The sequence below is a fragment of the Pseudomonas sp. P20 genome (assembly GCF_016463925.1).
GTDB lineage: Bacteria > Pseudomonadota > Gammaproteobacteria > Pseudomonadales > Pseudomonadaceae > Pseudomonas > Pseudomonas aeruginosa.
This window is the reverse complement of the sequence record NZ_JAEMVM010000015.1, coordinates 57,672-112,694: the sequence shown is the minus strand read 5'-3', so window position 1 is coordinate 112,694 and position 55,023 is coordinate 57,672. Positions and strand designations below refer to the sequence as shown.

The 55,023-nt window shown below is 68.7% G+C and carries 51 protein-coding genes and 2 pseudogenes (2 of these 53 running past the window's edge); 11 read left to right on the top strand and 42 right to left on the bottom strand.

The window, feature by feature from the left end; translation table 11 throughout:
- Positions 1–403 carry the 3' portion of a TonB-dependent receptor family protein gene (locus JHD77_RS20775; protein WP_031634473.1) on the top strand. It extends 1,718 nt beyond the left edge of the window, so the window shows 403 of its 2,121 coding nt (coding positions 1,719–2,121); its start codon lies beyond the left edge, outside the window; the stop codon is at positions 401–403.
- Between the two features lie 120 nt (positions 404–523).
- Positions 524–811, top strand: a complete 288-nt coding sequence (locus tag JHD77_RS20770) for a hypothetical protein (protein ID WP_003122735.1) — start codon at positions 524–526, stop codon at positions 809–811.
- Between the two features lie 12 nt (positions 812–823).
- Here the strand turns inward: JHD77_RS20770 and JHD77_RS20765 are convergent, their stop codons facing one another.
- From JHD77_RS20765 to JHD77_RS20740, 6 genes are read right to left on the bottom strand one after another with little or no spacing between them, the layout of a single operon-like run.
- Positions 824–1,459 carry a hypothetical protein gene (locus JHD77_RS20765; protein WP_003160276.1) on the bottom strand — a complete coding sequence of 212 codons (636 nt, stop codon included), beginning with the start codon at positions 1,457–1,459 and terminating at the stop codon, positions 824–826.
- A complete protein-coding gene (locus tag JHD77_RS32890) occupies positions 1,446–2,990 on the bottom strand; it encodes a M48 family metallopeptidase (RefSeq protein ID WP_016852899.1) in 1,545 nt (514 codons plus the stop codon). The genes JHD77_RS20765 and JHD77_RS32890 overlap by 14 nt, the downstream gene beginning before the upstream one ends.
- Positions 2,991–3,653, bottom strand: a complete 663-nt coding sequence (locus JHD77_RS20755) for a hypothetical protein (RefSeq protein ID WP_191519447.1) — start codon at positions 3,651–3,653, stop codon at positions 2,991–2,993.
- Positions 3,650–4,321, bottom strand: coding sequence for a hypothetical protein (locus JHD77_RS20750; protein WP_003122739.1), 672 nt, complete (start codon positions 4,319–4,321; stop codon positions 3,650–3,652). The genes JHD77_RS20755 and JHD77_RS20750 overlap by 4 nt, the downstream gene beginning before the upstream one ends.
- Positions 4,318–5,775, bottom strand: coding sequence for a M48 family metalloprotease (locus tag JHD77_RS20745; protein WP_023130620.1), 1,458 nt, complete (start codon positions 5,773–5,775; stop codon positions 4,318–4,320). Before JHD77_RS20745 ends, JHD77_RS20750 begins: the two co-directional genes overlap by 4 nt.
- Positions 5,776–5,781: 6 nt before the next feature.
- Entirely contained in the window at positions 5,782–6,210 is a 429-nt protein-coding gene (locus JHD77_RS20740) for a hypothetical protein (RefSeq protein ID WP_003139423.1), read from the bottom strand.
- 287 nt (positions 6,211–6,497) lie between these two features.
- Between JHD77_RS20740 and JHD77_RS20735 the strand changes: the two genes are divergently transcribed.
- Entirely contained in the window at positions 6,498–7,352 is an 855-nt protein-coding gene (locus tag JHD77_RS20735; RefSeq protein ID WP_003122741.1) for a helix-turn-helix transcriptional regulator, read from the top strand.
- 12 nt (positions 7,353–7,364) lie between these two features.
- Here JHD77_RS20735 and arsH read toward each other — a convergent pair whose 3' ends face one another.
- The 5 genes from arsH to JHD77_RS20710 form a co-directional block, all read right to left on the bottom strand.
- Positions 7,365–8,057: an arsenical resistance protein ArsH gene (gene arsH, locus JHD77_RS20730; protein WP_023113060.1), complete on the bottom strand. Its 693-nt coding sequence runs from the start codon at positions 8,055–8,057 to the stop codon at positions 7,365–7,367.
- Between the two features lie 11 nt (positions 8,058–8,068).
- Positions 8,069–8,539 (bottom strand): arsenate reductase ArsC, encoded by a 471-nt coding sequence (locus JHD77_RS20725; RefSeq protein ID WP_003112098.1) that lies wholly within the window; start codon positions 8,537–8,539, stop codon positions 8,069–8,071.
- Positions 8,540–8,569: 30 nt separating this feature from the next.
- Positions 8,570–9,853 (bottom strand): arsenic transporter, encoded by a 1,284-nt coding sequence (locus tag JHD77_RS20720; protein ID WP_003122742.1) that lies wholly within the window; start codon positions 9,851–9,853, stop codon positions 8,570–8,572.
- Between the two features lie 13 nt (positions 9,854–9,866).
- Entirely contained in the window at positions 9,867–10,217 is a 351-nt protein-coding gene (locus JHD77_RS20715) for a metalloregulator ArsR/SmtB family transcription factor (RefSeq protein ID WP_003124660.1), read from the bottom strand.
- Positions 10,218–10,295: 78 nt separating this feature from the next.
- Positions 10,296–11,186: an AraC family transcriptional regulator gene (locus tag JHD77_RS20710; RefSeq protein ID WP_003113750.1), complete on the bottom strand. Its 891-nt coding sequence runs from the start codon at positions 11,184–11,186 to the stop codon at positions 10,296–10,298.
- 208 nt (positions 11,187–11,394) lie between these two features.
- On the opposite strand from JHD77_RS20710, the gene JHD77_RS20705 reads away from it, so the two are divergent.
- Positions 11,395–12,456: an NAD(P)-dependent alcohol dehydrogenase gene (locus tag JHD77_RS20705; RefSeq protein ID WP_003113749.1), complete on the top strand. Its 1,062-nt coding sequence runs from the start codon at positions 11,395–11,397 to the stop codon at positions 12,454–12,456.
- Positions 12,457–12,480: 24 nt separating this feature from the next.
- Here the strand turns inward: JHD77_RS20705 and pumA are convergent, their stop codons facing one another.
- Positions 12,481–12,858, bottom strand: coding sequence for a monooxygenase PumA (gene pumA / locus JHD77_RS20700; protein WP_003089304.1), 378 nt, complete (start codon positions 12,856–12,858; stop codon positions 12,481–12,483).
- 77 nt (positions 12,859–12,935) lie between these two features.
- Between pumA and soxR the strand changes: the two genes are divergently transcribed.
- Positions 12,936–13,406, top strand: a complete 471-nt coding sequence (soxR, locus tag JHD77_RS20695; protein ID WP_003089301.1) for a redox-sensitive transcriptional activator SoxR — start codon at positions 12,936–12,938, stop codon at positions 13,404–13,406.
- Positions 13,407–13,413: 7 nt separating this feature from the next.
- Here the strand turns inward: soxR and JHD77_RS20690 are convergent, their stop codons facing one another.
- From JHD77_RS20690 to JHD77_RS20680, 3 genes and pseudogenes are all read right to left on the bottom strand, one after another.
- Positions 13,414–15,111 (bottom strand): peptidoglycan D,D-transpeptidase FtsI family protein, encoded by a 1,698-nt coding sequence (locus tag JHD77_RS20690; protein ID WP_003113747.1) that lies wholly within the window; start codon positions 15,109–15,111, stop codon positions 13,414–13,416.
- A 121-nt stretch (positions 15,112–15,232) separates the two neighbouring features.
- A complete protein-coding gene (locus tag JHD77_RS20685; protein WP_003089295.1) occupies positions 15,233–15,748 on the bottom strand; it encodes a GNAT family N-acetyltransferase in 516 nt (171 codons plus the stop codon).
- Positions 15,749–15,755: 7 nt separating this feature from the next.
- Positions 15,756–16,350 (bottom strand): annotated as a pseudogene (locus JHD77_RS20680) (TetR/AcrR family transcriptional regulator).
- Between the two features lie 146 nt (positions 16,351–16,496).
- Here JHD77_RS20680 and JHD77_RS20675 point away from each other — a divergent pair.
- Positions 16,497–17,702 carry an MFS transporter gene (locus tag JHD77_RS20675; protein WP_003117816.1) on the top strand — a complete coding sequence of 402 codons (1,206 nt, stop codon included), beginning with the start codon at positions 16,497–16,499 and terminating at the stop codon, positions 17,700–17,702.
- On the opposite strand, the pseudogene JHD77_RS20665 reads toward JHD77_RS20675, so the two are convergent.
- Positions 17,666–18,710 (bottom strand): annotated as a pseudogene (locus JHD77_RS20665) (antibiotic biosynthesis monooxygenase). The gene JHD77_RS20675 and the pseudogene JHD77_RS20665 overlap by 37 nt on opposite strands.
- An 86-nt stretch (positions 18,711–18,796) precedes the next feature.
- On the opposite strand from JHD77_RS20665, the gene JHD77_RS20660 reads away from it, so the two are divergent.
- A complete protein-coding gene (locus JHD77_RS20660) occupies positions 18,797–19,693 on the top strand; it encodes a LysR family transcriptional regulator (protein WP_003089284.1) in 897 nt (298 codons plus the stop codon).
- A 72-nt stretch (positions 19,694–19,765) separates the two neighbouring features.
- Here the strand turns inward: JHD77_RS20660 and JHD77_RS20655 are convergent, their stop codons facing one another.
- The 8 genes from JHD77_RS20655 to ptxS all read right to left on the bottom strand — a co-directional run bounded on the left by JHD77_RS20655 (position 19,766) and on the right by ptxS (position 28,953).
- Positions 19,766–21,085, bottom strand: coding sequence for a cytochrome c (locus JHD77_RS20655; protein ID WP_003113742.1), 1,320 nt, complete (start codon positions 21,083–21,085; stop codon positions 19,766–19,768).
- Positions 21,086–21,096: 11 nt separating this feature from the next.
- Positions 21,097–22,872, bottom strand: a complete 1,776-nt coding sequence (locus tag JHD77_RS20650; protein ID WP_031756625.1) for a GMC family oxidoreductase — start codon at positions 22,870–22,872, stop codon at positions 21,097–21,099.
- A gap of 2 nt (positions 22,873–22,874) precedes the next feature.
- Entirely contained in the window at positions 22,875–23,591 is a 717-nt protein-coding gene (locus tag JHD77_RS20645; protein WP_003122746.1) for a gluconate 2-dehydrogenase subunit 3 family protein, read from the bottom strand.
- Between the two features lie 167 nt (positions 23,592–23,758).
- Positions 23,759–24,745 carry a 2-hydroxyacid dehydrogenase gene (locus JHD77_RS20640; RefSeq protein ID WP_003122747.1) on the bottom strand — a complete coding sequence of 329 codons (987 nt, stop codon included), beginning with the start codon at positions 24,743–24,745 and terminating at the stop codon, positions 23,759–23,761.
- A gap of 18 nt (positions 24,746–24,763) precedes the next feature.
- The gene (locus JHD77_RS20635) at positions 24,764–26,071 is read right to left on the bottom strand and encodes an MFS transporter (protein ID WP_003113740.1); all 1,308 of its coding nucleotides are present in this window, start codon (positions 26,069–26,071) and stop codon (positions 24,764–24,766) included.
- Between the two features lie 62 nt (positions 26,072–26,133).
- Positions 26,134–27,084 (bottom strand): sugar kinase, encoded by a 951-nt coding sequence (locus JHD77_RS20630; RefSeq protein ID WP_003089272.1) that lies wholly within the window; start codon positions 27,082–27,084, stop codon positions 26,134–26,136.
- Entirely contained in the window at positions 27,077–27,859 is a 783-nt protein-coding gene (locus JHD77_RS20625) for a sugar phosphate isomerase/epimerase family protein (RefSeq protein ID WP_031631064.1), read from the bottom strand. The genes JHD77_RS20630 and JHD77_RS20625 overlap by 8 nt, the downstream gene beginning before the upstream one ends.
- Positions 27,860–27,930: 71 nt before the next feature.
- Entirely contained in the window at positions 27,931–28,953 is a 1,023-nt protein-coding gene (gene ptxS / locus JHD77_RS20620) for a transcriptional regulator PtxS (protein ID WP_003113738.1), read from the bottom strand.
- A 562-nt stretch (positions 28,954–29,515) separates the two neighbouring features.
- On the opposite strand from ptxS, the gene ptxR reads away from it, so the two are divergent.
- Positions 29,516–30,454, top strand: a complete 939-nt coding sequence (gene ptxR, locus JHD77_RS20615) for an HTH-type transcriptional regulator PtxR (protein ID WP_003089264.1) — start codon at positions 29,516–29,518, stop codon at positions 30,452–30,454.
- A gap of 102 nt (positions 30,455–30,556) precedes the next feature.
- Here ptxR and pvcD read toward each other — a convergent pair whose 3' ends face one another.
- The 6 genes from pvcD to JHD77_RS20585 all read right to left on the bottom strand — a co-directional run bounded on the left by pvcD (position 30,557) and on the right by JHD77_RS20585 (position 37,376).
- On the bottom strand, positions 30,557–31,204 hold the full coding sequence (gene pvcD / locus JHD77_RS20610; RefSeq protein ID WP_191519448.1) for a paerucumarin biosynthesis heme-binding protein PvcD: 648 nt from the start codon (positions 31,202–31,204) through the stop codon (positions 30,557–30,559).
- A complete protein-coding gene (gene pvcC, locus JHD77_RS20605; RefSeq protein WP_003122752.1) occupies positions 31,197–32,699 on the bottom strand; it encodes a paerucumarin biosynthesis protein PvcC in 1,503 nt (500 codons plus the stop codon). The genes pvcD and pvcC overlap by 8 nt, the downstream gene beginning before the upstream one ends.
- A gap of 51 nt (positions 32,700–32,750) precedes the next feature.
- The gene (gene pvcB / locus JHD77_RS20600) at positions 32,751–33,626 is read right to left on the bottom strand and encodes a paerucumarin biosynthesis oxygenase PvcB (protein ID WP_019371790.1); all 876 of its coding nucleotides are present in this window, start codon (positions 33,624–33,626) and stop codon (positions 32,751–32,753) included.
- 17 nt (positions 33,627–33,643) lie between these two features.
- A complete protein-coding gene (gene pvcA / locus JHD77_RS20595; protein WP_003089256.1) occupies positions 33,644–34,630 on the bottom strand; it encodes a paerucumarin biosynthesis protein PvcA in 987 nt (328 codons plus the stop codon).
- A gap of 214 nt (positions 34,631–34,844) precedes the next feature.
- Positions 34,845–35,831 carry an asparaginase gene (locus JHD77_RS20590; protein WP_003113732.1) on the bottom strand — a complete coding sequence of 329 codons (987 nt, stop codon included), beginning with the start codon at positions 35,829–35,831 and terminating at the stop codon, positions 34,845–34,847.
- Between the two features lie 99 nt (positions 35,832–35,930).
- Complete coding sequence (locus JHD77_RS20585; RefSeq protein WP_003113731.1) at positions 35,931–37,376, bottom strand: alanine/glycine:cation symporter family protein; 1,446 nt, start codon at positions 37,374–37,376, stop codon at positions 35,931–35,933.
- 168 nt (positions 37,377–37,544) lie between these two features.
- On the opposite strand from JHD77_RS20585, the gene JHD77_RS20580 reads away from it, so the two are divergent.
- Entirely contained in the window at positions 37,545–38,363 is an 819-nt protein-coding gene (locus JHD77_RS20580; RefSeq protein ID WP_003117809.1) for a transcriptional regulator, read from the top strand.
- Positions 38,364–38,494: 131 nt separating this feature from the next.
- On the opposite strand, the gene lpdA is transcribed toward JHD77_RS20580, so the two are convergent.
- Genes lpdA through JHD77_RS20560 form a run of 4 tightly spaced genes read right to left on the bottom strand, consistent with a single transcriptional unit; the run spans position 38,495 to position 43,461 of the window.
- Positions 38,495–39,889, bottom strand: coding sequence for a dihydrolipoyl dehydrogenase (gene lpdA, locus JHD77_RS20575; protein ID WP_003120146.1), 1,395 nt, complete (start codon positions 39,887–39,889; stop codon positions 38,495–38,497).
- A gap of 3 nt (positions 39,890–39,892) precedes the next feature.
- Positions 39,893–41,179, bottom strand: a complete 1,287-nt coding sequence (locus JHD77_RS20570) for a dihydrolipoamide acetyltransferase family protein (RefSeq protein ID WP_003124668.1) — start codon at positions 41,177–41,179, stop codon at positions 39,893–39,895.
- A complete protein-coding gene (locus JHD77_RS20565) occupies positions 41,180–42,232 on the bottom strand; it encodes an alpha-ketoacid dehydrogenase subunit beta (protein ID WP_003089248.1) in 1,053 nt (350 codons plus the stop codon).
- Entirely contained in the window at positions 42,229–43,461 is a 1,233-nt protein-coding gene (locus JHD77_RS20560; RefSeq protein ID WP_003111886.1) for a 3-methyl-2-oxobutanoate dehydrogenase (2-methylpropanoyl-transferring) subunit alpha, read from the bottom strand. The genes JHD77_RS20565 and JHD77_RS20560 overlap by 4 nt, the downstream gene beginning before the upstream one ends.
- A 309-nt stretch (positions 43,462–43,770) precedes the next feature.
- On the opposite strand from JHD77_RS20560, the gene JHD77_RS20555 reads away from it, so the two are divergent.
- Positions 43,771–44,232 carry an Lrp/AsnC family transcriptional regulator gene (locus JHD77_RS20555; protein ID WP_003089245.1) on the top strand — a complete coding sequence of 154 codons (462 nt, stop codon included), beginning with the start codon at positions 43,771–43,773 and terminating at the stop codon, positions 44,230–44,232.
- Between the two features lie 71 nt (positions 44,233–44,303).
- Positions 44,304–44,597 carry an inner centromere protein gene (locus JHD77_RS20550; protein WP_003113727.1) on the top strand — a complete coding sequence of 98 codons (294 nt, stop codon included), beginning with the start codon at positions 44,304–44,306 and terminating at the stop codon, positions 44,595–44,597.
- Here JHD77_RS20550 and JHD77_RS20545 read toward each other — a convergent pair whose 3' ends face one another.
- The 8 genes from JHD77_RS20545 to JHD77_RS20510 form a co-directional block, all read right to left on the bottom strand.
- Positions 44,598–45,599, bottom strand: a complete 1,002-nt coding sequence (locus JHD77_RS20545; RefSeq protein WP_003113726.1) for a DNA topoisomerase IB — start codon at positions 45,597–45,599, stop codon at positions 44,598–44,600.
- 55 nt (positions 45,600–45,654) lie between these two features.
- Positions 45,655–47,388, bottom strand: coding sequence for an FAD-dependent oxidoreductase (locus JHD77_RS20540; protein WP_003113725.1), 1,734 nt, complete (start codon positions 47,386–47,388; stop codon positions 45,655–45,657).
- Between the two features lie 186 nt (positions 47,389–47,574).
- Positions 47,575–48,642, bottom strand: coding sequence for an acyltransferase family protein (locus JHD77_RS20535; RefSeq protein ID WP_003089238.1), 1,068 nt, complete (start codon positions 48,640–48,642; stop codon positions 47,575–47,577).
- A gap of 82 nt (positions 48,643–48,724) precedes the next feature.
- Positions 48,725–50,134: a lipid II flippase MurJ gene (locus JHD77_RS20530; protein WP_023103170.1), complete on the bottom strand. Its 1,410-nt coding sequence runs from the start codon at positions 50,132–50,134 to the stop codon at positions 48,725–48,727.
- Position 50,135: 1 nt separating this feature from the next.
- Complete coding sequence (locus tag JHD77_RS20525) at positions 50,136–51,572, bottom strand: biofilm formation protein PslJ (RefSeq protein ID WP_003089234.1); 1,437 nt, start codon at positions 51,570–51,572, stop codon at positions 50,136–50,138.
- 2 nt (positions 51,573–51,574) lie between these two features.
- The gene (locus tag JHD77_RS20520) at positions 51,575–52,678 is read right to left on the bottom strand and encodes a glycosyltransferase family 4 protein (RefSeq protein ID WP_023128884.1); all 1,104 of its coding nucleotides are present in this window, start codon (positions 52,676–52,678) and stop codon (positions 51,575–51,577) included.
- Positions 52,669–53,877 (bottom strand): glycosyltransferase family 4 protein, encoded by a 1,209-nt coding sequence (locus JHD77_RS20515; protein WP_003158940.1) that lies wholly within the window; start codon positions 53,875–53,877, stop codon positions 52,669–52,671. Before JHD77_RS20515 ends, JHD77_RS20520 begins: the two co-directional genes overlap by 10 nt.
- A gap of 8 nt (positions 53,878–53,885) precedes the next feature.
- Positions 53,886–55,023: the 3' portion of a cellulase family glycosylhydrolase gene (locus JHD77_RS20510; RefSeq protein ID WP_003089230.1), read on the bottom strand. It continues 191 nt past the right edge of the window; 1,138 of the gene's 1,329 nt are visible here — the last part of the coding sequence; its start codon lies off the right edge, out of view; the stop codon is at positions 53,886–53,888.

Sequence of the window (55,023 nt, the reverse complement as noted above, 5' to 3'; positions counted from 1 at the left end):
CCGGCTATCCGCCACCTACGATTCGGATTTCGAGGCCGGCGGCAAGACCATCGGCAAAGGCAAGCACCTGCCGGGCGTGCCGGAAAGCAGCCTGTTCGGCGAACTGGTGTGGAAGCCCGCGGAGGGCATCAGCATGGGCTGGGAAGGCATGTACCGCAGTCAGGTCTACGTCGAGGACAGCAACAGCGAAAAGGCCGCGCCGAGCTATGCGGTATTCAACTGGCGCACCCGCTTCGAGCAGCGCCTGGGAGCCTGGGCCTTCCACCAGCTGGTGCGCCTGGACAACCTGTTCGACCGCCAGTACGTCGGCTCGGTCATCGTCGGCGACGGCAACCGGCGTTACTACGAAGCGGCCCCCGGGCTGTCCTGGTACGCGGGAGCCGGGGTCGAATACCAGTTCTGAAGTGCCGGATGCGCTTGTTCGCGCTACCCGGCCAGCCCTTGTCAGCGTCGTCAATTCCGATTACTGTATGAATGTACAGTAATCGGAAATCGCCTGCCTGCGCGACAAGGAGCACCGATCATGAGCCACAACCTTGCCGAACTGCCGCTGTCCCGACGCCGCGCCCTGGAGCGCGAGAAACAGGCCTGCCTGCGCCTCCACCTGTCCCGCAATCGTGCCAGCGAACGCCTGGAGCGCGCCGTGCGCGACGAAGTCGAGCGCCTGCTGGGGGCTCGCGAGCGCCAGGGGACCGGCTGGCCGGAGTGGGTCAGCGCGGAGCTCTGCGTGGCGGACGACCCGCTCTTCGTGCGCAAGGTGGTGGCGCGCCTGAAAGCCGCGGTGGACTGGCAACGCCAGCGCGCAGCCTGAGCGTTGCTCGCTTCAGGCCCCGCTGCCGTCGCTCCCGGGCGCGCGATGATGTTGCAGGGCGCGCTGGCGATGGCCGGCGAGGATGTACCGGTAGATCAGTCGTGCGAGCGGCTCCAGCTCCATTTTCTGGCCGTTCAGCGCGGCGCCGCACAGCGCCAGCTTGACCCGCTTGCCGCCGGCCACCGCGCGGGCTTCGGGGCGGGCGAAAGCCCGCGGGTCGAAACGGGCATGGTTGTCGAAGCTCGGCGCCGTGCAGTCGAAGGTGGTCGCGAAGGTGAGTTCCAGCCAGCGCCCGCGCTCGATCTCCAGCGACTGGAAGGTGTACATCGGCACCTGCGGCGCGTTGGCGAAGGCGATGCTCTCCGGCGTCAGGGTGAGCGCGACCTGGCCGTGGCGCCGGTAGAGGAACACGCCCGCCAGGCAGGCGTACAGGCCGCCGCCCAGCAGCAGCGCGGCTGGCAGCCAGAACAGCCATTGGCCACTGGCCAGGCGCCAGGCGTTGGGCAGCGAAGCGAGCCAGAGACCGGTGGCGCCAGCCACCAGGCCAGCGAGCAGGGCAACGCAGGCGGTGCCCCGCGAGACCTCGCGGATCTCGCAGCGGGCTTCCAGCGGCGGCAGTTCGTCGAGGGTTTCGTCAGTTTCTTGCATGGGGATTCTCACAGGTCTTGCCGAGCAGGTCGGCGCTGAGCGCTCGGCTCAACGCCAGGGGGGCGCCGAACCAGACGCCCAGCGCCTGGCTCGGCGGTCGTGTCGGAACGGCCCGGCCGGCGGTCCCGGCCCAGGTGCGTTCGAAGCTCTCTCCCAGCGCCGTGCAGCGCAGGCCCAGCGGAGGGTGGGTATCCTGCGGATGGACCTGGAGTCCCTCCGCCCCGGGGGCCGGTGCTTCCAGGCCGGACTGGCCCAGGTAGACGTGGATGGCGTCCACCAGGTTGTCCGGCGCGCGCGCCGGAGCGAGCAGGCAGTGTTCGAGGAACGCCCGTATCGGCGCGCCGGCCGCCGCGCTGCGCAGCAGGGCCGAGGCCATCGCCGGCGCACCGGCCAGTTGTGCGGCGCGGCGGTCGGCGGCGAATTCGCGCAGGCGGCTCCAGTGGTTCACGGCGAGGCCGAAACGTTCGAGGAAGTACCCGGCCAACAGTCGCGCCGGTTCCAGTGCCGCACGTTCGAAGACGTTGGCTTCCTGCTCCTCGATGGCGGCCAGTTGGCTCGCGGCGCCCTGGTAGATCGGCAGGAAGCGCAGGCTGTAATGGGCGTCGCGGCCGGCGAAGTGGGCCAGTTCGTGAGCGATCACTGCACTCAGTTCGGCGCGGTCCAGCAGGCCCAGCAACGGTAGCGAGAGGTATAGGCTGCGTCCTTCCAGATGCTCGCCGGAAGGTTGCAGGCAGACGCGGTTGGCGGTCACGTAGAAGCCGTCGCAGAGACCTACCAACAGGTGCTGCGGGGCTGGCGTGTCGAGGCGCGCCGCCAGCTCGCGCAGTAGCGTCCAGAGTTCCGGTGCATCCTCTTCGCCCAGCCGGCGGCCGATGACATCCAGGGCCGGCGCCGGGCGCAGGCGCAAGCGGCTGATCTTCGCCAGCATTTGCCACGCCGACGCCAGCAGGCCGAGAAGGATCAGCGCCACGCTCAGTTGGGTGCGTCCTTCGCTGACCGGAACCTGGCCGACCCGCCACAGCCCGAGGATCTCGAACGTTCCGGCACAGGCCAGGGCCAGGGCGAGCAGGCCGATCTGGGCGAGGAGCAGGCAGGGCAGCAGGCGTCGGCCCAGCTCGAACCACAGGAGCAGGCAGCGACGCGAGCGCAGTGCGCTGCGTGCGGCGCCGGCGATGCCGGCCAGGGAGACGGCTCCCAATACGGCGACCAGCGCCGCCAGGCAGGCTCCGCTATCGGCGAGGACGGCGGCGAAGCGATTCAGGCGCTGTGCGCTTCGTGTGTCGGCGAGTCGCTCGTCGAGCCGCGCCAGGGCCAGGTCGCGCACATAGGCCCGGCCGTCCACCCGGACGCTGGCCCTCGGCGGCAGCGCCCGCGCTTCGGCGAGCGCGCGCTCGACCCGCTGCTGCGCGGCGCCCAGTCGCTCGGCCTGCTGCTCGGCGCGCCAGGACTGCCAGGCGCCGAGCCCCGCCAGCAGCGCTGGAACCAGCACCAGGCAAAGCAGCAGCCTTCGCGGATGGACCGTGCCCTTCACTCAGCCCTGGCTGCGCAGTTGTTGCAGGTAGCGCTGGGCGTGGGCGGCCTGGATGTAGGCGTCGAGGATCGCCGCCATGTCGTCGCAGTCCAGCTTCTTGCCATCGCTCTGCAGGCCGGCCGACATGATGGTGATGCGCGGGTCCTTGCCTTTGAAGGCCATGGCCTGGGAGGCGAACACCTGGCGTACGGCGCGATGGGTCGGCAGCGGCGTTTCGGGCCGCAGGTGGAGGGTCTGGGTGGTTTGCAGCATGTCGGCCTTGACGCTGAAATCGATGACGTCGGCCAGCTCGAGCGGAGCCGACAGGCTGTCGGCCCAGAGCTGGGTACGGGTCAGGCGCATGAAGGGGGTCTTGCCGGAGTTGCGATGCTGGTAGCCGAGGAACAGCCCGAACAGGCCGAGCAGTAAGCCGACGACGCCGCCCCCCGGCTTGCCCTGGGAGAACCACATGCCGGTCATGATGAAGGGCACGATGCTCAGCAGCGGACCCAGCACCACGTACTTGCGGGTATTGGTGAACTCGGTGGCCGGCGGTACGTTGGCGATCACCCGCTCCAGGTGGGCGATGACCTCGGCGGTCTTCGCCTGGTTCAGCTCTTCGTGTTCGGCACCGAGGGTTTCGGCGAGGTTGGAGACGAGGTCCCGGGGTTCCTGGTTGCTCATGGAAATATCCTTGGAGTTGGGAGTGAAGAGGAAGCACTGGGCGGGATCTCGCCCAGTTGGCGGAGCCGGGCCTGGGCGCGGGCGATGTCCAGGTAGAGGTCGATGACCTCCGCGGCTTCCAGTAGCGACAGGTTGCGACCGTTGAGGCGCCAGCCGGGGGACAGCAGGCGAACCCGTGGGCCGTCCCGGCATTCGCTGACGGCACGCGCGGCGAACGGATCGAGCGGGCGCGTGGATGGTGCCGGTAGCGCCTTGCCGTGCAGTTCGAGGACTATCGCGGAGAACCAGACCCCGTCCTCCAGGCGCAGGTCGGCGACCTCCAGCAGGTCCAGCGGCGCCGACAGGCTGCGGGCGCGCAGGCGCCCCTGGCCGAGGACGAGGAACGGCGCGCTCCTGGCGTTGCGCTGCAGGCAGGCCAGGCACATGAGGAGGGCGGCCGCCGCCAGCAGGCACAGCGCCGCCGCCTCATGGCCGGGACCGGGGTGGTCGCGCAAGGTCCAGGCGCCGCCGAGCAGCAGCAGGCCGAGCAGGGCGGACAGCGGCGCCGCGCCACGGGCGGCGCCGATGCTTATCCGGTTGGGGACGCTGGCGACGAAGCGCCGCAACTGCGTGGCTTCGTCGCCCCTTGTCCCGGCGGGGCAGGGCGTTTGCGCGCCCGGCGGGATCACCGGCTTTCCCCGTGGCCTGCATCGAGCAGGCGGTTGAGCCACTGCGTGTCGTCGGCGCTGACGATGCGCCTTGCCTGTCGCAGCAGATCGTCGTCGAGCGCCAGGGAAAGGTCCGCGATCCGCTGGAAGGTCGGCGGGTGACTGTCGAAGGGGTGTTCCAGGCGGCGAGCGCTGTCGTGTTCGTCCAGTTCCAGGGAGTTCCCGCGCAGATGGTCGGTCAGCGCATGCACCAGGTTGCGCGTCTGCGGGCTGGCCAGCAGGCGTTCGATCAGTCCTGCAAGGGCGCAGGTGCGTAGCAGCGCGATGGCGAAGACCCGCGCGCCGGCTACCCGCGCCCCGACCTTGTCGGCGGCCAGTTCCTGGCGGCGATTCCAGTGCAGGTAGGCGCGCTCGAAGCGATCGAGGAAGTACAGCGCGGCCCACAGGCCCGGCTTGCCGAGCAGGCCGACATGCCCATCCTCGGGGGCGGCGATGCGTTCGATGCGCAGGCGCACCTGCCGCTGCAGGAGCGACAGGGATGCACCGTGGGCGGTGTCTCCGGCGGCGAAGTGGCCCAGTTCGTGGCCGATGATCGCGGCGCTTTCGGCCTCGCTCATGACCGAGGCATAGGTCAGCGGGATGTACAGGGTACGCCCCTCCAGCGGAATGCCGCGGGGTGCCAGCAGGACCTTGGCCTGGGTGACGAAGTAGCAGTGCTCGATGCCGGTGACGACATGGTCCGGTAGCGGCGCTCCGGCGCGGTCGGCGATCTGTCCCAGCCATTGCCAGAGGCCGGGCGCGGCGACCCGGTCGAGTTCGCGGCCGAGCAGGTGGAGCACCGGTTCCTCCAGCGGCAGCAGTTCGCCGCGCAGGCGCCGCAGCATGAGCAGGCCGCCGAGGAACAGCAGCCACAGCGGCAGTGAGAAGAGCAGGGCGACGAAGCCGTGGCTGTGCCAGTGGCTGTAGCTCCACAGCGCTTCGTAGAGCAACTGGCTGGCCAGGGCGGCGACCAGCAGGCCGGCGTGCAGCGGGACCAGTCGACCGAGGCGCCGCCAGGCCGGCGCGAGGTGGCCGAGCAGGTAGGCTTGCGAGCGCATCGAGCGGCGCCCGTCGTATTCCAGTCTCGCCAGCAAGACGGCCGCGACCAGCGCCGACGCCAGCGCGCAGAGCTTGCCGATAGCGGCCAGCCAGCCGCGCAGAGCCAGCCAAGGATGGTCGCGGCGGATGGCCTCGGCGTCTTCGGCGAACTGGTGAAGATGACCTTCGACGCCATAGGCCGGACGGAACAGGTGACGGGGAATGGCGCCGGCGGTGTCCGGGTCGTTGCGCACCGAGGCGCTCCAGTCGCGCATGAACTGTTCGTCGCGCAGGGTCGAGTCGACCCGGAAGGCCTGCACGGCGGACCAGGCGTAGAGCGCCAGGGGAATCAGGAAGAGGAATGCGAGCAGCCTTACCCGCAGCGTATCGTGGCTCATCCGCGTTTATTTCTGCTCGAGGTAGTCGGTCAGGAATGCCTGGGGCTCGCCTGCGGACGACAGCGACTCGCTATAGGCGACCTGCCGCGTCTGCTGTTCGCCGGGCAGGTAGAGCTCGCCCCAGCCGTCGCGCACGATCAGGATCACATACTTGCTGCCGTTCAGTTCGGTGGAGTAGCGACTGTCCCTGGCGCTCTTTTCCACCTTTACCTTGTGGATCAGGCGGTCCCAGTCGTGGTCCAGTCCTTCGACCTGCAACAGCGCTTCGCCGGCCGCCGCTTCGCCGATACGCAGGGTCCAGACCTTGAGCCCCTGCTGGCCCTGATAGGCCACCACCTTGTCGGCGACTGGCGGCCGCGCCTGTTCGGCCTGCGCCGTGCAGGATCCCCACGCCAGTGCGCCCATCAGCAGCGCCGCAGTCCACTTTGCTATCATTCTCGCCCCCTTTGGCAACGCGATGTAAAAGGGGCGCATCTATTAATACAGGCTCGGACCATGAACAACCGAGGCGGCCGCCGCTCACAGGAAAAGTGTCGTCGCCCACAGGTTCGGTTCGATCAGCGCACGGAACCATCCTGGAAAGCCGCTGCCTGAACCGGTTCAGATGGTTGCGTCCCACCGATACCTACGCCATGGAAAGCTGGAATCCCTACCACGACACGGAGCTTTATTTCGACGCTCCTTCGCCCCTGTGCCAGTCGCAGATCCTCGACGCGCGCGAAATGCTCGGCAGCGCCACCGGTCACTACCAGGCGCGGACGGTGCGCCCGTCGATGCAGTATTTCGATTGCGACCTGAGCTTCACCGAGCCGCTGCGAACCCACAAGGTGCTGCCGGAAGGCCTGTGCATCGTGCAGATGTTCGACGGCCAGTGGCGGCACAGCGTCGACGGCGGCGAGCCTTATCTCTACAACCTGGGCGGTCCTTCGGTGCTCGGCACCGGCGAGCCGATGGAGGCCTTCGACATCCTGCCGGCGGGCAGCCGCGTGCGCCTGGGCGGGCTGCGGATCGCCGCCAGCTACCTAGAGGAAGAACTGGAAACCGGCGATGGCGCCCTGCGGCCGCTGGCGCGGCTGAAGGGCGACGGCGCGAGCTTTACCCAGTTGTCCCGTTGCGGCGCCATCACCGCCCTGTTCGAGCGCCTCTACCAGAATCCATACCGCGGCGCCCTCGGACGCCTGCACGAAGAGAGCCTGACCCTGGGCCTGCTGGTGGAGCTGGCCGCCTACCTGGGCGGCGCGGACCTTCGTCGCGCGCGCACCCCACGCGCCCAGCGCGACCTGGCCCATGAAGCGCGCCGCCTGCTGGAGGCGAACCTCGGTGAGCCGCCGGCCAGCCTCGAACTGGCGCGCCAACTGGGGGTCGGCGAAACCACCCTGCGGCGGATTTTCAAGAACGAGTTCGGTCGCTCGATGTTGCAGTACGTCCGCGACCGGCGTCTCGAGATCGGCCGGCAGATGGTCCGCGAGGGTCGCTGGCAGATCGCGCAGATAGCCTATCGCCTGGGTTACTCCAGTCCGGAAAACTTCACCCATGCCTACCGCGCGCGCTTCGGCCATCCGCCGGGGCGCGAGTGAGGCGGACGCGGTTCAGAGCGAACGCTGGTCGACCCGCGCGGAAAGCTGCTCGGCGCTTTCCTTGCGCTCCGAATAGCGGTCCACCAGGAAGTCCGTGCGCTCGCGCAGGAGCAGGGTGAACTTGAACAACTCCTCCATCACGTCGACCACCCGGTCGTAGTAGGGCGATGGCTTCATCCGGCCCGCTTCGTCGAACTCCAGGTAGGCCTTGGGAACCGAGGACTGGTTGGGAATGGTGAACATGCGCATCCAGCGACCCAGCACGCGCAACTGGTTGACCACGTTGAACGACTGCGAGCCGCCGCAGACCTGCATCACCGCCAGGGTCTTGCCCTGGGTCGGGCGCACCGCCCCGAGTGTCAGGGGAATCCAGTCGATCTGCGCCTTGAATACCGCGGACAGCGCACCGTGGCGCTCGGGCGAGCACCAGACCTGGCCTTCCGACCACTGCACCAGGTCGCGCAACTCGCGGACCTTGGGATGCTCCACCGGTGCATCGTCGGGCAATGGCAGCCCGGAAGGGTCGAAAATCCGCGTTTCGGCACCGAAGCGTTCGAGCAGGCGTGCGGCCTCCAGCACCAGCAGGCGGCTGAAGGAGCGCTCGCGGGTCGAGCCGTAGAGCAGGAGGATGCGCGGCCTGTGCCCGGAGACGGGGGGCGGGTCGCCGAGCAGCGCGGGATCGAGGTTGGGTAGTTGTTCGGACATGCTTCCTCCGGTCAGAGCGAGCCGATGCGCTCCAGCTCACGCTTGAGCTGGTCGCGATCCAGGGTAGCGAAGGGCAGGCCGAGGAAGGCTCGGCAACGCTGTTCGATGCGTGCCAGGGTGGCGTGGAACGCCGCATCCCGCAGGGCTTCGTCGCCATCCAGGGCGGAGGGATCGGCCAGGCCCCAATGGGCCTTCAGCGCTGCGCCGAGATACAGCGGGCAGGCTTCCCCCGCGGCGGCGTCGCAAACGGTGATGACGATGTCCGGCGGTGCGCCTTCGAAGGCTTCGCTGCCCTTGCTGTACAGGCCGTGGGTGGCGATGCCGGCCTGTTCGAGGGTCGCCAGGCTGCGCGGATGCACCCGCCCGCTGGGCTGGCTGCCGGCGCTGCATGCCTCGAAACCCGGCGGGGCCAGGTGGTTGAACATGGCTTCGGAAAGAATGCTGCGGCAACTGTTGGCCGTGCACATGAACAGGACTCGCATGGGATGCTCCTGCCGCCGTCCCGGCGGCCGTCAGATGGCCAGGCGCAGGGCCAGGGCCGAAAGGGTCGCCAGCAGGACCGGCAGGGTCAGCAGGGCGCCGACCCTGAAGTAGTAGCCCCAGGTGATGCGCATGCCTTTGCGCGCCAGCACGTGCAGCCAGAGCAGCGTCGCCAGGCTGCCGATAGGGGTGATCTTCGGACCCAGGTCGCAGCCGATGACGTTGGCGTAGATCATCGCTTCGCGCACCGCGCCGGCGGTGTCGCTGGCCTGGATCGACAGGGCGCCGAGCAGCACGCTGGGCATGTTGTTCATTACCGACGAGAGGGCGGCGGAAAGCAGTCCGGTACCCAGCGCGGCCGCCCATACGCCGTGCTCGGCCAGGCGGTTCAGGAGCTGCGCCAGGAGGTCGGTGAGACCGGCGTTCTTCAGGCCGTAGACCACCAGGTACATGCCCAGCGAGAAGACCACGATCTGCCAGGGCGCTTCGCGCAGCACCCGCCGGGTCGAGATCACCCGCCCGCGCCCGGCCACCGCTAGCAGCAGTGCCGCACAGGCCGCGGCCACCGCGCTGACGGGGACGCCCAGCGGCTCCAGGGCGAACAGCCCGGCGAGCAGGACCAGCAGCATCCAGCCACCGACGACGAAGGTCGCGCGGTCGCGGATCGCCGCCCGCGGCGGCTTCAATTGCTCCAGCGCATAGACCGGCGGCAGGTCGCGGCGGAAATAGAGGAACAGCACCAGCAGGGAGGTCGCGACGCTCACCAGGTTTACCGGCAGCATGACCGCGGCGTACTCGCCGAAGCCGAGCCCGAAGTAGTCGGCCGAGACGATGTTCACCAGGTTCGAGACCACCAGCGGCAGGCTGGCGCTGTCGGCGATGAAGCCCGCCGCCATGACGAAGGCCAGGGTCGCCGCCGGGCTGAAGCGCAGGGCCAGCAGCATCGACATCACGATGGGCGTGAGGATCAGCGCCGCGCCGTCGTTGGCGAACAGCGCCGAGACCGCCGCGCCGAGCAGCACGCAGAAGGCGAACAGGCGCCGGCCGTCGCCGCCAGCCCAGCGCGCGACGTGCAGCGCGGCCCATTCGAAGAAGCCGGCCTCGTCCAGCAGCAGGCTGATGACGATCACCGCGATGAAGGTGGCGGTGGCATTCCAGACGATGTTCCAGACGGTCGGGATGTCGCCCGGCGCGACGCTGCCCAGCGCCAGGGCGAGCAGGGCGCCGATGCTGGCGCTCCAGCCGATGCCGAGGCCCCTGGGCTGCCAGATGACCAGGACCAGGGTGAACAGGAAGATGGCGAAGGCGATCAGCATGGGGCGGCTCGCGCTATTGGCAGCAGGCGGAGGCGCGCTGCGGGCGGCCGTCCATGTCGCGCAGGCGCGCTGCGTCGGCTTGCAGCCAGTCGCCGTTGGCCCGCAGGGTCACTTGCAGGACTTCGTGGATCCAGGCCGGCAGCGTAGGGTTCAGGCGGTAATACACCCACTGGCCCTGGCGACGGTCGAGGAGCAGCCCGGCACTGCGCAACTGGGCCAGGTGGCGGCTGATCTTCGGCTGGCTGTCGGCGAGGGCGCACATCAGTTCGCAGACGCACAGTTCGCCCTGGTCGACGATCAGCAGGGTGGCGCGAACGCGCGTCTCGTCGGCCAGGCACTTGAACACTTCGGCGGGGCTGGGCATCGCTGGGCCTTCCTGGATATATGGAAAGCTGAATATACGGATATCCGTATGTATTGCAAGCGCCCCCGCTCCCGCCGGCTAGCGGCGGGCGGCCTGGACTTCCTCGCTCGGCGTGCGCCCGAAGTAGCGCTTGAACTCGCGGCTGAACTGCGAGGGACTCTCGTAGCCGACCTGGTTGGCGGCGGTACTGGCGTTCAGCCCGTCCTGCACCATCAGGCTCCAGGCCTTGTACAGGCGCACGCTCTTCAGGTACTGGAGGGGCGAGGTGAAGGTCATCGCCTTGAAGTTGTGGTGGAAGGTCGACACGCTCATGTTCGCCTCGCGAGCCAGGGTGTCGATGTCCAGCGCACTGGCGTAGTCGGTGTGGATGCGCCGCAGGGCCCTGGCCATGCGCCCGTAGCCGCTGTGCCGGCCGGCCACCGCACGCAGGGCGTTGCCCTGCTCGCTGCGCAGGGCGCGGAAGATGATCTCGCGGACCAGTTGCGGGCCGAGGATATGGCTGTCCAGCGGGCTCTGCAGGCAGCCCAGCAGGCGCATCACCGCATCGGCCATCCCCGCGTCCAGCGGTACCGAAGCCATCGGCGCGCTGGGTGCCAGCTCATTGTCGTCGTCGCTGCCGGGAGCCTCTTCCATCTGTAGCAGCAGTTCCTTCAAGGTGCCGATATCCACGTCGACGCTCACTCCCAGCAAGGGTTCGGCGGCGGAGGCGTGGGTTTCGCATTCGAACGGCAGGGGCACCGACATCACCAGGTAGCGTTCGGCGTCGTAGCGGTAGGTTTCGCCGCCGAGGAAACCGATCTTCTGGCCCTGGGCGAGGATGCAGATGCGCGGCTCATAGAACACCGGGCTGCGCGGATAGGCCTGTTCGGCGCGCATCAGGCGAACCCCGGGGATGCGGGTGGCGTCGAAACCCGGTTCGTCTTGCAGGGTGGCGATCAGCGACGCCATGTCGGTGGAAGTAGTGCTCATGCCTTGGCTGTTTCTCCAGGAGGGGAGGCAAACGTAGCAACCCCGTGCGCGCCTGGGCAGTGGCGGCACGCAACATCGGCACGAATGGGCAAGGCTTCGACAGGAATGGACATTCTGCGGCGGCGCCCATCCGGCGAACAATTGCCCCCCGAACGGACCGCCGCCAGCAAGCCGTCGCGGCCCGCCATCCTGCGAAGAGGACACACCGATGACCCTACAGATCCGCGGCTACGCCGCCCAGTCCGCCAGCACCCCGCTGACCGCCCATCGCTTCGAACGCCGCGCGCCGCGCGCCGACGACCTGGTGATCGACATCCTCTACTGCGGCGTCTGCCACTCGGACCTCCATCAGGCGCGCAACGAATGGCACAACAGCCTGTACCCGCTGGTGCCGGGCCACGAGATCATCGGCCGGGTCGCCAGCGTCGGCGAGGCGGTGAGCGGTTTCGCGGTCGGCGAACTGGTCGGCGTCGGCTGCATGGTCGACTCCTGCCGGCACTGCGCCGCCTGCTCCGAGGGCCTGGAGCAGTATTGCGCGGAATACCCGACCCTGACCTACAACGGCCGCGACCGCCACGACGGCCTGCCGACCTTCGGCGGCTACTCGGAGCGCATCGTGGTCTCGGCCAGGTTCGTCCTGCGCATTCCCCAGGGGCTCGATCCGAAGGCGGCGGCGCCGCTGCTGTGCGCCGGGATCACGTCCTACTCGCCACTGCGTCACTGGAAGGTCGGTCCCGGCAGCCGGGTGGCGGTGGTCGGCCTGGGCGGCCTCGGTCACATGGGCCTGAAGTTCGCCAGGGCGCTCGGTGCCGAGGTGGCCCTGTTCACCCGCTCGCCGGGCAAGGAAGAGGAAGCGCGGCGGCTCGGCGCCGACCAGGTGATCCTTTCCACCGACCCACAGCGGATGGCCGCCGTCGCCGGACGCTTCGACCTGATCCTGGACACCGTGCCGCACCAGCACGACCTCAATCCCTATCTGGCGACCCTCAAGCGCGACGGCACCCTCGTACTGGTCGGCCTGCTCGAGCCGCTGGAGCCGGCGGTGCACGGTGCGCAACTGGTGATGGGACGCCGCTCGATCGCCGGCTCGGCCATCGGCGGCATCGCCGAGACCCAGGAAATGCTGGATTTCTGCGCGGCCCACGGGATCGCCTGCGACATCGAGATGATCGAGATCCAGCAGATCAACCAGGCCTACGAGCGGATGCTGGCCAGCGACGTGAAGTATCGCTTCGTGATCGACATGGCCTCCCTGCAGAAGTCCTTCTGAGACGGGCCGTCGGCGCCGGCGGGCTCAGCAGCCCTCGGCGTCGACCAGGAAGGTCTCGAAACGCACGCTTTTCGCCCCCAGCCGCCAGACGCCCGCGCTCAGCGGGCCTTGCGCGTCCTCCCGGGCCTGCCAGGCGCGTTCGCAGTCCTCGCGTGAACGCCAGCAGGTGTAGTTCAGCACGTGCTGGCCGTCCTCGCTGGGGTGCAGGCTGGCGGACAGGTAGCCCGGGCAGTTCCTGAAGCAGCGTTCCAGGCGTTGCAGGTGCGCGTTCTGTTCCAGCGCCAGCGACAACTGGCTGGCGGGTTCCACCTCGATATCGATGAGTTGCGCGTAGCACGGCGACCGCTCGCTAGCGGCCGGGCACTGATCGTCGGTGCAGCAGTAGGAGGAGGGGATGAGCATGGCGGGTTACTCCGGGTGACTTGTGTCGAGGGCCGGCCCAGGGTAAAACCTCAAGCAAACTTGAGGTCAAGCCAATCATGAAGAATTCCTGCGCATCTCGTGAACTGAGCGTCGGCGAACTGGCCAGGCGTGCCGGCGTGGCGGTCTCCGCCCTGCATTTCTACGAAACCAAGGGGCTGATCAGCAGCCAGCGCAACGCCGGCAACCAGCGGCGCTTCAGTCGCGAGACGCTACGCCGGGTGGTGGTGATCAAGGTCGCCCAGCGGGTCGGCATTCCCCTCGCGGAGATCGCTCGCGCCCTGCAGACCCTGCCGGCGGGGCGTAGCCCTAGCGCGGCGGACTGGGCGCGCCTGTCGGCGCAGTGGAAGGAGGATCTCACCGAGCGCATCGACAAGCTGCTGCTGTTGCGCGACCAACTGGACGGCTGCATCGGTTGCGGCTGCCTGTCGCTCCAGGCCTGCCCGTTGCGCAACCCCGGCGACCAGCTTTCCGCCGAGGGGCCGGGAGCGCACTGGCTGGACGCCGAGGGCCGCGAGCACGACGGCTAGGCAGCGGTCAGCCGTGGTGCTGGCGGTCGGCGACGGCCGGGCTGTCCTGCAGGTTGTCCGGCGGGATCGCCAGGGCGCGTAGCGATCCGGCCATGATGTCGCTGAAGGTGGGCGCCGAGACCAGGCCGCCGAAGTAGCCGATCCTGGTCGGCGAATCGATCATCACCGCCAGCACCAGTTGCGGGTCGGACGCCGGCGCCATGCCGACGAACAGCGAACGGTAGGACTTGTCCGCGTAGCCCCGGCCCGAGGCCTTGCGCGCGGTGCCGCTCTTGCCCGCCACGTGGTAGCCCGGCACGCGGGCGCGGACCACGCCCTTCGGGTCTTCCACCACGGTTTGCAGCATCGCCCGGATGCGCCGTGCGATCTGCGGGTCCATCGCCTGGCGCACCTGGTTCTGCGGGTTGTCGCGGAGCAGGCTGAGCGGCACCAGCTTGCCGTCGTTGGCGAACACCGAGTAGGCCTGGGCCAGCTCGGCGGTGTTCACCGCCAGGCTGTAGCCGAACGACATGCTGGCGGTGGCGATGTTCGACCATTTCTCGTGGAACGGCAGGTAGCCCGGGTTCTCGCCGGGGAAGCCCAGCGACAGCGGCGCGCCGAAACCGACCCGGCCGAGCTGTTCGAGGATCGGCTTGGGTCCGATCTGCAGGGCGACCTTGCTCATGCCGATGTTCGAGGAGTTGATCAGCACTCCGGTCATGGTCAGTACGTCGCGCCGGGCGACGTCGTGGATGGTGTGCCCGTCGATGGTCATCCAGCCCGGTGCCACGCTGACTTGACTGTTCTCGTCGAACTTGCCGGAGGCCAGCGCCGCCGACATGCTGAACGGCTTGATCACCGAGCCCGGCTCGAAGGTATCGGTGAGGGTGCGGTTGCGCATGAAGGCCGGGGCGAAGCTGGCGCGGTTGTTCGGGTTGTAGGAGGGGAAGTTGGCCATCGCCAGGATCTGCCCGCTCTTCGGGTTCACCAGGACCGCCGAGCCGGAGTGCGCGCCGAACTTGAGCACGGCCTTTTCCAGCGCCTTGTAGGCGATGAACTGTAGTCGCAGGTCGATGCTCAGGGCCACGTCCTGGCTGGCCTTGGGCGTCTTCAGCACCTTGATGCTGTTGACCAGCGAGCCGCGCGGGTTGATCGCCACCTCGCGTACCCCGTCCTTGCCGCTCAGCCAGTCGTTGAAGCCCAGTTCGGTGCCTTCCTGGCCGCGGCCGTCGATGTTGACCAGGCCGATCAACTGCGCGGTCAGCTCGGAACTGGGGTAGAAACGCTTGTATTCCTTGATCTGGTGTACCCCCGTTATGCCCAGGGCCATCACCTCGCTGGCCTCGATCGGCGACAGGCCGCGCTCGAGGTAGAGGAAGCGCTTGTTCGGGTTGGCCTGGAGCTGGGCCAGCAGCGCCGCCGCGGGGCGGTGCAGGGCGCCGGCCAGGCGCGGCACCTCGTCGAGGTGGGCGGCCATTTCCCTGGGGTTGCACCAGATCGACGCGACTTCGGTGGATACCGCCAGCGGCTCGCCGTTGCGGTCGGTGATCATGCCGCGGGTGACCGGGATCGGCAGGTCGCGGATCGAGCGGAGGTCGCCCTGGTCGGCGAGGAATTCGTGGTCGTGGACCTGGAGATAGACCAACCGTCCGGAGACGGCCAGGGAGGCGAGGACGAACAGGGTGACGACAAGGATGAAGCGGTAGTTTCGGCGTTGACTGCTCATGCAAGGGCACACTGGGGAAGAGGGAGAGCGGAAGCCCGTCCGGGGCAGTGCTGAAACATCCTGTTGCAGTTGGCAACTGTACCGTCACCCGCCACCCGCCGGTCAAGCCCTTTGCCGCCGTCTAGAGCACCAGGCGCATCGCGCAGCGGCTGTCGGCGGCGAAGCCGATCTCCTGCTCGTGGCCGAGGATCGCGCGCAAGCGCTCGCCGGCTTCCTGCCAGGTCAGCCGCTGGAAGCCCAGGCGTGCGTAGAACGGCGCGTTCCAGGGCACGTCGCAGAAGGTCGTCAGGGTCAGCGCCCGGCAGTGGCTGGCGTGGGCGTAGGTCACCGCGCGCTCCAGCAGGCGGCGGCCCAGGCCCTGTTGCTGGTGGGCCTGGGCGATGGACAACTCGGCGATGTGCAACTCGTCGGCGCAGCGTTCGGCGGCGAGGAAACCGACCGGCTGGCCATCGGCGTCTTCCGCCAGCCAGTGGCTGCCGCGCTCGATCAGGCGGCGATGGAAGTCCACCCCGGCGACCCCGGCGTCGGCGATCCAGGCCAGCTCGGGCAGCAGGCGGAAGCTTTCCCCGGCTGAGCGCTCGATGGCCGGGAGCAGCGCGGCGTCCTCGTCGCGGCTGGTTCTGATGCGGTAGTCCATTGGCTTTTCACTCCATGAGCAGGCCGTCGAGCAGCACGTCCAGGGCCTGGCAGGCCCTGGCCAGGCTCTCCGGCGGGTGTTCGGCGTTGGCGATACGCAGGGCGGCGTCCACCAGCGCGCCGTTGAGCAGCCAGGCCAGGGCCTCGGCGTCGGTGCGGCGGACCCGCCCGCTGTCCATCAGTTCGCGCAGTTGCCCGGTCATCGAGCTTAGGCAGCGCAGTTGGCTGGCCTCGCTGCTGGGGCTGCCGAGGATGGCCGGGGCATCGCGCAGGACGATGCGCTGGATTTCCGCTTCCAGGGCCATTTCCAGGTAGGCCCGGTTGTAGGCACGGAAGCCGCTCCAGAGGTCCTCGCCGGCAGCCAGGATGGCGCCGAGGCGAAGATTCATCTCGTCGTCGATCTGCTGCACCACCGCGGCCAGCAGGCCTTTCTTGTCGCCGAAGTGGTGATACAGCGCGCCGCGGGTGAGGCCGGCGCTGGCGGGCGGTCAGTTCGTCCATCGAGGCGCCGGCGTAGCCGTTGTCGGCGAACGCTCGGCGCGCGGCGTCGATCAGCTTGGCGCGGGTTTCCTCGATCATCTCGGCGCGAGGCTTGCGGGCCATGCGAGGTCTCCGGGTGGCGAAGGGGCTTCAGGATAATTGACATACGCTGCGTATGTCTCCATGATTTTTGACATACGCAGCGTATGTTAATTTCGTCTTCTCTCGTCGTCGCCGGTTCCGCTGGAGCCGGCCAGCCGAGGCTTTCCATGAGCAACCCCTATCTCGAACTGTTCGCCGCGCCCGGCGCCAAGGGCTTTTCAGCCGCCGGCCTGCTGGCGCGGATGCCCCTGTCGATGACCGGCCTGGGCATCGTCACCATGCTTTCCCAGGTGCATGCCGACTACTGGCTGGCCGGTACCGTGGCGGCCACCTTCGTGTTCTGCAATGCCTTGCTCGCGCCGCAGGTATCGCGCCTGGTGGACCGCTTCGGCCAGGGCCGGGTGCTGCTCCCGGCCGCGCTGGCCAGCGCCCTGGCGATGAGCGCGCTGTTGCTGTGTACGCACTATCGAGCGCCGAATGCCTGGCTCTACCTGTTCGCCTTGCTCGCCGGGGCGATGCCGAGCATGCCGGCCATGGTACGGGCGCGCTGGACCGAGCTGTACCGGGGCTCGCCGAAGCTGCACACGGCGTTTTCCTTCGAATCGGTGATGGACGAGGTGTGCTACATCATCGGGCCGGTGCTGGCGGTGAGCCTCAGCGTCGGCTGGTTCGCCGAGGCGGGGCCGCTGCTGGCGACGCTGTTCCTGGTCGCCGGGGTGAGCCTGTTCAGCCTGCAACGCGGCACCGAACCGCCGCTGCATGCCCATCCGCGGCGCCGCGCCGGCAGCGCGCTGGCCTATCCGGCGGTACGCGTGCTGGCGCTGGTGCTGGCCGCCATCGGGGTGATCTTCGGCGCGGTGGAAGTGGTCAGCGTGGCCTTCGCCGAGGCGCACGGCAACAAGGCTGCGGCAAGCCTGGTGTTGTCGGTCTATGCCGTCGGCTCATGTCTCGCGGGTTTGCTGTTCGGGCTGCTGCGCTGGCGCCTGGCGCTTTCCCGGCAACTGCTCTGCATGGTTACGCTGATGGCCCTGAGCCTGATGCCGCTGCTAGGGGTGGAGAGCATCCTTGCGCTTGCCCTGACCGTGCTGGTGGCCGGCTTCAGCGTGGCGCCGACGATGATCCTGGCCATGGGCCTGGTCGAGCGCGCGGTGGACCCGGCGCGCCTCACCGAAGGCCTGACCTGGGCCATCACCGGGCTGGGCATCGGCATGGCCTTGGGCTCGGCGCTGGCCGGTTGGGTGGTGGAGGGCTACGGCGCCGCCAGCGGTTTCCTCGTCGCGGTCGGCGCCGGCTGGCTGGCCTGGCTGCTGGCCCTGGCCTGCTTCCGGGTGCTGGCTCAGGACGAGGCCGGAGACTGCGCGGTGTCCGGCTGAGCCGGGAAGGCGTATTCGCGTTCGACCCGGGCGATCCGCATGCTGAAACCGGCGTACCAGTCGCGCCGGCCGCGCGCCTGGGCGTCGCGGTGCTCCGCGTGGCGGCTCCAGGCACGGATCGCCGCCTCGCTGTCCCAGTAGGAGACGGTGATGCCGAAACCGTCGGTGCCGCGGACCGACTCCACGCCGAGATAGCCCGGCTGGCGGCTGGCCAGTTCCAGCATGCGCTCGGCCGCTTCGGCGTAGCCGTCGTCGACGGCGCTGCGATGGGAGCTGAAGATCACTGCGTAATAAGGTGTCGGGCCGCGCCGGGGGCGGTCGCGGCGCTGCGTCCGGCACGCCTCGACGAATGCCTTCGGCAGTGGCGGCAGGACGCCGGCCAGGGCTGCCCGCTCGGGTTGGAACAGGGTGGCGACGAAGAACGGATGCTGTTCCAGCTCCACCGCGCGGATCGCTCCGTCGGCGCTCCAGGCGCTGGCCCGCAGTGCGCCGCCGGTAAGTTCCGCGGCGAAGCGCGGGGCGATTGCGTAGCGGCAATGGTAGTCCGCCTCGATCCAGTCGGCGGCATACGCCAGGGCCAGGCGCGAGCCGCGCAGCAGGCGGACTTCCTCGCGGGCTTCGAGCAGAGCGCAGGGCAGGGCGGCGATCACCGCCTGGTCGCTGTGCGGATGCTCCTCGCCATGGGTCGCCGCCTGCCAGCCGAGGGCGTTGCGGGCGAACTCGAGGATCGTGTGCTGGAAGCCGGCGCAGGTACCGAGGAACGGCCGGCGCCGGCCCCGGGCATGGGCGATCAGGCGCAGCACCGCGTCGGCGTCCGGCACGCACCAGAACCCGTCATAGCGGCTCGGCGGGCAGGCGGTCGCTGGCCAGCCAGTCGAATGCGATCTCCAGGCCGAGTGCCTCGCCGGCCAGGCGCAGGGCTAGGGGAATCGCCCGGTGGGTGGTGATGTGCGGGTCGTGGTCGCCGACCAGGGCAATGCGCAGCGGCGCCGCGGGAGGGGTGGACATCCGTTTTCGCTCCAGTTTCGCCACGCCGGTTGGCGGGCCCTGGCGCTCACTCTATAGTTGCGTTTCCGCACTCGATATCGGCGCCAATGCAAAAGATGAATGCACCGCTGCAATATCGCCTGGACCATGCCGATCTTGCCCTGGTCCTCGCCCTGGTTCGCGGCGGTAGCCTGGCGCGGGCCGCGGAGTTGCTCAGGGTCGATGTGTCGACGGTTTTCCGGGCCATCCGCCGGCTGGAGAAGAACCTCGGCAAGGCGTTGTTCGACAAGAGCCGCAGCGGCTACCTGGCGAACCAGACCGCCCGCCGCCTGGCGCAGCAGGCGGAACTGGCGGAACAGGCGCTGGAGGCGGCGCGCATCGGCCTCGAACTGGAGCGCGAGGTGCTCAGCGGTACCGTGCGCCTGACCTGCTCCGACGCCGTCCTGCATGGCCTGCTGCTGCCGGCGCTGGCGCGCTTCATGCCTGGCTATCCGGCCCTGCAACTGGAGCTGGCGACCTCCAACGACTTTGCCAACCTCAGCCGGCGCGACGCCGACATCGCCCTGCGCATGACCCGCACGCCGCCGGAACACCTGGTCGGGCGCAACCTCGGCGAGGTGCGCTACGTGCTCTGCGCCAGCGAACGCTACCTGGAGGGCCGCGACGCGACGGAGCCCGCCATGCTGCACTGGATCGCCCCGGACGATTTCCTTCCCGACCACCCGAGCGTGGTCTGGCGTCGTCGACACTATCCCGGGGTGCTGCCGGCCTACCGCTGCAACGGCGTGCTGGCGGTCGCCGAGATGGCCCGCGCCGGCCTCGGCCTGGCGGCGATCCCTGCCTACCTGCTACGCGACGGCGACGGCCTGCGGGTACTGGACGCCGACCTCGAGGGCTGCGCCAGCGCCCTGTGGCTGCTGACCCGTCCGGACTGCCGGGCGTTGCGCTCGGTGGTCGCGTTGTTCGACGAGCTGGGGCGGCATGTGCGATTGGGAGATGAGTGAAGGGGTGGCCGTGCCTGGTATGGCAACCCTCTCCCGCGAGCGGGAGAGGGGCTGGAATGGCAGGCCTGGCGCTCAGCCGCGATCCGCCGCGGCCGATCCCGGCGGCGGAATGTCGCCCACCGCCGCCGCGCCGGTGTCCTTGCGCAGGCGCCTGACCTCGTCGACGCTGACGCTTGGCGCCTGGTTGCCCCAGCTGGTGCGGATGAAGTTGACCACGTCGGCGATCTCCTGGTCGTTCATCCGCCAGCCGAACGGCGGCATGGTGAAGCTCGACGGTGCCTGGTGGGTGGCCGGCAGGGTGCCGCCCTTGAGCACGATGTGCACCAGGGAGGTCGGGTCGCTGCCGGTCACTACCGGGTTGCCGGCTAGGGCCGGGAAGACCCGCGCATAGCCCTTGCCGTCGGTGCGGTGGCAGGCCCCGCAGTTGTCGACGTAGAGCGCCGCGCCGGTCTTGCTGTCGTCGCCGTGGAACAGTGCCTGGGCTACGCTCTCATCGTAGACGTGCGGCTGGTCGGCGGGGTCCGCCGGCGGCAGCGACTTGAGGTAGCGGGCGATGGCGGTGAGGTCGGCGTCGGTCATGTACTGCATGCTGTGCACCACCACGTCGGACATGCCGCCGAACACCGCGCTGCGCTCGCTGCGGCCGGTACGCAGGAAGCTGACCAGGTCGGCTTCGCTCCAGCTGCCCAGTCCGGTCCGGTGGTCGCCGCGCAGGCTCTTGGCGATCCAGTTCTCCAGCGGCGCGCTGCCGGACAGGTAGGCCGCGCCATCGCTCGCCGCCAGGGCCTTCTCCTGCATGCCCAGCCCACGCGGGGTATGGCAGGCGCCACAGTGGCCAAGGCCTTCGACCAGGTAGGCGCCGCGCGCCAGCACCGGGTCCTGCCCGGCGGCGGCCTGGAAGTCCTTCACCTCGGGAGCGAAGGTCCAGCGCCAGAATGCCAGCGGCCAGCGCATCGACAGCGGCCAAGGGATGTCGCTGGCCTTGTTGGGCTGCTCCACCGGCTCCACGCCATGCATGAAGTAGGCGTAGAGGGCGCGCATGTCCGCTTCGCTGACTCGCGCGTAGGACGGGTAGGGCATCGCCGGGTAGAGCGTGTCGCCGGACCTGGCCACGCCGTGGCGCACGGCACGGTCGAAGTCCTCGAAGCTGTAGTCGCCGATGCCGGTCTTGCGGTCCGGGGTGATGTTGGTCGAGTACACCGCGCCGATCGGCGTTTCCATCGGCAGGCCCCCGGCGAACGGCTTGCCGTCCCTGGCGGTGTGGCAGGCCACGCAATCGCCGGCGCGGGCCAGGTATTCACCCTGCCTGACCAGGGCCGGGTCCGGCGCTGCGGCGGCCTGGGCGATGCCGCAGGCGAGGGCGGAGAGGGCGAGGAAGGCTGTCGGTTTCATCGTTGCGCTCCTCATGCCTGCACCAGCGGACCGGGGTTCTTCAGGTATTGCTCGCGGATCGCCTTGGCCGACCAGTAGGCCAGCGCCGCCACCAGCCCAGTGGGGTTGTAGCCGGTGCCCTGGGGGAAGGCCGAGGCGCCCATGACGAAGACGTTGTGCACGTCCCAGCTCTGCAGGTAGCGGTTGAGCACGCTGGTCTTCGGATCGCTGCCCATGATCGCCCCGCCGAGCAGGTGGGTGGTCTGGTAGACCCGTGTATTGAAGTGGTCGCCGAAGTTCTTGACGTTCACCGAGATGGCCTTCGGGTTCATCGCTTCGGCGATCTTGCGCATGTGCTCGGTGACGTAGCGGCTCATGCGGATCTCGTTGTCCTTCCAGTCGAAGGTCATGCGCAGCAGTGGCTGGCCGTAGGCGTCCTTGTAGGTCGGGTCGAGGTCGAGGTAGTTGTCGCGGTAGGTCATGTTGCTGCCGTGGGCGTCCATCGACACGGTGTGCGTGTAGGCGTCCTTGACCGCCTGTTTCCAGCCGCTACCCCAGCTCGGCGTGCCGGGCGGCACGGCGAGGCCGCCGATCGGCTTGGAGCCGGCCTGGTTGACCCACATCGGCGAGCCGCCGACGAAGCCCAGCGGTCCGTGGTCGAAGTTGTCGGCGTTGAAGTCGTCCACCGCCACGCCGCCACCGCCGGTGCCTACGAAGGGGTTGGTATGCACGTCCTTGTCGAAGAACGCCTTGATGGTGGCCATGTTCTGGTAGGCGAAGTTCTTTCCCACCACGCCCTCGCCGGTGCGCGGGTCGTAGGGCTTGCCGATGCCGGAGAGCAGCAGCAGGCGCACGTTGTGGAACTGGAAGGCGCTGATGATCACCAGCTTCGCCGGCTGCACGATCTCGCGCCCCTGGGCGTCGACGTAGGTCACGCCGGTGGCCTGCCTGCCGTCGCTGTCGAGGTTGACCTTGAGCACGTTGCAGTTGGCGCGCAGTTCGAACAGCGGGGTCTGGCGCAGCGCCGGCAGGATGTTCAGGTTCGGCGAGGCCTTGGAATACATGTAGCAGGCGTAGCCGCTGCAGAAGCCGCAGAAGTTGCACGGCCCCATCTGCACCCCGTAGGGGTTGGTCCAGGGCCCCGAAGCGTTGGCCGCCGGCAGGTCGTAGGGGTGCAGGCCGAGTTCCTCGGCGGCCTTGCGGAACAGTTGCGCGGAGTACACCTGGCGCAGCGCCGGCAGCGGGAAGTCGTCCGAGCGGTCGGCGGCGAACGGATTGCCCTTGCCGACCACCTGGCCCTTGACCGTATGCGCGGTGCCGGAGGTGCCGAAGACCTTCTCGGCGAAATCGAAGTGCGGCTCCAGCTCTTCGTAGCTGACCCCGTAGTCCTGGATGGTCATGCCTTCGGGGATGAATTTCTTGCCGTAGCGTTCCTCGTAATGGCTGCGCAGGCGCAGTTCCTCGGGCATGATCCGGAAATGCACGCCGGACCAGTGCAGGCCGGCGCCACCGACGCCGTCGCCGGGAAGGAAGGCGGAGAGCTGACGGTAGGGCAGCGCGGTGTCGTTGATCCCGTGGCGGATGCTCACGGTGCTCTTGGAGAGATTCTGGAACAGCTTGCCGCGTGTGTTGTAGGTCAGCTCGTCGAGGGTGTTCGGGTAGGCGCCGTCGGGATAGGTATCGCGGTTCTCGCCGCGCTCCAGCGCCACCACGTTGAGCCCGGCCTCGGTCAGCTCCTTGGCCAGGATCGCTCCGGTCCAGCCGAAGCCGACCACCACCGCGTCCACCGGTTTGAGTGTCGTCGCCATGTTCAACCCCTCTCGCCGGAAATCGCCACCGGCGGGAAGGGATACTTCTCGCCGCGGTCGGCCCAGTCCATGAAGTCGGCGCGGGCGCCGGGGAAACCGACCAGCTTCCAGCCCACCAGGCCGCGATTGCCGCCGTGCTGCGGATCGGAGAAGAAGCCTTCGTGGGTGTTTTGCAGCAACTGGCCGAAGAGCAGCTTGGCCGGCAGGTCCTGCAGGTCGATCTGGCCGGCTTCCAGGCGTTGCAGGATGTCGTCCTGCGCCGACGGCTCCAGCTCGGCGAACGGCTTGCCCTGGTTGGCCTTGCTCCAGCGTTCCAGGGCGGCGATGCCGACCCGGTAGATGTCGCGTGGCACCAGCTTCAACTGATGGCCGAACTCCGGCGCGGCGTCGGTGACGAACGGCCCCTGCATGTACCAGAGTGCGCCGTGCCCGTAGGGGGTTTCCATCTGTCGGTCGATGAACTCCGGCACCCCGGCCTCGATGGCGCCGGGGCCGTTGTCGTCGCTGGGGATCAGTCGCGCCACCGCGGTGTTGACGAAAGCCCATTCGGTGTTGGTGAAGAAGCGAGGCTGGTAGCGTTCGCGGGGTTTGTCCTGCTCGGCGGCGGGCGTCTGCATGGCATGGCCGACGCCATAGCCGGCCAGGGTCACCGCCGGGATCACGGTCAGGGTCTTGCGCAGGAAGTCGCGGCGGCCGTTGACGGCCTTGTCATCGGGCATGGTGGGGTCCTCTCTGGATCATCACGGTTTCGTCTTTCTGATAATGATTAGCAGGCTAATTATAAGTTCATGTGTCACGTTGAAAAAACGTTTCAGCAAGGATTCAGGCAGGCCAATACCGGCAAGTGAAGCAGAACGGCGCGCCGGGCGTCGGCCCGGCGCGGCCTTCAGGCGCCTCGCCGTCGCGCCCAGGCCGAAGGATTGACCAGGTTCAGCGGCCGCTCGCCGGCGAGGGCGGCCAGCAGGTTGTCTACCGCGCAGCGGGCCATGGCTTCGCGGGTTTCCTCGGTGGCCGAGCCGATGTGCGGAGTGGCCACCACGTTCGGCAGGCGCAGCAGCGGCGAGTCGGGAGACAGCGGCTCGCGCTCGAACACGTCGAGGCCGGCGGCGCGGATCCGCCGCTGGGCCAGGGCCTCGATCAGGGCCGCCTCGTCGACCACCCGGCCACGGGAGATGTTGATGAAGATCGCCTGCGGGCGCATCCGGGCGAACTGCTCGGCACCGATCAGGCCTTCGGTGGCGGCGGTCAGCGGCAGGGTCAGGCAGACGAAGTCGGATTCCTCGAGCAGCGCGTCGAGGGGGCGGTAGCTCGCTGCGTAGCGTTCTTCGACGTGGGGCTTCGGGCTATGGCTGTGGTACAGCACGCGCATGCCGAAGCCGTGGTGCCCGCGCCGGGCCAGGGCCTCGCCGATGCGGCCCATGCCGACGATACCGAGGGTCTTGCCATGCACGTCGGTACCGAACTGGGCGGCGCCGACGCTCTTCTTCCATTCCCCGGCGCGCACCCAGCCGGCCAGTTCCACTACCCGCCGGGCTGTCGCCAGGATCAGCGCGAAGCCGGTGTCGGCGGTGGTCTCGGTGAGCACGTCGGGGGTATTGCTGAGGAGGATGCCGCGGCGGTCGAGGTAGTCGATGTCATAGTTGTCGACGCCCACCGAGACGCTGGCGATGGCTTCCAGTCGCGGTGCCAGGTCGAGCAGTCCGGCGTCCAGGCGCAGGCTGGCGCCGAGCAGGCCGTGGGCCTCGGGCAGGGCGTCGCGCAGGCGGGCCAGGCCGTCGCGGCCGGGCTCCTCGACCAGGAGCACCTCGACCCGTTCGCGCAGGCGTTCCATCAGGGGCGCGGAGAGACGTTTGTAGAGAACCACTTTCTTCATCGGATGCTCCGGAGTCGGTCAGGGGTGGGCCGGCGCCGCCCGCCGCGAGGCGTGCGCGCGAGCGGCATCGGGCTCGCGCTTGTCGGCGTGCGGGTTGAGGAACACGGTGAGCAGCACCGACAGCAGCAGCGCTCCGCTCATGAACAGATAGGAAGCCCCGGGCCCGCCGGTGATGCCGTTCAGGTAGCCGACCAGCCAGGAGCCGGAGAACGAGCCCAGCGCGCCCATGCTGTTGATCAGCGCCATGGCGCCGCCGGCGACGTTGGCCGGGAGGACTTCCGGGACGATGGCGAAGAACGGTCCGTAGGGCGCGTACATGCAGGCCCCGGCCAGCACCAGCAGGGCGTAGGACAGCCAGAAGTGCTCGCTGCCGAGGGCGTAGGAACCGTAGAAGGCGATGGACGCGATGAGCAGCGGCGGCCAGACGAAACGCTTGCGTTTCTGCAACCGGTCCGAGGCCCAGGACACCCCGAGCATGGCGATCACCGCCGCCAGGTAGGGCAGCGCCGACAGCCAGCCGGCTTCTATGATGTCGATGTTGGCGCCGTGCTTGAGGATCGACGGCAGCCAGAGGACGAAGCCATAGACGCCGATGCTCCAACAGAAGTACTGCAGCGAGAGGACGATGACCTTTGGCGAACGGAACGCCTCGCGGTAGTTCTTCACTGGCTTGATGCCCTGCTGCTCGGCGGCCAGGGCGTCTTCCAGGTCGCGTTTTTCCGAGCCGCTCAGCCAGGCGGCCTGGCGCGGGCGGTCATCCACCAGGCGCCACCAGATGAAGGCCCAGATCACCGCCGGCAGGCCTTCGATGATGAACATCCAGCGCCAGCTGAAATGCTCCACCAGGTAGCCGGAGACCACCGACATCCAGAGGATGGTCACCGGGTTGCCGAGGATCAGGAAGGTGTTCGCCCGCGAGCGCTCGGCGCGGGTGAACCAGTGGCAGAGGTAGACCAGCATCGCTGGCATCACCGCCGCCTCGACCACGCCGAGGAGGAAGCGGATGCCGATCAGCAGATAGACGTTGGCGACCATCCCGGTCAGGGTGGCCAGTCCGCCCCAGAGGATCAGGCTGACGAAGATCAGCTTCTTGACGCTGCGCTTTTCCGCGTAGATCGCCCCCGGCACCTGGAAGAAGAAGTAACCGAGGAAGAACAGCGCGCCCAGCAGCGAGGACAGCCCGGGAGTGATCCGCAGGTCGTCGGCCATCCCGGAGGCGGCGGCGAAGCCGTAGTTGGCGCGGTCCAGGTAGGCCAGGCTGTAGGTGACGAAAACGATCGGCATGATGTACCACCAGCGGCTGCTGGCGAGGCGAGGCATGGTCATGGTCGGGTATCTCCTGAGCTTGTCTTGTTCTTGTCGCAACAGGTGCCGTGTGGGCGGCGGGTTCAGGCGCTCCTGCGGCGCTCGCGGTCGAGCAGTTGGCTGCGTTTCGGCAGCCCCTCCATGTCGCCGCGGACCTGTACCGCGCGGCTGCCGATCCAGTTGCCGCGCGCCACCGCGTCGGGCAGCGGCAGGCCTTCCAGCAGCGCGCTGACCACCCCGACCGCGAAGCCGTCGCCGGCGCCCACGGTGTCCACCACGGTCGCCACCGGCACGCCGGGGACCAGCCCTTCGCCGTGGGCATCGCGATAGTAGGCGCCGCTCGGGCCGAGCTTGATCGCCACCGCGTCGACGCCCATGTCCAGGTAGAACGCGGCGATATCCGCGGGTTCCTGCCAGCCGCTGAGCAGGCGGCCTTCCTCCAGGCCCGGCAGGACCCAGTGGGCATGCGCGGCGAGGGCGTTGATCTCGGCGATCATGCGGCGCTCGCTGGGCCACAGCGAGGGCCGCAGGTTGGGGTCGAAGGACAGGCTGGCGCCCTTGCCGCGCATGCGCCGCATCAGTTCGTGGGACAGTTCGCAGGCACTCGCCGAGAGTGCCGGCGGAATGCCGGTGGCGTGCAGGTGGCGGGCGCCGAGCATTTCTTCGCGGATATGGGCGAGGCCCAGCCGGCTGGCCGCCGAGCCGCGGCGGAAGTACTCGACCCGCGGGTCGGCACCATCGACCTCGCGGGACTTCATCTGGAACCCGGTGGGCGCTTGCGCGTCGACCTCGACGAAGCGGCAGTCGAGGCCCTCGCGGGTCAGGCTGTCGAGTACGAAGCGGCCGAGCGAGTCGTCGCCGACCCGGCTCAGCCAGGCCACCGCGAAGCCGAGGCGGGCGAGGCCGATGGCGACGTTGCTGTCGGCGCCGGCGATGCGCTTGCCGAACTGCTCGACCCGGTCCAGTTCGCCGGGCTGTTCGGCGACGAACATGGCCATGGTCTCGCCGAAGCAGAGGATCTCGAAGTCAGCCATGCTGGCGTTCCTCCTGGGGCTGGCTGAGGCGGGCGAGGGCGGCGATGTGCCGGCGGCTGAGACTGAGCAGGTCGTCGCCCTGCAGCGGGTATTCGATGGCCCGCGCCACGCCTTCCGGGAAATGCTGCAGCAGGCGCTGCCAGTACTGCAGGTCGGCGGCCGACGGCGGCACCGCGACCAGCTTGCCGTCGCGGTTGCGGATCACCGCCTTGCAGTGCACGTAGCCGACATAGCGGCCAAGGCGCAGGGCGGCTTCGTCGGCCGCCTGCTCCTGCCAGCGCCAGTTGCCGATGTCGAAGGTCATCGCCAGGTTCAGCTGCTGGCGTTCGGCGAGGCGGAAGAAGCGTTCCAGCACCTCGATCCGGCCGCCCTGGGGCGTCTGGTCGTTCTCCACCAGCAGTTGCAAGCCGTGGCGCGCCAGGCGCCGGCCGAGGGCGGCGAGATCGGGCTGTTCCGGCAGAAGGCCGAGCGAGACCTTGAGCCATCCGGCTCCGCAAGCTTCGGCGCGGCGCAGGGTCGGCTCCAGCTCGGGGTTCAACTGGCCGTCTTCGCGCCACAGCTCGAGGGGTGAGGAGAACACGCACTCCAGCCCCTGCAACTGGATGGCGGCGGTCAGCGCCTCGGTATCCGGCGGGCCGGCGAAGAGTTCCTCGCGCAGTTCCACGCGCTGCGCGCCGGCCATCGCCAGCAAGGGCAGGAAGCTGGCCTGGCCGCGACTGCGAACGAGGTCCGCGCCATAGCTGGAAAGACTGATGGAGACGGGGTGAAGGGACATTGGCGATCCTCTGAAACCGGTTTCATTTCAAGCCGTGCGAAAGCCGCCGGCAACGCGCCGGCGGCGGGCCGCTAGCCGCGTGGATGGGTCGAGCCGCGAACGATCAGTTGCGCCGGGAAGGTCACCCGGCGCGCCGGCTCGCGGTCGCCTTCGAGTCGCGCCAGGAGGCGCTCGAAGGCGGTGCGGCCGATTTCGTCGGTGGGTTGGGCGAGGGCGGTGATGCCGCTGCCCACCAGTGGGTACCAGTCGAGTTCGTCCAGGGCCAGTAGGCCGACCTCATCGAACAGCCGGCAGCCGAGGTCGCGCAGTTGGCGGGTGGCGCAGAGGGTGGCGACGCCGTTGCAGGTGAACAGCGCCTTCGGCCCGGGGCCGCTGGCCGAAAGGAAGGCGCGCAGGCCGTCGCGGAAGAAGTCGTCGGTTTGCAGGACCTGGCCCTTGAGCGCCGGTCGCCGGCCGATGGAGGCATTGAAGGCCTGGACCCGCTCGATCCGCGAGCTGGTGCCGTCGAGCGGTTCGGTGACCAGCAGGATGTCGCGGAAGCCGCGGTGCTGCAGGTGGTCGAGGGCCTGTTCGACGGCGTCGGCGTTGTCCAGGCCGACCAGGTCGGTATCCAGCTCGGCCAACTGGCGGTCCACCAGCACCATCGGCAGTTCGCGGTGCAGGGCGCGCAATTCGCCGGGATGGTGGCCGAGGGTGTTCACGATCAGTCCTTCGACGTTGTAGGACTGCAGGGCGGCCAGGTGATGACGCTCCTGCTCGTCGTCGCGGTCGGTATTGCACACCACCAGGCTGTAGCCGTGTTCGCGGCAGGCGGTTTCCACGCCATGCATGACGGCCACGGAGTAGGGGTTGAGGATGTCCGCCACCAGCATTCCGATTAGCCGTGTGCGCCCGCGCTTGAGGCCTCGGGCCATCTGGTTGGGGCGGTAGTCGAGCTGGTCGATGGCGCGCTCGATGCGCCGGGCGGTGGCATCGGCGAGCAACTGGCGGTCGCCGCCGATATAGCGCGACACGCTGGCCTTGGAGACGCCGGCGGCCTCGGCCACCTGGTTGATGGTGACGCGGCCACGGCTGGGCAGTACTGAACCATTCACGGACCTGGTACCTCTTGGTGCTGTTCTTATTGGTGTGTCCGGCTGGTCTTCGCCAGCGGATGCCAGGATTTGAAACCGGTTTCAGAAAATACCAGAAGGCCGATGCCCGTCAACGGGAAAAAAACGCCTACCGGGGCCGAGCCAGGCATGAGGCCAGGACGTTGTTCATGAAAACCGAATAATCGTTTCGAATGATGGTTTGCAATTATTAATGTCGAATGGAATGAATGTGCCATATCTCCATAAATAAAAAGGAAGTTTGTCCAATACTTAAGAAACTACTTTAAGAAGGTTTTGTCGGTAGAAAGCGATCAATCAGGCGAGCTTCGCAGACATGAAAAGCACCCGGCCGACCGTCTGAAGCAGTTCTCATTTATCGGAATACGAAGGTGGCGCGCTGAAACTTATGCGCGCCTGGCGGTCTTTATCGACGACCTGACCGCCCGGTCGCGTCATCACGCTCACCGATCGTTGCGGGTCCTGTCGAATGCCGCCGTTCCGTCGCAGCAGGATTTTTCGACAAGACCCGTCCGGACCCACTTCCCGGCTAAGGAATGACAGGATGAGCGCCGCCCTGGAGCGATTGAATCATCTGAACCTGAATCACTTGTATGCCTTCGTCGCCGTCGCCGAACACAACAGCTTCACCGCCGCGGCGGAGGCCCTGGGCTTGTCGAAATCGCTACTCAGCGAGCAGTTGCGACGCCTGGAGGCCGACCTCGGGATCCAGTTGCTGACCCGTACCACCCGTCGCATGACCCTTACCGATCGCGGCGAACTGCTGTTCGGCGTGGCCCAGCGCATGCTCGGCGAGCTGGACGGCGCGCTCTCCGATGTGCGCGACCTGCAGGGCGAGCCCAGTGGCCGGTTGCGCATCACCGCGCCGCAGGACTTCGTCAAGTGGCACATCAGCAGCGTTTCCGCGGCGTTCATCCGGCAGTTTCCCAAGGTCCAGGTGGAAATGCTGGCCGATGACCAGTTCAGCGATCTGGTCGGCCAGCGCATCGATCTCGCAGTACGTATCGGCTGGCCGCGCGACTCCGGCCTGCATGCCAGCAAGCTGTGCGACTTCCAGCAGGTTGCCGTGGCGACGCCGGGATACCTCGCCGGCCTGCCGCCGGTGCTCCAGCCGCACGACCTGGCGCGTTGCGAATGGATCGGCCATACCCGCCTGAGCACGCCCTGGACCTGGACCTTCGAACGCCAGCGCGAGCGTGCCACGGTACAGACCCGAGGGCGCCTGCTGGCGAACAACACCCTGGCGGTGTACCGCCTGGTGCTCGACGGTGCCGGCGTCAGCGTGCTGCCGAGCTTCCTGGTAGCCCGCGAGATCGCCCGCGGACGGCTTGTCCGGCTGCTGCCCGGTTGGCGCCTGCCGCAGGGCGGCATCTATGCCCTGTACCCCTCGGCGCGCTACATGCCGGTGCGGGTCAGGGCGTTCATCGAGTCGCTGCGCGAGCATCTCGGTCGCGAGCCGTTCCGCCTGGCGCAGAGCGAATGAGGCCGGGCATCCGTGCCTGGGGATAGGGCGAATAACGCCACCGGCGTTATCCGCCGCCGATGCCAGGGATAGGCGGCGGATAACCGCGAGCGGTTATTCGCCCTACGGCCCCAGGCTGCCCAGGTAGCCGGCGAGCGCCTGGATGTCGCTATCCTCCAGGCCGCCGGCGACCGCGCGCATGGTCGCGCTGTTGCCGCGCTTGCCGTCGCGGAAGCCGTGCAACTGGGTTGCCAGGTATTCCGCCCATTGCCCGGCTAGGCGCGGCGCCTTCAGCGCCGCCAGGCCCTGGGCGGCGGGCCCGTGGCAGGTGACGCAGGGCGGTACGCCGTGCTGCGCCAGGCCATTCTTGAAGAGCTGGCGGCCGCGTTCGCGTTGCCTCGGGTCGGCCAGGGTCTGCTCGCCGGCACTCATGCGCTGGGCGGCGAACCAGGCGGAGACGTTGACCACGTCCGCCGCGCTCAGCTCCTCGCCGCGGCCGTTGGTGGCCGGGTTGCGCCGGCGCTGGGTCTTGAGGTCGTAGATCTGCTTGTACAGGTATTCCCGGTCGAGCCCGGCGAGCTTCGGGTAGCTGCGGTTCGGCCGCGGCCCGCCGTTGCCGTCGTCGTCGTGGCAGCGCGAGCACATTTTCTGCGCCATCGCCTTGCCGCGCGCCAGGTCGGCGGGCGCGTCCGGGCCCGGCACGGCGGCGGCCAGCGGCAGGGAAAGCAGGGCCGAGAGGCAGCCGGCCAGCCAGCGTTTGCGCTCAGTCATGCTGCCAGGGCCCCCGCAGCCAGCCGTGGATGTCGTAGTCGGCCATGCAGCGCTGGACCATCGCCTCGCAGTAGGCCAGGTGCCCGCGACGGCTGGCCCAGGCCAGCGAGTCGAGGCGGATCTGCTCGGCATTGCCGGAATAATGGCTCTCATAGACCGCGTGGCGCGCGCCGAACTCGCTGCCGGTGGCGTCCCAGATCAGCTTGAACAGCTTCAGGCGCTGCTCCGGCTCCAGCTCGGCACCGCGGTAGTAGCTGTCCACCAGCCGCCGCGCCTCGCCGTCGCGCAGGTCGGCGGCGCCCGAGACGGTGACCAGCGGGGCGCCGCCGAGAGCGCTTTCCAGCAGCTCGCGGACCCGCTTCCAGATCTGCGGCACCTGGATGCGCAGGGCATTGGCGTACTCCAGGCGCGGCACCGCCGACCCGGCGGCGTTGCGCTCCGGGTCGCGGGCCATGGCGGTGGTCAGCGCCTGCAGCAGGTGCTGCAGGGCGATCAGCTCGCCGAGGGCAGCCTGTATCCCGCGGAAGCCCTGGGTGCCATTGGCGCGCACGCCGAGGGAAAGCAGGCCGATCATCAGCTCCAGCTTCACCCCGAGGCGGATGCCGGACTGGAAGTTGTACAGGTTGGCGAAGCCCGACTCGGCATAGAAGCCGGTGGCGCGGCGCAGGTCGCGGTAGACCAGGACGTCCTCCCAGGGAATCAGCGCCTTGTCGAACAGCAGCACGCTGTCGTTCTCGTCGAAGCGGCTGGACAGCGGATAGTCGAAGGGACTGCTCGCGCGCTCCTCATAGGATGGCCGGCACATCAGGCGCAGGCCGGGGTTGTCCATGCGGGCGAAGAACACCAGGGCGAAGTCCTCGGCCTTGCCGGCCTCCATCTGCGCCGAGGCGACCGGGGCGACGAAGGTGGCGTTGGTGATGGCGCTGCCGGTGGCGAGCATCTTCGCCCCGCTGACGACGATACCCTGGTCGGTCTCGCGTTCGACGTGGACGAACACGTCGCGCATCTCGTGGATCGCCTTGCTGCGGTCCAGCGGCGGATTGATGATCGCGTGGTTGAGGAACAGCCCGCGGTCGGCGAAGGCGCGGTGCCAGGCGCAGGCGTTCTGCCGGTAGTCGCCGTAGAAGCCGGCGCCGGCCTCCAGCCCGGACATGAACGCCGCCTTGTAGTCCGGGGTACGCCCCATGAAGCCGTAGGTCATGCGCGACCAGCAGCCGATCGCCTCGCGCGCGCCGAGCAGGTCCTCGGCGTTCTGCGCGGGGGTGAAGAAGCGGTGGCTGCGGCGGCCCTGGGCATCGACCCGGGTGAGGACGTCGCGCTGCTCGCCGTGGAGGCCGTCGTAGAGCCCGGCGATGCTGCGGCAGGCGTTGCGGAACGCCCTGTGCCGGGTGACGTCGGCGACCCGTTCGCCGTTGAGGTAGACCTGGCGACCGTCGCGCAGGCTGTCGAGATAGTCGGCGCCGGTCATCAGCGCGTTGGGGACGGAATGGCTCATGCTGGTTCCTTGTCGGGACGCCGGCCGTGGCGCGCACGGCCGGCGGGGCGGTCAGTCGCGCTGCAGGTGCGGGTTGCGCAGCGCCGGCTCGGCGTGGATATGCACCCGCCGCAGGTGGCGCGGCGCGCGGTGGGCGAAGGCCTCGCGACCGTGCAACAGGGTCAGGTTGTCGGCGATCACCAGGTCGTCGCTGCGCCAGCGGTGGGCGTAGTGCGCCTGTGGGTGGTACAGGCAGCGGCGCAGGCTGTCGAGCAGTTCGCCGCGCTGTTCCGGGGCGATGCCGTCGTAGTGGAACTCGGAGGGGTTGATGAAGCTGGCGTCGCCCTCGACCGGCGGTTCGCAGAAACGCAGGATGGGGAATTCGCGGCGCGGGTGGCGCTCGACTATCGGCGCCGCCGAGCGGCTGCTGTAGTGCGCCGCGCTGCGCTGGTACCGGCCGCTGGCGCGGCGCCAGACTTCCAGCTCGCTACTGTCGGCCAGTTGCAGCGCCGCCGGGGTCGAGCTGAAGGTGGTGCGGCCGCCGTCGCTGTCGCCGGGCGCGTCGACACAGTGGAACACCTGGAATTCCGGGACCGTCTCCAGGTACATGCCGTCCCAGTGCAGCGGCACGTAGTTGTTGGCGAAGATGTGGTCCTCGGCGCCTTCCTGTTCCACCAGCTCGAGCACCGCGCCGAACGGCCACAGCATGACTTCGCCGAAGTCGTGGCAGTAGCGGGTCAGGCTCTCGGCGTCGGCGAAGGCGGCGAAGCCGCGCAGGAGCAGCAGGTGGTGGCTGCGAGCCAGGCCCTTGAGCCACTGCGCCGGCAGCTCGCCGACGTGCATGCCGGGGCGGCCGGGCTCCAGCAGCAGGCCGAAGCGCGGCTGGTTGCCCTGTTCGTCGCGCAGCGGCGAGAGACGTACCGGTTGATCGCTGAGATAGGCGTTCATCGTCTGGCTCCTCGGGCTCAGGCCACGGCGGCGCGCCGGGCGGCCCTGGCCGGCAGGCGGTAGTGACTGGGCTGGCCGTTGATCTGCACCAGCTCGCCGCCGAGTTCCAGCACCTCGCTGCGCTTCATCAGCACGAAGCGGTCCTCGGTGTTCACCGCCACGCCGTGCCAGGGCGTCAGCCAGTCGTCGCGGGTCGGCATCATGTGGATGCCGAACTTCAGACTGTCCGCCGGCTGCGGATGGATGGACAGGCGGATCGCGCGGGGGAACTGGTCGGCCAGCAGCGCGCCCCAGGCCCAGCTGCGCTGGATCACCCCGTAGGCGCGCTCCTTGGCGTCGCGTTGCAGGGCAGTCTTCGAGCCCTGGTAGTCGGGGGTCAGGCCGTCCTCGTAGAGGAAACGGGTGATGGCGCGGTACAGCAGCAGGCCTTCTTCGCTGGCCAGCAGGGTCTCGCGGATGCTTTCCAGCGGCTCGGCGTAGCCGTCGATCAGCAACTGGCGGAGCTGCTCGTGGTTGTCGCGCTGGGCCTCGAAGGCGCGTACGTCCTCCAGGTTGAACACGCCGATATGGGTGGCGCCGATCTCCTCGATCATCAGGCGCAAGGCATCCTGGTAGGCGCTGATGTGCGCATCGCCGATCCTCACCAGGTCGCCGAACACCCGGCCATCGGAGCAGACGGTGATCTTCGCGCCGGGTGCATAGAACAGCTGGATGCGCTGGCACAGGTGGTTGAGGAACGACAGCGACAGGCGCTCGGCCATGTCCGGACGGCTGTCGAGGACCTTACCGGGGTTCGGCGACTTGGCCGGAAACGCCGGCAGGACGAATTCAATGGGCTCGCCGGCTTCGATGAAGGCGGCGATGCGCGGCAACTGGACCTGTTCGATGCGGCGGATCTCGTCCGCTTCGCTGGCGCTCTGGCGATGCTCGGGGTAACGGCGGCGATAGAGCAACAGTTCTTTCAATACGCGTGCGGGAAGGGTGTCTTCGGCGATGGCGTACATGCAGGTGTTTCCTCCTTGTGGGCGGATGCCGGCGGGGCCGGCAGCGGAAGGCGACATCCTGTGGACTCGCCGCCGGGGGATAAACCGGGGAAGGCCGGAAACACTGTTCGCTGAAGCTTGACGATGGGCGCCGGGCACGGGCGGGCCGCCGGCGTTGTCGCGTATCGCGGGGAGGGCTGAAGGAAGCGGCCGCCGGCGGGCGGCCGCAGGGCGGTCAGTCGGCGTTCTCGCCGCACAGGTCGAGGGCGAACCAGCGTTGCGCTTCGTCGCGTCCGAGGCCGGCGCCGAGCAGGCCGAAGAGCTTGCCCAGGGCCGCCTCGCGGGTCATTCCGCCAGCCGAGAGCAGGCCGGCGTCGCGCAGGCGGCTGCCGGCGGCGTAGACGCCGAACTCGACCTGGCCGTAGGCGCACTGGCTGACCGCGGCGAGCAGCACGCCGCGGGCGTGGGCTTCGCGCAGCAGCGCCAGCAGCTCCTCGTCGTCGGACGGGCCGGTGCCGCTGCCATAGCATTCCAGCAGCAGCGCTTCCACGCCGCTGTCGAGCAGCCCGCGCAGGTGCGCGGCGCGCAGCCCTGGATAGAGCGGCAGCACGGCGAGGTTCACTTCCCGGCGCGGCTGGCGGTAGCCGAGCGCCGCAGGCACCGGCGCATGCTCGGCGTGGCGCGGTCGCGGCAGTTCGGCGAAGGCGTCGAACGCGTCGCTGCGCAGCTTGCTGACTCGCGCGCCGTGCAGCAGGGCATCGTTGAAATAGACCTGTACGCCGCGCGCGTGGCCCTCCTGGAGGACGCGCAGGGCGCCGACCAGGTTGTCCCAGGCATCGCTGCCCGGCGCGCCGGCCGGCAGCATGGAGCCGGTCAGCAGCACCGGGATCGGCAGGTCGAGGAGCAGGAAGGACAGCGCCGCGGCGCTGTAGGCCAGGGTGTCGGTGCCGTGCAGGAGCAGCACGCCGTCGTGGCCGGCGTCGAGCGCGGCGACGATGGCGTCGCGCATCGCCAGCCAGTTGCCCTGGGTCATGTTGGCGCTGTCCAGCGGCGGTTGCAGTTCGGCGAAGCGCCAGCGCAGGTCCGGGGCGTCGCCGAGGCTTTGCAGGTGGTCGCGCATGCGCGCTTCGAAGCCACCGGCCGGAGCCAGACCCTGCGGGGTCTGCAGCATGCCGATGGTGCCGCCGGTGTAGAGCACGAAGAGGTTCTTGACTGGGAGCATCCGTAATCCTTGTGTCGGGCCTTTTCGCGCCGGACGTGCGAAGAGGGGACACCATTGTGGCGCAGGCGCCGCTCCGGGGGGAGGGCGCCTGCGCGAGACTCAGCGATTGCCGCTCGGCAGCGGCTCGGCGTCCGCCTGCGCCGGGGGCTCGGCGCGCTGGCCGGCGGGCCAGGCTTCGCGGTCCAGGTCGAGGTCGGCGAACTGCGCCGAGTCGAACACCGGTTGCTTGATCCCGGCGCGGCGCTGCACGTCATAGTCGCGCATCACCCGCAGGCCGACCTTGAACAGCAGGGCCAGGGCCATCAGGTTGACGAAGGCCAGGCAGGTCATGGTGATGTCGGCGAAGGCGAACACGGTGGACAGGTCCTGCACCGAGCCCCAGACCACCAGGGCCAGCACCAGCGCGCGGTAGCCGATCAGCACCAGGCGGTTGCGGCTGAGGAACTGTAGGCTGTTCTCGCCCAGGTAGAAGTTGTAGAGGATGCAGGTGAAGACGAACAGCGACAGGGCCACGCTGACGAACACCCGGCCCCAGTCGCCGACCACTGCGGCCAGGGAGTTCTGGGTGAGGACGATGCCGTCGCCTTCGAAGCCCGGGGTGTAGAAGCCCGAGAGCAGGATCAGCAGGGCGGTGCAGGTGCAGATCACGAAGGTGTCGAGGAACACGCTGAAGGCCTGGACCACGCCCTGTGCCGCCGGATGGCGCACGGCGGCGACCGCGGCGACGTTCGGCGCGCTGCCCAGGCCGGCCTCGTTGGCGAAGACGCCACGCTTGACGCCCATCACGATGGCGCTGCCGAGCAGGCCGCCGAACGCCGGGTCTAGGCCGAAGGCGCTCTTGACGATGGTTTCCAGCATTGCCGGGACGTGCTCGATCTGGCTGGCGATGACGTACAGGGTGACGCCGATGTAGGCCAGGGTCTTGATCGGCACCAGCAGGTCGGAGACCGCGGCGATGCGCTTGATGCCGCCGATGAAGACCACGCCGAGCAGCACCGCCAGGGCGATCCCGGTGTGCTGCGGGGCGAAGCCGAAGGCGTTCTGCAGCGAATGGGTGACGGTGTAGGACTGCAGGCCGTTGAAGGCGAAGCCGTAGGTCACCAGCAGGAGTACCGCGAAGACCACCGCCATCGAGCGCAGCTTCAGGCCGTGCTGGATGTAGTAGGACGGGCCGCCGCGATACAGGCCGTCGCCGTCGCTGCGCTTGTAGACCTGGGCCAGGGTGCATTCGAAGAAGCTGCTGGACATGCCGACCAGCGCGGTGACCCACATCCAGAACACCGCCCCCGGACCGCCGAGGGTCACGGCGATGCCGACCCCGGCGATGTTGCCGGCGCCGACCCGGCCGGCGAGGCTCAGCATCAGGGCCTGGAAGGAACTGAGCTGGCCGGCCTGGCCGCGCAGCGATTCCCTGAATACGCCGAACATGTGGCCGAAGTGGCGGAACTGGACGAAACGCGAACGGATCGTGAAGTAGGCACCCAGGCCGACGATCAGGACGATGAGGACTTTTCCGGAAAGGAAATCGTTGAGCATTTCAAGCATGGAGGTCTACCTCGGTTCTTATTCTGGTACCGGCGTGCGCTGCGGCAGCGCCTTGGTGCGCGGCGCATGGTTGGCCATGACGCACCTGGTTACAATTTCGCGGGTTGCTCCTGCTTGATGCGACCTGATGCTAGAATCGCGTCCATAGCATCAGTTTTGGAGCCATCGATGTCCGAGCACCTGGGCGCCAATCTCAAGCTGCTTTGCAGCCATTACCGCTCGATTTCCGAGGTTTGCCGGCAATTGGCGATCAATCGCGCACAGTTCAACAAGTACCTCAGCGGCCAGAGCCAGCCGACGCCGTACAACCGCAAGCGGATCGGCGACTTCTTCGGCGTCGAGGACTACGAGCTGGGCTTGCCGCCCGAGCAGTTCGCCCGCCTGATCGGCGCCCGCACCAGCGCCCAGCCGCGCCAGCCCAGCAACGACCCGCTGTTGCGGCTGCTGCAACCGCTGCGCGCCGAGGCCGGCGACCTGGGCCGCTACTGCGGCTACTACTTCGAATATGCCAACTGCATGTCGGTGCCAGGCAGCATCCTGCTCTCCCTGGTGCATCTCTACGAGGAGGACGGCGTGTTCCTCTTCGAGCGCCAGGAACGCCAGGAGCGCACCAGCAGTACCGACGTGCAGGCGGAGGAGTGGGCGCGTTGCCGCTATCTCGGCGCGGCCTTCCAGTTGCAGGACCGGGTGTTCCTGATCGACTACGAGTCGCTGACTCTCAACGAGATGAGCCAGACCATCCTCATTCCCAGTTTCAAGAGCCGTATCACCCGCCTGAACGGCCTGAAGATGGGCGTTTCCAGCGGTGACCGGCGGACCCCGGCATGCAGCCGGGTGGTCTGGGAGTACCTCGGTGCGGAAATCAACCGGATCAACGCCTACCGCCAGGTGCGCCTGTACCGCCCGGACGATCCGCGGATCGACGAGGATATTCGCCAGCGCCTGGCGGCGGGGAGCTTGCGGCATGGGTTGCTGGAGACGGAGTGAGGGGCGGGGGATCGCGCAGGGCGGTGAGACCTGCTGACGACCCGGTTCGCGGCCACGAAAAAAGCCCCCTTGCCCGACGGGCAAGGGGGTAATGTGCGCCGGTGTTGGCCGGCTACCGAGGTTCGCGGGAATCAGATGTGCAGGGCGTGTCCCAGCGCGCGCAGGGCGGCTTCCTGGACCGCTTCGCCGAGGGTCGGATGGGCGTGGATGGTGCCGGCGATGTCTTCCAGGCGGGCGCCCATCTCCAGCGACTGGGCGAAGGCCGTGGACAGTTCCGAGACCGCCTTGCCCACCGCCTGCCAGCCGACGACCAGGTGGTTGTCGCGACGCGCCACCACGCGGACGAAGCCTTCGTTGGCCTCCAGGGTCATGGCGCGGCCGTTGGCGGCGAACGGGAAACTCGCCACCAGGCAGTCCAGGCCGGCATCCTTCGCCTGCTCCGGGGACAACCCGGCGACCACCACTTCCGGATCGGTGAAGCACACCGCGGGGATCGCCACCGGGGCGAACTGGCGACGCTTGCCGGCGATCAGCTCGGCGACCATCTCGCCCTGGGCCATGGCCCGGTGCGCGAGCATCGGCTCGCCGGCGAGATCGCCTATGGCCCAGACATTGCGCATCGAGGTGCGGCACTGGTCGTCGACCTTCACCGCCCGGCCGTTCATGTCCAGGCCCAGGCTTTCCAGGTTCCAGCCTTCGCTGCGCGGCTTGCGGCCGACCGCCACCAGTACCTGGTCGGCGGCGATCTCGCGCTCCTCGCCGGCGCCGTCGCGGACCCGCACGCCGTTCTCGCTCGGGCCCAGCAGGCTGTGCCCGAGGTACAGCTCGACGCCCAGTTTGCGCAAGGCCTGGGCTACCGGCTTGGTCAGTTCCTCGTCGTAGCCCGGCAGGATGCGCGGTTGCGCTTCCACCACCGCCACCTCGACGCCGAGCTTGCGGTAGGCGGTACCCAGCTCCAGGCCGATGTAGCCGCCGCCGACCACCACCAGGCGCTTGGGCAGGCTGCCGGGCGCCAGCGCCTCGGTGGAGGAGATCACCTTGCCGCCCAGCGGCAGGATCGGTAGCTCGACGCTCTGCGAGCCGGCGGCCAGCAGCAGGTGCTCGCACTCGATGCGCTGGCTGCCGCCGCCGGCGAGTTCGACCGCCACGCTTTTGCCGTCGAGGATCCTCGCCCAGCCCTGGACGACATCGACCCCGTGTTTCTTCAGCAGCGCGGCGACGCCGCTGGTGAGGCGGTCGACGATGGCGTCCTTCCATTCCACGGTGCGGGCGATGTCGATGCTCGGCGCCTGTACCTGGATGCCCAGCGCCGACCGGCCGGCATAGTGGCGGGCCTTGAGGTATTCCTCGGCGGCGTGGATCAGCGCCTTCGACGGGATGCAGCCGACGTTCAGGCAGGTGCCGCCGAGGGCGGCGCCCTCCACCAGTACGGTGGGAATGCCCAGTTGCCCGGCACGGATCGCCGCGACGTAGCCGCCGGGACCGCCGCCGACGATCAGCAGGGAAGTCTTCAGGATCTGGCTCATCGCTTACTCCAGGAACAGGGTGGCAGGATGTTCGAGCAGGCCGCGCACGGCCTGGATGAAGGCCGCCGCGTCCATCCCGTCGACGACCCGGTGGTCGAAGGAGGAGGAGAGGTTCATCATCTTGCGCACGACGATGTTGCCGCCGACCACCATCGGTCGCTCGACGATGCGGTTGACGCCGACGATGGCCACCTCCGGATGGTTGATCACCGGTGTGCTGACGATCCCGCCGAGCGCGCCGAGGCTGCTCAGGGTGATGGTCGAGCCGGACAGCTCCTGGCGTTGCGCCTTGCCGCTGCGTGCGGCTTCGGCCAGGCGCGCCACTTCGCTGGCGTTGCCCCAGAGGTCGCGCGATTCGGCGTGGCGCAGCACCGGCACCATCAGGCCGTTGTCGCTCTGGGTGGCGATGCCGACGTGCACCGCGCCGTAGCGGGTGACCACCTCGGCCTCGTCGTCGTAGCGCGCGTTCAACTGCGGGAAGTCGCGCAGCGCCACGACCATGGCGCGGACCAGGAACGGCAGCAGGGTCAGCTTGCCGCGCTGGCCACCCCATTTCTGGTTGAGATGGGCGCGCAGGGCTTCCAGATCGGTGACGTCGATTTCCTCGACATAGCTGAAATGCGGGATGCGTCGCTTGGCGTCCTGCATCTTCTGGGCGATCTTGCGACGCAGGCCGATCACCGGCACCGCCTGTTCGTCGTGTCGCTCGGCATACCCCTGCGCGGCGGCGCCGCTGCGCGCGACGCTGCCATCCTGGGTCAGGTAGGCATCGAGGTCCTCGTGGAGGACGCGTCCGGCGGGACCGCTGCCCTGCACGAACTGCAACTCGATGCCCAGGTCGCGGGCGCGCTGGCGCACCGCGGGGGAGGCCAGCGGGCGTTCGCCGGGCTGGCGCCGCTGCCGTGGCGCCTCGCTGTCGCGCAAGGCGCGCGGCGCTTCGGCGGCGGCTTTCGGCGCCGCGACCGGGGCTTCCTTCGGTTTCTCCGGGGTGGCGGCGACGGGCGCGGCCGGCGTCGCCGCGGCCGGACTCTCGGCGAGGTTGCCGGCGCCTTCCACCTCCAGGCGGATCAGTTCGCCGCCCACCGCCATCACCTGGCCCGGCTGGCCGCCGAGGGCGAGGATGCGTCCGGCCACCGGCGAGGGAATCTCCACCGTGGCCTTGTCGGTCATCACCTCGGCGAGGACCTGGTCTTCATTGACCGAGTCGCCGACCTGGACATGCCACTCCACCAGTTCGACCTCGGCGATGCCTTCCCCGATGTCCGGCATCTTGATCACATGGGTACCCATTCAGACCTCCATCACACGCTTGAATGCCGCGCCGACGCGCGCGGGGCCGGGGAAATACGCCCACTCCTGGGCATGCGGGTAGGGGGTGTCCCAACCGGTGACGCGCTCGATCGGCGCCTCCAGGTGGTGGAAGCAGTGCTCCTGCACCAGCGACATCAGCTCGGCGCCGAACCCGCAGGTGCGGGTCGCCTCGTGGGCGATGACGCAGCGGCCGGTCTTCTTCACCGAGGCGACGATGGTTTCCAGGTCCAGCGGCCAGAGGCTGCGCAGGTCGATGATCTCGGCGTCCAGGCCGGTCTCGTCGGCCGCGGCCTGGGCCACGTAGACCATGGTGCCGTAGGTCAGCACGGTCAGCGCCGCGCCGGGGCGGACGATCGCCGCCTTGTCCAGCGGCACCTTGTAGTAGCCGTCCGGCACCTGGCTGGCCGGATGCTTGGACCAGGGCGTCACCGGGCGGTCGTGGTGGCCATCGAACGGGCCGTTGTAGAGGCGCTTGGGCTCGAGGAAGATCACCGGGTCGTCGTTCTCGATGCAGGCGATCAGCAGGCCCTTGGCGTCGTAGGGGTTGGACGGCATCACCGTGCGCAGGCCGCAGACCTGGGTGAACATCGCCTCCGGGCTCTGGCTGTGCGTCTGCCCGCCGTAGATGCCGCCGCCACAGGGCATGCGTACGGTCATCGGCACGATGAAGTCGCCGGCCGAGCGATAGCGCAGGCGCGCCGCCTCGGAGATCAACTGGTCGGAGGCCGGGTAGACGTAGTCGGCGAACTGGATCTCCACCACCGGGCGCAGGCCGTAGGCACCCATGCCGACCGCGGCGCCGATGATGCCGCTCTCGGAGATCGGCGCATCGAACACCCGCGAGGTGCCGTATTTCTTCTGCAGGCCTTCGGTGCAGCGGAACACGCCGCCGAAGTAGCCGACGTCCTGGCCGAATACCACCACGTCGTCGTCGCGCTCGAGCATGATGTCCATCGCCGAGCGCAGCGCCTGGATCATGGTCATGCTGGTGACCGTCTGGGCGTTCTCGTGTTGCGGGTTCATGGCATTCATACCCCGAGCTCCTGGCGTTGCCGGCGCAGGTGCTCCGGCAGTTCTGCATAGACGTCCTCGAACATGCTGGCGGCGCTCGGCACCCGGCCGTCGATCAGGGTGCCATGGCTCTCCGCCTGTTTCTGCGCGGCCAGTACTTCGGCTTCGAGGGCCTTGTGGGTGGCTTCGTGCTGTTCCTCCGACCAGATGCCGAGGCCGATCATGTGCCGCTTCAGGCGGGCGATCGGGTCGCCCAGCGGGAAGTTGGTCCAGTCGTCGGCGGGGCGGTACTTGGACGGGTCGTCCGAAGTCGAGTGCGGGCCGGCGCGGTAGGTGACCCATTCGATCAGGCTCGGCCCGAGGTTGCGCCGGGCGCGCTCGGCGGCCCACTCGGAGGCGGCGTAGACCGCCAGGAAGTCATTGCCGTCGACCCGCAGCGAGGCGATCCCGCAGCCCACGCCACGGTTGGCGAAGGTGGTGCCTTCGCCGCCGGCGATGGCCTGGAAGGTGGAGATCGCCCACTGGTTGTTGACCACGTTGAGGATTACCGGCGCGCGGTAGACATGGGCGAAGGTGAGGGCGGTGTGGAAGTCCGACTCGGCGGTGGCGCCGTCGCCGATCCAGGCCGAGGCGATGCGCGTGTCGCCCTTGATCGCCGAGGCCATGCCCCAGCCGACCGCCTGGATGAACTGGGTGGCGAGGTTGCCGGAGATGGAGAAGAAACCTGCCTCCTTGCTCGAGTACATGATCGGCAGCTGGCGGCCCTTGAGCGGGTCGGCCTCGTTGGAGAGAAGCTGGCAGATCATGTCCACCAGCGGGTATTCGCGGGTGATCAGGATGCCTTGCTGGCGATAGGTCGGAAAGCACATGTCGCCGTCGCGCAGGGCCAGGGTGTGGGCGGTGGCGATGGCTTCCTCGCCGAGGCATTGCATATAGAAGGAAAGCTTTTTCTGCCGTTGCGCGGTGAGCATGCGCGCGTCGAACAGGCGGGTCTTGAGCATCGCCCGCATGCCGCGCAGCAGTTGTTCGTTGCTGAGCTGCGGATTCCAGGGACCGACGGCGTGGCCGTCGTCGTCGAGCACACGTACCAGGCTGTAGGCCAGGTCGCTGGTCTCGGCGGGCTCGACATCCACCGGCGGCTTGCGTACCTCGCCGGCGGGGGACAGGTGCAGATAGGAAAAGTCGGTCTTGCAGCCAGGACGCCCGGTGGGCTCCGGGACATGCAGACGCAACGGCTCGTAATCACTCATGACAGGCCTCCGGCCCGGTCCGGGCCAAACGGTTGGAGAGATCAGAAACGGGCGAACGGCGCTCGAAGCGGCGGACTGGGCGGATGGCGGGTTCCCGTCCTGTGGGTGGGGGCGGGTTGCAGGCATGCCGGGGTACAGCAGGCGCGGTCGTACTGGGTGACGTCACTCATGGTGAGGCCCTCGGGTTTTGTTTTTGTAATTTCAGTATAGGCTTCGGGTGCTAGTTTTTTGCTCCAAATTGACTAAGGTATTCCGGCAGTATTGGGTTGTTTGAACTACAAGAATCGCTAACAAGAGAAACAACGCACCATGGCTGAACTCGACCGCATCGACCTGAAAATCCTCCGTGCCCTGGCCGACGACGGCCGCCTGAGCTGGCGCGATCTCGCCCAGAAGGTCGGCCTGTCGCTGACGCCGACGCTGCGCCGGGTACGCCGCCTGGAAGAGGAACACTACATCCAGGGCTACTTCGCCCGGCTCGACGAGGAGCGCCTGTCCGGGGCGATGAGCGTGTTCGTCTCGGTGTCCCTGGAAAAGCAGACCGGCGACTACCTCGCTCGCTTCGAGGAACGCATCGTCGATGCGCCGCAGGTCATGAGCTGTTTCCAGATGACCGGCGATGCGGACTACATGCTGCGGGTTGTAGTCAAGGATCTCGCCGCCTACCAGGCGTTCCTCACCAATACCCTGACCTGCATTCCCGGCGTGGCTGGCATCAAGTCGGCCTTCGCGCTGAAGTCGGTGATGCTGCGCTCGGCCCCGCCGCTCTAAGCATAGACCCTGTCTATCTGCGTAACGTTACGCTATTCTGATTGCGTAACGTTACGCAGATAGAGGCGTTCATGAAAGCCAGCAAACCCGGGCCCAAGCCGAGCGGCAAGGCCAAGTCGGCCGCCCAGCGGATGCGCGAATACCGCGCGCGCAAGGCCGAAGAGGCCCTCGGCGCCGAGCATTCCGACAAGGAGCGCGAGCGGCAGATCCGCCGTGAGGCGCGCGCCGAACTCGAACGCGTGAAGCTGGAGCAGCAGCGCCGCGAACACACCCTGCGCAAGGAACTGGAAGCCTGCCAGACCGAGATTGGCCGCCTGCTCGGCCTGCTGCGCCGGCACGGCATCGATCCGCACCCGGGCAACTGATCAGCCGGGCGTGTCGAGGAAGGCCAGCAGGGTCGCTTCCTCGGCACTCAGCCAGCGGCGCTTGCGGGCGCGCCTGAGCTGGCCCAGTTGCCCGGCCTGGTAGGCCTCGATGATCGCCGGGTGGATGTAGCATTGCCGGCAGATCGCCACGCTGTTGCCCAATTCGGCGGCGACCTCCGCCACCACCGCGCCAAGCCCGTCGGCTTCGGCACGCCGCAGGCGCTCCAGCGCCAGCGCGCTGCCGGCCCAGGTACGGTAGTCCTTGGCGCTGAAATCCTCGCCGGTATGCCGGCGCAGGTACTCGTTGATGTCGTGGGAGCCGATGCGGTGCGGCTGGCCGTCCTCGTCCAGGTACTGCAAGAGGTCCTGGCCGGGCAATTCCAGGCAGCGCCGCAGCACCCGCGCCAGGCGCGGATGCTCCAGGCTGACGTCGTGCTCGATGCCGCTCTTGCCCTTGAAGCGGAACCGGATGCGACTGCCGTTCACGTCCACGTGCCGGGTACGCAGGGTGGTCAGGCCGTAGGAGCGGTTGTCGCGGGCGTAGCGGTGGTTGCCGACGCGGATCAGGGTGGCGTCGAGCAGCGCAACCGCCAGGGCCACCACCTTGTCGCGACCGAGGCCGGGCAGGCGCAACTGGGCGTCGATGTGCCGGCGCAGCCGCGGCAGCGCCTGGCCGAAGCGCAGCAGGCGCTCGTACTTGTCGGCATCGCGTACCTCGCGCCAGCGCGGGTGGTAGCGGTACTGCTTGCGCCCACGGGCGTCGCGGCCGGTGGCCTGGAGATGGCCGTTGGGGTCGGGACAGATCCAGACCTCGCGATAGGCCGGCGGAATGGCCAGCTTGTCCAGCCGGCGGATCTCCTCGGCGTCGCCGATGCGCTGGCCGTCGGCATCGAAATAGACGAAGCGCTTGCCCTGCCGGCGTCGACGGATGCCCGGCTGGCGGTCGTCGACGTAGCAGAGGCCGGCGGGCAGGGCGGGGATATCCGGTGGCGCTGCGCTCATGCTTGGGTTCCGAAGGAAAGCTTGCCTGTTTAGGCCGCTGCGCCCGCTGGAACGTTCAACCGCGCTGCGCTTGCTCCTGCTCGTAGCCGAGGGCGCCGGCGATATGGCGGCCGGCGATGTAGCCGAAGGTCAGCGCCGGCCCCAGGTTGATGCCGCCGGAGGGATAGTGGCCGGCGAACAGGCTCGCCATGTCCGCGCCCGCCGCGTACAGGCCGGGGATCGGCTGCCCGCCGCCGTCCAGCACGCGGGCCTGGGCGTCGGTCTTCAGCCCGGCGAAGGTGCCGAAGCAGCCGGGCTCGACCTGCACCGCGTAGTACGGTCCGCGTTCGATGGGGGCGACGCAGGGATTCGGCCCCGGATACGCCGGGTCGCCCTGCTTGCGGTTGAATGCCGTGCCGCCGCGGCCGAACTCTGGGTCGCGGCCCTCGCGGGCGTGGCGGTTGTATTCGGCGACGGTGGCGGCCAGGCCGGACGGGTCGATGCCGCAGCTCCTTGCCAACTGATCCAGGCTGGTCCCGCGCTTGAGATAGCCGCTGCGCAGGTGCGCGGCGATCGGCAGCGGCGCCGGACGCACGTAGCCGAGGCCGTAGCGACGCAGGAAGCGCCGGTCGCAGACCAGCCAGGAGCGTGCCGGCTGCCCGGGCGGGGTGGCCTCGAGCAGGGCGGCGACATAGTCGTGGTAACCGTGCGCCTCATTGACGAAGCGCCTGCCGTTGGCCAGCACGCCGATCAGCCCGGGCTTGCCGCGCTCGATGATGTGCGGGAAGTGCCCGGTCTCGCCATCGCCGTGGGGAACTCGCGAGACCGGCGCCCAGGCGATCGGCGAGCGCAGGTCGTCGGCCACCCGGCCGCCGGCGCTTTCCCCCAGGCGCAAGCCGTCGCCGTTGCAGCCCGGCGGCGGCAGCGGCAGCAGGGTGTCCAGGGTGGGGGCCAGCTCGGCGCGGCGCTGCGGATCATGGGGAAAGCCGCCGCAGGCCAGGACCACGGCGCCTGCCTCGATGCGCAGGAGTCCCTCGGCGCTCTCGACCAGCGCGCCGACCACCTTGCCGTCACGCAGCAGCAGTTCGCGGGCTGGCGCCGATTCGATCAGGCGCACACCCAGGGCTTCGGCGGACTTGGCCAGGCGCGCTACCAGGGCCACACCATTGACCAGGTGCATGGCGCGACCGTAGCGCAGCAGGTGCCAGAGGTGGCTGGAAAAGCGCCGGGCGACATGCAGGAAGGCCGGCAGCGAGCGGGTCAGGTCGAGGAAGGCGGCGAGGTCGGCGCCGGCCATGATCGGCATGCCCATGAACGAGGTCTCCCGCAGGGTCTTGCGCAGGCGCGGCAGCAGCGGGCCCAGTTGCCGTGCGTCATAGGGCGCGGCGACCAACTGGTGGCCGCCCTCGGCGGCGCCCGGCGTGTCGCCATGCATGTCCGGGATGCCGTTGCCGTCGACGAACCGCAGGTGGGTGTGGCGCTCGAAGAAGGCCACCATGTGCGGGCAGGCTTCGAGGAAGGCGTCGATCCGCGCGGCGTCGTAACGCTCGCCCAGTTCGTGGCGCAGGTAGGTACGCGGTTGCTCGATATCCTCCTCGATACCGGCGCGACGCGCCAGCGGGTTGCGCGGCAACCAGGCCCAGCCGCCGGACCAGGCGCTGGCGCCGCCGAACACCGGGTCCTTCTCCACCAGGACTACCCGGCGCCCGTGCCAGGCCGCGGTCACCGCCGCCGCCAGCCCGGCGGCGCCGGAGCCGACGACCAGCACGTCACAGGTTAGCGGGGTGGTCTCGACGGCCGCAGAGGTCATGGCTTCTCCCTTTTTCAAGATTTCGGAACGATGTTCCATATTCTAGGGAGGCAATGCCCGCGTACCAACCCGCTCAGCGAAAGGAGCGGGCGATCATCGGCCAGGTCGAAGCGAGGTCGGCCGCCCGTTAGGGAAAAGGGAGACGGGAGGGGAAAGGCCCGGCGCAGGCGCGCCGGGCCGAGGGCGTCAGCGCGCTTCGCCGCCGCCCTGGACCGCGGCGGCCTTCTTGCGCACCGGGAAGGGGAAGTAGAGGGCGCGCAGCAGCGCGACGCGCTTGATCACTTCGCCGATCAGCAGCGAGACGATCACCGAGATCACCAGGGCGACGCTGGCAGCGGCCGGTTCCGACAGACCCAGGTGGACCAGCAGGTTGAAGGTCTTGTGCTGGATCTCGCCGTGGAAGATCAGCAGGATCAGGGTCGACTGGCCGATGTAGGTCATCGCCTTGCCCAGCCAGTCGATCTTCATCATCAGCCCGGACAGCGCCCAGCACAGGTAGACGCCGCTCACTGCCTGGACGGTGGCCCAGAACCAGTGGTCGTAGCGGCGCTGCGCCATGTCCACCACCGTCGGGTAGTAGAGGAAGCTGGCGGTGGTCACGGCAAGGGCGATGCACAGGGTCAGCAACGAACTCTGGTGGCGACGCAGGACGTCGCGCAGGACATAGCCGAACATGAAGTGGGCGCTGCTGATCAGGGTGATGTCCAGGCTGAACGGCAGGCCCGGCAGCAGGTACTGTTCGCCGCCGAACTCCACCGGGATCTGCCAGAACGTCTTGAGGAACAGGATGCCCAGGCCCAGTTGCACGGCCAGCAGCACGCAACTGGCGGCGAGGGACAGGCCGAGACGCTGGATGACGCGCAGCATGAACCAGGCGAACAGGGTCGCTACCCAGAAGTGCGGCAGGTACCAGAGCGCCTGCCAGGGCAGGGTGTCGACCGAGGCGTACAGCACTCCGCCGATGTCCGGCAGCAGCGGCTGGCCGCGCAGCAGGTCGCGGAGGATGACGTAGCCGAGCATGGTCACGAAGAACGGCTTGAGCAGGGCGTCGGCCTTGCGCAGGGCCATCTCGCCGAAGGGTTGCTCGGTCCTGAAGAACACCCCGGAAATGAAGAAGAACAGCGGCAGGATGAACGGAGAGAGCAACGGATAGAGCACGGTCGGCGAACTGGCGACGAACCAGCTGTGCCCGAAGACGATGATCAGGATGCCCACGCCGCGGGTCACATCCATCTGAATCCAGCGTTTTTTCACTTTGCAACTCCCGCTTGACGCGCTAACTCACAGTGGTTGTTCGAAGGCCCCCAGGGCCAGGCTCCCTACCCGGAGCCATGGGTCAATCGGTGCGCCAGGGCCGCAGCCAGAGCGCCATGCCGAGCAGCGCCAGGCAGCCGGCGACGGTGCCCAGGCCCAATTGCAGCCAGATACCGTCGATGCGGAACAGCAGGCCGGCGGCGAGCGCCATGGCCAGGGCGCTCAGTAGCCACAGCCGGGCCCAGGGCAGGGCGCCGAGCAGGGCCTGGCGACGCATCAGCAGCAGCGCGGTGCAGAGCACCCCGCCAAGGGCCGCGAGGGGAATCCCCGGCAGTCCGAAAATCAACGGCAGGACCGCCAGCAGCGCGGCGTTCAGCGCGCTGCCGAGCAGCTCGCAGCGCAGCGGCAGGCGAGTATCGCCGGCGGCGTAGGCGTAACGCGCCAGCAAGGCATTCCAGGCGCCGAACACCAGTGGCACGGCGAACCAGGCCAGCAGCGCCGGCAACGGCGAGCCGGCGGTCTGCCGCGGCAGCAACAGGGCCACCAGGCCGGGTGCGGCAGCGACCAGCCCGACCCCGGCCGGCAGGGTCAGCAGGCTGGCGGTCTCCAGGCCGCGGCGAAGCAGGGCCAGGCGCTCGCCACCCTGGCGTCGGCTCATCATGCCGAGCAACACCTGGTTGAGGCTCATCAGGGCGATCAGCGGCAGGTTCATCAGCTTGCGCGCCAGGTTGACCCAGGTCACCGCGCCTTCGCCGAGCAGCGAGGCCACCAGCCGCTCGACCAGCGCCAGGCCCTGGCTGGCGGCGTTGCTCAGCAGCAGCGGAGCGATGCGCCCGCCAAGCTCGCCCAGTTCGACGCCGGACAGGCGCCAGTGCCAGGGCCGCCAGCCCTCGATCCATAGCGAAGGCAGCAGCACCAGCGGCATCAGCAGGCTGCCGAGCAGGCAGGCCAGGGCCAGTTGTTCGGGCTGGCTGGCCTGGCCGTGCAAGGCCAGGTAGAGCACCGGCGGCAGGTTGAACAGCAGCGAGCCGAGCCCAGCCAGGACGAAGCGCTCGGCGGCCTGCAGGGGGATGCTGAATAGCGCATGGAGCATCAGCCCCGGCACGCACCAGGCGAGGACCCGCAAGTTGGCCGCGGCCTGGGCGCTGGCCGTCTCGGCCAGGCCCGGACCGAGCAAGCGCACCAGCCAGGGCGCCGCCGCCAGCAGCAGGAGGCTGAGCGCCACGGCGATACCGAGCAGCGCCGGGAGGATTGCCGCCAGCCAGTCGAGGCGACGTTCGCCCTGGCGTTCGAGGAACAGTGGCAGGGCCGCCGCGCTGAGCACGCCGCCGGCCAGCGACATGCGCAGGGCCTCGGGCAGGAACAGGGCGATGAGGAAGGCGTCGCTGCGCTCGCCGGCGCCCCAGGAGGCCACCAGCAGCCATTCGCGGGCGAAGCCCAGGCACAGGCCGAGCAGGGTGGCCAGGGTCAGCCAGAAGGCGGAGCCGAGCATCTCAGGCCTCGGCCCCGCGCTCGAGCTGTCGCTTGAGCTTGCGATAACCCACCGCCCGCGGTTGCGGCTGGCGTTCCGGGAACAGCCGGCGGGCTTCCAGCAGGTTGATCCCGACCAGCAGCCAGAACAGGCCGATCATCACCACGGCGAAGCTGAAGTAGTGGTCGAACAGGCCGCTGACCAGCGCCGCCAGGATGCCGCCCGTACTGCCCAGCCAGATCGCGTTGTCGCGGGTCAGGCGGATCGGGCCTTTCTCCGGACGGGCTTCGCGCCACCAGCGCCAGGTCACCGCGATGAACAGCAGCATGCCGCCGAGGCCGACCTTGTACATGAAGTTCAGCCACAGGTTGGAGATGCCCAGGAGGTCGGTACCCGGCACCGGCGGGTCGACCTTGAAGCCGATTCCCAGCGGATAGCGGGCGACGGCCTTGGGGAACATCCGATACTCGTCGAAGCGCACCTCGGTACTGGCGTTCTGCGGCGAGAAGATGGTCGCCAGGCGTTCCTGCAACGGCGGGTAGCTGAGCACCAGGACCACCACCAGGCCGACCCCGAGCAACAGCAGGCGGCCGGTGTAGGGCACCTTGCGCAGGGACATCCAGAACAGCACCACCGCCAGGCTGAGCATCGCCCCGCGGGAACTGGCGAGGAGGATCGCGGCGGCGCCGAGGACCGCCACGGCGAGGCCCAGGCCGCGCCGCCAGCCCTGGTTGGCGACCCCGTAGCAGAACGCCAGGGGCAGCAGCAGGGCCATGATCCCGCCGGTGGCGTTGGGGTGCATCCATGGCGAGCCCATCCGCGAGGAAAGCGCCTCCAGGCCGAACTTGAGGGTGTCCAGGTTGGCGTAGTTGAACATCGCCAGGATCGGCGCCATCCCCGACGCCGAGCGGTAGCGGATGAACACCGCGATGGACATCAGCAGCATCGCCAGGGTGCCCAGCAGCAGCGCGATGACCAGTGTCTCGCGGTTCTTGCGCTCCACCAGCAGGCGTCCGGCGAGGAACACGATGGACAGGTTGAGCAACCAGCGCAGCCAGTTCGACAGGCCGCTGGCCTCGGCCTTGATGCTGACCTGGCCGACCACGAACGGCAGCACGGTGAACAGCATCAGCCACAGCAGCATGCGCTCGGTGGAGCGGTAGCGCAGCGCCGGCGCCGGCGGCAGGCGCGAGAGGAAGATGTGCCAGAGCACCGCGCCCCAGGTCAGGGCGAGGATCGCTTCGCTGACCGTCGAACGGATCCCCACGTTGACCGTGGAGTAGGGCATGAAGGTCGCCACCAGGGCGAACAGCAGCAGCCCCCAGAACGGGAAGCGCAGGATGGTGACCGCGGCCGCCAGGCCGACCATGGCGGCGCCGGCCTTGGCCGGGCTGAGCATCAGCAGCGCTCCGCCGAAGGCCAGGCCGAAGACGACAGCGACGAGGTTTCCCAACGACATTCTCAACTCAGTTCCTCGATCAGTGCGGCCAGCCGTTGCCGGTAGGCTTCTCGGTTGAAGCGCGCGGCCCAGGCGATGAGTTCTTCCGCCGAGGCTTCGCGCGGCGCATCGGCCAGGCGCAGCATCAGGCGTTCCAGGGCGGCGCCGTCGCTGGGCGAGAAGCGCGGCGCCGACGGCGGGGTGACTTCGTCCAGCGAGGTGCCGCTGGCCACCGCCACCGGCGTGCCGACGCTCAGCGCCTCGACCACCGGCAGGCCGAAGCCTTCCGCGTAGGACGGTTGCCAGAGCCGCTCGGCCTGGCGGTACAGCGCGTGCAGTTCGGCGTCGTCGAGCCCGCCGAGCGCGTGCAGGCCGGGCAAGCCGCGTTGTTCCTCGGGCAGGTGGTCGAGGCTGCCGACCAGCACCAGCGGCGGCACGCCGGGCGCCTGGGCGCGCGCCCGGGCCCAGGCACTGACGAACCAGGGCACGTTCTTGCGCAGTTCGCGGGTACCCACCAGCAGCCAGTAGCGTGGCGGCAGGCCGCGTGCCGAGAGGTCGGCGGGTTCGCCGGCGAAGCCGTCGACCTGGTTGGGCAGCACCCGGACTTTCCCGGCGACCCCGGGAAACAGCCGCACAGCCTCGGCGGCGCTGTACTGCGAAGGGGTCCAGACACGGTCGGCGACACGCAGCGCATAGGCGATCGACAGGTAGTCGCTGACCCGATAGACCAGTGCCTTGAGGCGGTTGGCGTGGTAGTTCTTCAGGGTGATCTGGAACAGGTCGTGGATCAGCAGCGCATAGCGCACACCCGGCGGACGCGGCGGTAGCGGCAGGCCCATGTTGAAGGTGCTGATGTACAGGTCGATGTCCTGTTCGCGCAAGGCGCGTGGGAGGAACCCGGCTTCGAAGCGCAGGCGCTGGTGCGGCTGGTGCATCGCGGTGCGCGGGCAGCCCCACGGCGGGCAGACCGCCCGCTGGCGCAGCGGGTCGTCGAGAGGGGCCACGGTGAAGCGGGTCACCTGCGTGCCGGGCAGGCTTTCCAGGGCCTGCTCCATGGCATAGACCTGGCGGCTGATGCCCGAGTGCGGCGAGCTGCCGACGGTGCGGTAGTCGAGTCCTATGCGCATGCCGGCGCTCCTTCGGCGAGGCCGGCGTAGACCTGTTCCAGTTGGCTGGCGGCGACGCTCCAGTCGTGCGCGCGACGTACGTAGGCGCGGCCGTTCTCGCCCAGCGCGCGGGCCTGCGCCGGGTCCTGCAACAGGCGCACCACGGCGTTGGCGAGCTGCTCGGCGGATTCGCCGCCGAGGTAGTCCTCGCCGTCCCGCAGTTCCAGGCCGGAAACGCCCTGCGCGGTACTCGCCAGCGGCAGCCCGGCGGCCAGGGCCTCGAGCACCTTCAGCTTCGAACCGCCGCCATGGCGCAGCGCGGCGAGGAATACCGAACTGCTCGATTGCAGTTGCAGCAGGTCGGGAACGAAGCCTTGCCATTCGATGCGCGGATCGCTCCAGCGTTGCGCCCACTCCGCCGGCAGCGCATAGCCGCAGACGCTCATGCGCGCCTCGGGGCAGTGTGCCCAGACCCGCGGCAGGATCTCGTCGAGCATCCATTCCACGGCATCGACGTTCGGTGCGTATTCGTAGTTGCCGAGGAACAGCACGCGCTGCGCTTCGGGCGTCGGCCGGGCGGCGGCGAAGTGCTCGCAGTCGACCCCGTTGACCACCACTGGCACCGGGCGCCCGAGCATCGCGCCGAGCTGCCGCGCATCTTTCTCGGTCACGGCGACGACCGCTGCCGCCTGGCTCATCACCCGGCGTTCCCAGCGGCGGTAACGCCACTGGTCGTAGCGCACGAAGGGCAGCGCCCAGCCCGGCAGACGGTCGTAGGTGGCGGCACCGAGGGACGACTCGACGTTGTGCTCGGTGAGCACGAACGGCTGGCCGGCGTCGCGCAGCGGTCGCTCGTAGGGCTGGAAGCTATAGCTGTGCTCGACCTGGACCACGTCCCAGGGCTCGCGCAGCAACTCCGTGGCGGTGCGTTGCAGCTCCGCCGACAGGCCGTTGACGCTGGCCAGCAGCGGGTAGGGCGCGAACAGCGCGGCGAGCAGCGTGGAGAGGCTGCGCAGCGGTCGGCGCGGCAGCACGACCAGGCGTTCGAGGAAGGGCTCCAGGGCCTGGCGGTCCTCGGCGCTCACCGGCTGCTTGCTGTGCAGCAGCACTGTGATCCGGTGGCCGCGTGCCGCGAGGCTGCGCAGCAGGTGGTACTGGCGGGTCTTGCCGCCGCTGGTGGTGGGCCAGGGCGAGTAGGGCAGGATCCAGAGAATACGCATGGGTGGCTTCACTCCCAGACCAGCATCTGCAGGCTGGACTTCACCGGGACTTCCAGGCCGTCGCTGCCGCTCAAGGGCGTGACCTTGCCGCTGAGCGGATCGTGCAGGGTGGCCTCCTTGAGCTTCGGCAGGCGCACGTTGCCGCCGCGGGCCGACCAGAACAGCCAGACGTTGCGACCGTCCTCGCGGGTCCAGCCGATGCTGAAGGAACCGTCGGGCAGGTCCTCGGTGACCGGCGGGTCGGCCGGGCGCAGCTTCGGCCCGGTGACCTTGAGGAAGCGTTGCAGGGCCAGGTAGACCGGCTTGGGGTTGGCGTCCAGGTCGAGCAGGCCGTAGTCGCGGTCGCGCACGCTGGCGCGCTGGTCGAGATCGCTGAGGGTGAAGAGGAAGATCCGGTCGTAGTCCAGCGCACTCATCAGCGCCAGGCGACGCAGCACGTAGTCGGCCTGGCCTTCGACGCCAATGATGTCCTGCAACTCCTTCGGCCCCTTGTAGGCCGACCAGCCCCACTCGGTGCTCCAGATCGCCGGCACGCCGGCGTTGCGCAGGGCGCGGTTGATCTGGTTGGCGTGGGAGACGAAGTCCAGGTTCCACGGGTAGTTGCCTTCCGGCAACTGGGTATAGGGGTGGTAGGTGGCGATGGTGCCGAGGCTCTCCACGCCCAGGTGGCCGAGGGCGTCGAACATGGTGCGGCCGTCGGGCATCTCGCTGAAGAAGGCCATGCCGGCGGAAACCACCGGCTTCTCCGGGTCGACCATGCGCAGGGCGATGGTGCTGGCCTGGAGCAGCTTGGCGTAGCCTTCCGGGTCGGCCTTGGGCCGCCAGAAGCCGATCAGGTTGGGCTCGTTCCATACCTGCCAGGCGGCCACGCTCGGGTAGCGCTGCGAGAGCATCGCCATGCGCCGGGCGAAGACTTCCGGGTCGCGCGGCGGATACTGGTCCTGGAAGGGCGAGTAGAACGGCGCGGTGGTGATGAAGCGGGCCGAGCCGACCAGGTAGAACACCGACTTCAGCTGGCGCGCCTCGAGATCCTTGACCAACTGGTCGAGGGAGGCCAGCTGGTACTGGTCCTCGGCGGTTTCCAGGCGGTCCCAGTGCAGGTCCAGGCGCACCCACTCCAGCCCCAGGTCCTGCAGGCGGTCGATC

What these genes read in the sequence shown, in the direction of transcription:
- JHD77_RS20770 (WP_003122735.1), top strand. Translation starts at nt 524, where the DNA reads ATGAGCCACAACCTTGCCGAACTGCCGCTGTCCCGACGCCGCGCCCTG.
- JHD77_RS20765 (WP_003160276.1), bottom strand. Translation starts at nt 1,459, where the DNA reads ATGCAAGAAACTGACGAAACCCTCGACGAACTGCCGCCGCTGGAAGCC.
- JHD77_RS20755 (WP_191519447.1), bottom strand. Translation starts at nt 3,653, where the DNA reads ATGAGCAACCAGGAACCCCGGGACCTCGTCTCCAACCTCGCCGAAACC.
- JHD77_RS20745 (WP_023130620.1), bottom strand. Translation starts at nt 5,775, where the DNA reads ATGAGCCACGATACGCTGCGGGTAAGGCTGCTCGCATTCCTCTTCCTG.
- JHD77_RS20740 (WP_003139423.1), bottom strand. Translation starts at nt 6,210, where the DNA reads ATGATAGCAAAGTGGACTGCGGCGCTGCTGATGGGCGCACTGGCGTGG.
- JHD77_RS20735 (WP_003122741.1), top strand. Translation starts at nt 6,498, where the DNA reads ATGCTCGGCAGCGCCACCGGTCACTACCAGGCGCGGACGGTGCGCCCG.
- arsH (WP_023113060.1), bottom strand. Translation starts at nt 8,057, where the DNA reads ATGTCCGAACAACTACCCAACCTCGATCCCGCGCTGCTCGGCGACCCG.
- JHD77_RS20725 (WP_003112098.1), bottom strand. Translation starts at nt 8,539, where the DNA reads ATGCGAGTCCTGTTCATGTGCACGGCCAACAGTTGCCGCAGCATTCTT.
- JHD77_RS20720 (WP_003122742.1), bottom strand. Translation starts at nt 9,853, where the DNA reads ATGCTGATCGCCTTCGCCATCTTCCTGTTCACCCTGGTCCTGGTCATC.
- JHD77_RS20715 (WP_003124660.1), bottom strand. Translation starts at nt 10,217, where the DNA reads ATGCCCAGCCCCGCCGAAGTGTTCAAGTGCCTGGCCGACGAGACGCGC.
- JHD77_RS20710 (WP_003113750.1), bottom strand. Translation starts at nt 11,186, where the DNA reads ATGAGCACTACTTCCACCGACATGGCGTCGCTGATCGCCACCCTGCAA.
- JHD77_RS20705 (WP_003113749.1), top strand. Translation starts at nt 11,395, where the DNA reads ATGACCCTACAGATCCGCGGCTACGCCGCCCAGTCCGCCAGCACCCCG.
- pumA (WP_003089304.1), bottom strand. Translation starts at nt 12,858, where the DNA reads ATGCTCATCCCCTCCTCCTACTGCTGCACCGACGATCAGTGCCCGGCC.
- soxR (WP_003089301.1), top strand. Translation starts at nt 12,936, where the DNA reads ATGAAGAATTCCTGCGCATCTCGTGAACTGAGCGTCGGCGAACTGGCC.
- JHD77_RS20690 (WP_003113747.1), bottom strand. Translation starts at nt 15,111, where the DNA reads ATGAGCAGTCAACGCCGAAACTACCGCTTCATCCTTGTCGTCACCCTG.
- JHD77_RS20685 (WP_003089295.1), bottom strand. Translation starts at nt 15,748, where the DNA reads ATGGACTACCGCATCAGAACCAGCCGCGACGAGGACGCCGCGCTGCTC.
- JHD77_RS20675 (WP_003117816.1), top strand. Translation starts at nt 16,497, where the DNA reads ATGAGCAACCCCTATCTCGAACTGTTCGCCGCGCCCGGCGCCAAGGGC.
- JHD77_RS20660 (WP_003089284.1), top strand. Translation starts at nt 18,797, where the DNA reads ATGCAAAAGATGAATGCACCGCTGCAATATCGCCTGGACCATGCCGAT.
- JHD77_RS20655 (WP_003113742.1), bottom strand. Translation starts at nt 21,085, where the DNA reads ATGAAACCGACAGCCTTCCTCGCCCTCTCCGCCCTCGCCTGCGGCATC.
- JHD77_RS20650 (WP_031756625.1), bottom strand. Translation starts at nt 22,872, where the DNA reads ATGGCGACGACACTCAAACCGGTGGACGCGGTGGTGGTCGGCTTCGGC.
- JHD77_RS20645 (WP_003122746.1), bottom strand. Translation starts at nt 23,591, where the DNA reads ATGCCCGATGACAAGGCCGTCAACGGCCGCCGCGACTTCCTGCGCAAG.
- JHD77_RS20640 (WP_003122747.1), bottom strand. Translation starts at nt 24,745, where the DNA reads ATGAAGAAAGTGGTTCTCTACAAACGTCTCTCCGCGCCCCTGATGGAA.
- JHD77_RS20635 (WP_003113740.1), bottom strand. Translation starts at nt 26,071, where the DNA reads ATGACCATGCCTCGCCTCGCCAGCAGCCGCTGGTGGTACATCATGCCG.
- JHD77_RS20630 (WP_003089272.1), bottom strand. Translation starts at nt 27,084, where the DNA reads ATGGCTGACTTCGAGATCCTCTGCTTCGGCGAGACCATGGCCATGTTC.
- JHD77_RS20625 (WP_031631064.1), bottom strand. Translation starts at nt 27,859, where the DNA reads ATGTCCCTTCACCCCGTCTCCATCAGTCTTTCCAGCTATGGCGCGGAC.
- ptxR (WP_003089264.1), top strand. Translation starts at nt 29,516, where the DNA reads ATGAGCGCCGCCCTGGAGCGATTGAATCATCTGAACCTGAATCACTTG.
- pvcD (WP_191519448.1), bottom strand. Translation starts at nt 31,204, where the DNA reads ATGACTGAGCGCAAACGCTGGCTGGCCGGCTGCCTCTCGGCCCTGCTT.
- pvcC (WP_003122752.1), bottom strand. Translation starts at nt 32,699, where the DNA reads ATGAGCCATTCCGTCCCCAACGCGCTGATGACCGGCGCCGACTATCTC.
- pvcB (WP_019371790.1), bottom strand. Translation starts at nt 33,626, where the DNA reads ATGAACGCCTATCTCAGCGATCAACCGGTACGTCTCTCGCCGCTGCGC.
- pvcA (WP_003089256.1), bottom strand. Translation starts at nt 34,630, where the DNA reads ATGTACGCCATCGCCGAAGACACCCTTCCCGCACGCGTATTGAAAGAA.
- JHD77_RS20590 (WP_003113732.1), bottom strand. Translation starts at nt 35,831, where the DNA reads ATGCTCCCAGTCAAGAACCTCTTCGTGCTCTACACCGGCGGCACCATC.
- JHD77_RS20585 (WP_003113731.1), bottom strand. Translation starts at nt 37,376, where the DNA reads ATGCTTGAAATGCTCAACGATTTCCTTTCCGGAAAAGTCCTCATCGTC.
- JHD77_RS20580 (WP_003117809.1), top strand. Translation starts at nt 37,545, where the DNA reads ATGTCCGAGCACCTGGGCGCCAATCTCAAGCTGCTTTGCAGCCATTAC.
- lpdA (WP_003120146.1), bottom strand. Translation starts at nt 39,889, where the DNA reads ATGAGCCAGATCCTGAAGACTTCCCTGCTGATCGTCGGCGGCGGTCCC.
- JHD77_RS20570 (WP_003124668.1), bottom strand. Translation starts at nt 41,179, where the DNA reads ATGGGTACCCATGTGATCAAGATGCCGGACATCGGGGAAGGCATCGCC.
- JHD77_RS20565 (WP_003089248.1), bottom strand. Translation starts at nt 42,232, where the DNA reads ATGAATGCCATGAACCCGCAACACGAGAACGCCCAGACGGTCACCAGC.
- JHD77_RS20560 (WP_003111886.1), bottom strand. Translation starts at nt 43,461, where the DNA reads ATGAGTGATTACGAGCCGTTGCGTCTGCATGTCCCGGAGCCCACCGGG.
- JHD77_RS20555 (WP_003089245.1), top strand. Translation starts at nt 43,771, where the DNA reads ATGGCTGAACTCGACCGCATCGACCTGAAAATCCTCCGTGCCCTGGCC.
- JHD77_RS20550 (WP_003113727.1), top strand. Translation starts at nt 44,304, where the DNA reads ATGAAAGCCAGCAAACCCGGGCCCAAGCCGAGCGGCAAGGCCAAGTCG.
- JHD77_RS20545 (WP_003113726.1), bottom strand. Translation starts at nt 45,599, where the DNA reads ATGAGCGCAGCGCCACCGGATATCCCCGCCCTGCCCGCCGGCCTCTGC.
- JHD77_RS20540 (WP_003113725.1), bottom strand. Translation starts at nt 47,388, where the DNA reads ATGACCTCTGCGGCCGTCGAGACCACCCCGCTAACCTGTGACGTGCTG.
- JHD77_RS20530 (WP_023103170.1), bottom strand. Translation starts at nt 50,134, where the DNA reads ATGCTCGGCTCCGCCTTCTGGCTGACCCTGGCCACCCTGCTCGGCCTG.
- JHD77_RS20525 (WP_003089234.1), bottom strand. Translation starts at nt 51,572, where the DNA reads ATGTCGTTGGGAAACCTCGTCGCTGTCGTCTTCGGCCTGGCCTTCGGC.
- JHD77_RS20520 (WP_023128884.1), bottom strand. Translation starts at nt 52,678, where the DNA reads ATGCGCATAGGACTCGACTACCGCACCGTCGGCAGCTCGCCGCACTCG.
- JHD77_RS20515 (WP_003158940.1), bottom strand. Translation starts at nt 53,877, where the DNA reads ATGCGTATTCTCTGGATCCTGCCCTACTCGCCCTGGCCCACCACCAGC.